A 56,706-nucleotide genomic window follows, 5' to 3' on the forward strand; every position below is an offset into this window, starting at 1 on the left:
CCACCAGGCGGTCGCCGAGCCGGTCCACGCCTTGATGGTGGTAGCTGAGGACGATGCGACGCCCTGCCCCGAGCACGCGAGAGAGTCGGGTGCCCTCGGACACCTCGACGGGGTTCTCAGCGAATCTTCCGCCTCCACGGCGATACCGGTCGGTGCCGAGGGCCTCGGGGAGGTGCTGGTGCAAGGTTCCGCCGCGGGTCACGTTGAGCAGCTGAAACCCCCGGCAGATCGCGAGAAGGGGCAGTCGGCGGCGCTCTGCTTCCCGAAGGAGCGCGGACTCCCAGGAGTCGCGGTCCTGATCCGCGTGATCGGACGCGGGGTGTCGAGGCTGTCCGTAAAGCGTCGGGTCGATGTCGTAGCCTCCGGTGAGGATCAGCCCGTCCACTCGTTCCAGGACCGTCTCCGCCGCCCTGGCGTCAGCGCGCGGCGGCAGGAGCACGGCCACGCCGCCCGCCTCTGCGACCGGATCGATGTACGAGCTGTGCAGAAAAGCCGCGGGCGTGTCCCACACTCCTTGCTGGATGCGATCGAGGTAGGTCGTGAGGCCGATGACGGGGCGACCGTGCGGCAGCTCCTCGCCCTGTTCTTCTGATGTCATCCTTGCTCTTCCTCTCCGCTCGAAGCGCCCCTGTCTCCTCGCTGTTCGCCCGACCGGAAGGGGGCGTCGGACACGTTCCGGAGCCCCCTCCGTAGCGGTCCTGGCCTGATCCGGCCCGGCGATCGCCGGTGGCTTGACGAGCCAGGGGGTGTGAAGCATAATGACTGATTAGCGAGCGCTAAGTCAAGAGCGCGGAGTCAAGGGAGACCCGCGTCGGTCGCACATCTGTCCCGAGGCCGGTACCCGACCAGCCCCCGAACGCAGGGAGAAGATCATTCACACGACAACACGCAGTCGGATGGGCGGGGCGCGACGCGGCACCCGCCGATCCTTGTCTCGCACCCTCGGGGTGTTCTTGACCGTTCCCGGACTCCTCGCCATGGCGGCCTGCGGCTCCCACGCCCCGCAGGCGTCGGCCACCGGGGATCCCGTGAAGGGCGGTCGCATCACGGTTGGGGTCAGCATCGACGCCGGGTGCATCGATCCGCATCAGAACACCGCCATCGCCGCGCAGGAGATGCTGGGGCAGACGGTGGACCGTCTCACCGACCAAGACCCGGAGACGGGCGAGATCGTCCCCTATCTCGCTGAGAGATGGGACGTCGCGCAGGACGGGAGGAGCTACACCTTCCATCTTCGGGAGGGGGCGACCTTCAGCGACGGTGCGCCGGTGGACGCGGCAGCGGTCAAGGGATCGTTCGACGCTCTCGTCGCTATGGGCGCCAAGGCGTCGAACGCCGCTCAGGTGCTGGTCGGCTTCTCCGAGGCGCAGGCGATCGACGGCCGCACGGTGAGGATCTCCTTCGCGCAGCCCAACGCGCAGTTCCTCCAAGCCACCTCGACGGCCGCTTTCGGGATCGTCTCGCCCGCGACCGCGGCCGAGACAGCGGAGGCGCGATGCGCGAACGGGGTGGTGGGCTCGGGACCGTTCGTGCTGGACGGCTACTCCAAGAACGACCAGCTCCGGCTGAAGCAGCGCGCCGGTTACTCCTGGGGATCGTCCGCCCGATCGAACAAGGGTGAGGCCTACCTCGATGAGGTGGTCTTCCAGGTCATCCCGGAACCGGGCGTGCGGGCGGGGTCGTTGACCTCAGGCACGATCCAGCTGGCTTACGCGATCCCGGACCAGAGCGTGCCGACGCTCGAGGCCGCCGGGCAGCAGCTTCTCGTCAAGCCCTATCCGGGGATGCCGGTGAGCGCCGTGTTCAACATGGCGAGCCCCATCGCCTCCGATCCTGCAGTGCGGGAAGCCGTCATGCTGGCGGTGAACCGCGACGACATCGGAGCGGTCGTGGGCACGGGCGGGGCTCCCGCTTACGCCTATCTCTCCGCATCCACACCCGGCGCGCTCGACCTCTCGGACGAGTTGAGGACGGACGTGGCGAGGGCGAAGCAGGTCTTGGACGCCGCCGGATGGAAGGCCGGAGCGGACGGGGTACGGGAGAAGAACGGTGCTCGGCTGGCCCTTCGCCTGCCGTTCTTCTTCATGCCCGCACCGGTCGAACTGCTTCAGCAGCAGCTGGCGAAGGTCGGCATCGAGGCCCAGCTGCAGCAGCTCCCCGTGGCCGACTACATGTCCGTGCTCTCGGAGGGGGCGTTCGACCTCACGACCACCAACTGGGGCACCGCGGACGCATCGGCGCTCGCCTCGCTGGCCAGCCCGCGATACGGCCAGAAGGACCAGGGGTTCCTCGAGCTGATCGCCGCGCAGAACCGCGAGAGCGACCCGGCGGCCCGCGCGACCATCACGGAGGACACTCAGCGCCACATCCAGAAGCACGCCTATGCCGTGCCGATGTTCTACGTCAACACGGTGTTCGGCGTCTCTCCGTCGTTGCACGGTGTCGAGCTGGACGGATCGACCCGTCTCGTGCTGGGCGACGCCTGGCTCCAGCAATGACGCCGTCCGCCCCCGGCGCTCGGTCGGCACCGGGGGCGGACCCGGCATGGCGGCAGAGGACCAGCAGTGAGAGGAAGGACCGGTAGATGACCAGGTATGTCGTGCTCCGACTGTTGCAAGGGATCTTCGTCGTATGGGCGGCCTTCACAGTCTGCTTCGTGATCCTCTACCTCCTTCCCTCGGACCCGGCCGAGATCATCGCCAATCGCGGCACGGAGCAGGGCGGCCAGCCCGACCCGGAGCAGGTCGCCCTGCTCCGGGCGGAGCTTGGCCTCGACCGCCCCCTGATCCTGCAGTACCTGAGCATGCTCGGTGGCTTTCTGACTGGGGGCTGGGGACGCTCTTTCCACACCGGGCACGGGGTCTTCGATCTGATCGCCGGTGCCTTTCCTGGCACAGCGGCCATCGCCGCGCTCGCCCTCCTCCTCGGCGGCCTGGCGGGTCTCGCTCTCGCTGTCGCGGCTGCCTACACCCGATCGGCTCGTCTGCGCTCGCTGCTGGAGACGCTTCCGTCCGTCGGTGCCTCGCTTCCCACCTTCTGGGTGGCGCTGATCCTCATGGACCTGCTGGCCTTCCGGCTCCGCCTGGTGCCTCCGCTCGGATCGGAGGGACCGGCGACGATGGTGCTTCCCACCCTCGCTCTCGCCGTCCCCGTGACCGCCGCAGTAGGACAGGTGCTCACTCAGGGCCTGCTTGCGACGATGGCGGAGCCTTATGTCGGCGTCGCCGTTGCCAAGGGCGTCGGTCGGCTGCGACTTCTGTTCGTCCACGTCATGCGTGCCTCCGCACTCCCCGCGTTGACGATCCTGGGCGTCCTGATCGGCCAGCTGCTGGCGGGAGCCGTGGTGGTGGAGACGGTCTTCGCCCGTCAGGGCTTCGGGCGCCTCATCAACGAGGCCGTCGGTTCTCAGGACATACCGCTCGTGCTGGGGCTGGTCGTCTTCTCCGCGGTCGTCTTCGTCGTCGTCACCCTCGTCGTCGACATCCTCTACACCGTGGTGGACCCGCGACTGCGTGGGCGGGCGTCGCGGTCCCCTCGGCGATCACTCGTCCCGACCGGAGGAGCATCATGACCGTCACCGAGACGAAGAGCATAGCGACGAGACGCGAAGATCTCCTCCGCCGTGATCGTCCGTGGCTGCACCGGGCCCTCGGCGTCGCCGGGCGGAACATCGGTCTCGTCCTCGCTGTCCTCTACGTGATCCTCGTGATCGCCTGGGTGCTCCTTCCGAGCGCCTTCACTCCGTACAGCCCCGTCGAAGGCGTCGTCGGCGACCGCTTGCGCCCGCCGTCGCCGGAACATCCCTTCGGAACCGATGGTCTCGGACGCGACCTCTTCGCGCGGGTGGTGCATGGCGCTGCGAACTCGGTGATGGCCGTTCTGATCGCCGTCGCCATCGCGGCGGTCGTCGGCTCGGCGATCGGACTGCTCGCAGGATTCGCCGGAGGACGGGTGGAAGGAGTCCTGATGCGTCTGATCGACACCCTGCTGGCGATCCCCGCCCTTCTCCTGTCGATGACGATCATCACCGTGCTCGGCTACGGGCTCGTGAACGTGGCCGTGGCCGTGGGGGTCGCGAGCATCGCGAGCTTCGCGCGCCTCATGCGGTCCGACGTCGTCCGCGTGCGCAGCGAGCTGTACGTCGAGGCCGCACGAGCAGCGGGGGTGCGCTGGCACGCGGTGCTGCTGCGTCACGTGCTTCCCAACGCGGCCGGTCCGGTGCTCGCACTGGTCGCGCTGGAGTTCGGCATCGCGATCCTCGCCGTGTCGGCCCTGAGCTTCCTCGGATACGGTGCCGCGCCGCCGACCCCCGAATGGGGCAGGCTGGTGGCCGACGGGCGCGACTTCATCGCGACGTCCTGGTGGATCGCGACGTTGCCGGGGTTGGCGATCACCCTCCTCGTCCTCTCCACCAACCGCATCTCGAAGTCCATGACGGAGGCGTCCCGATGATCCCCGCAGCGTCCCCGCGACTCTCTTCGCCCGAGGCCGGTCCGCTGCTGACGGTCAGAGGGCTGGAGGTGGCCTATCGCACGCGCGGGAGTGCGAGAGCGATCGTGCAGGGGGTGTCCTTCGACATCGCGCCCGGCGAGGTGGTCGCTCTCGTCGGTGAGTCGGGGTCGGGGAAGAGCACCATCGCTCAGACCCTCGTCGGCATGCTCCCGGGCAACGGGACGGCCGGGGCCGACGTGCTCCGCTTCGACGGCGACGATCTCCTGGAGAAGTCGGAGAAGGAATGGCGGGCGGTGCGCGGCGACCGGATCGGATGGGTCCCGCAGGATCCGATGAGCTCTCTGAATCCCGTCCTCAGAATCGGCACCCAGGTGGCGGAGCCGTTGACGATCCATCGAGGTGTCTCGCGAGCGCAGGCGCTCGAGACAGCGGTCGGGTTGCTCGGTAAGGCGGGACTGAGCGAACCGGCTGCCCGTGCCCGCCAGTACCAGCACCACCTCTCGGGGGGAATGCGGCAGCGCGTGCTCATCGCGATGGCGACAGCGTGCGCTCCGCGACTTCTCATCGCGGACGAGCCCACATCGGCGCTCGACGTGACCGTGCAGCGGCACATCCTCGATCAGCTTTCGGAACTGGTGGGAGAGCAGGGGATGGCGATGCTGCTGGTCACCCATGACCTCGGCGTCGCCGCCGAGCGGGCTGACAGGCTGTTGGTCATGAACCGAGGACGGATCGTGGAGCAGGGGACCGTGGAGTCGGTCCTCGAGAGCCCGCAGGACTCGTACACTCGTCGTCTGCTCGGCGCCCTCCCCGGCGCGAGGCCCTTCCGCATGACGTCGTCGCCGAAGGCCCCGACCTCTCCGCTGCTGGAGGCGCGGGCGATCCGCAAGGAGTTCGACCTGCCCGGGGGCGGCAGTCTGCTGGCGCTGGAGGACGTGTCGTTCACCATCGACCGGGGACGGACCCTCGGTGTGGTCGGCGAATCCGGCTCCGGGAAGTCGACCCTTGCGCGGATCGCCTTGCGGCTGGAGGACCAGGACCGGGGACAGATCATCTTCGACGGCGCCGACATCTCGCTCCAGAGGGGCGAACGGCTGCGTCAGGTCCGCCGGCGCATGCAGGTGGTGTATCAGAACCCCTTCACGTCCCTCTCTCCGCGACAGTCGGTCCGGACGATCGTCGAGGAGCCCTTGCGGGCGTTCGGCGTCGGAAACGCCGTCGAACGACGTTCACGGGCGGAGGCGATGCTCGATCGCGTCGCGCTTCCCTCCCGAGTTCTCTCGCAGCGCCCGCGAGAGCTGTCCGGCGGCCAGCGACAGCGTGTGGCCATCGCTCGCTCTCTCGTGCTCGAACCCGATCTGCTCGTGTGCGATGAGCCGACCAGCGCGCTCGACGTGTCCGTGCAGGCGCAGATCCTGGAGCTGCTCGACGAGCTCCAGGCGGACCTGGGGCTGGGGATCCTCTTCATCTCGCACGATCTCGCGGTGGTCAAGGACATCGCTCACGACGTCATGGTCCTGCGTCACGGCGTCGTGGTCGAGACCGGCGGGGTGGAGCGGGTCTTCACCAGGCCAGAAGAGGCATACACCCGCGAGCTCATCGCCGCCGCGCCGCGATCCCTGCCAAGTGCCGACGCCGGCGGGGGTGTGCGATGAGCGGGGGGAGGACGGTCCTGCGACGTGACGTCGCGCCCGGAGAAGAGCTCGATCCCCGACTGGCGGCTCTTCTCCCTTCCGACGACGAAAGGGCGAGATGGACGCTCGATCGCACGGGCTATGGCCCCGTCGTCTACTTCCACCGCGACGGGCGGCATACGGCGGCCGCACTGACGACGTCTAGGGCCGGGTCCGCGGCCCTGAAGATCGTCGACGTCGTCGCCGACGATCCCGAGCTCGTCCCTGGCCTTCTGGACACGGTCATCGAGGACGCCCGCCGGCGAGGGCAGATGTGCGTGAAGTGGGAGGCGCGCCGCCGGGCTGACGCAGAGTGGGCGGAGAAGCGGGGATTCTCCCGGCTCGACGCGCCGATCCGCTCGGGGCCTGGCTCGGAGCAGCCCCAGGACGGATACATGCTGTGGCTGGGGACAGGCGAGCTCGCCCGCCGGGTTCCGTACTACCGGCAGACGGTGGCCTACACATGCGGCCCGGTCTCGGCCCTGCTGGGGGCCTCCCTCTTCGCCGCCCCACAGGTCTCCGGAGAGCAGAGCTGGAACCGCAACCACGACCGGGAGATGTCGGTGTGGCGCAGGGCGACGATGTCGTTTCCCTGCGAGCCCTATGGGCTCGTGGTCGCTCTCCGAGAGATGCTGCTGCGCCCGGAGGAGGCACAGGTGCGCCTGTACATGGACCGGGAGGCACCGTTCGTCGTGCCGGTCGCATCCGGTTTTCGTGCCGACGTGCGCGCGGCCCTGGCCGGCGCGGCTCTCGAATGGTATGACGCGCAATACGCCGAGTTCCGCGAGCGCACCGTGGCTTTGCAGAACGATCTGCGTCGTCGCGCCCGCGAGTTGGGCATCCCCGTCCATGCGACACGCCTCGTCGCCGCGGACATCGTCCGGGAGGTGGCAGACGGTGCCGTCGCGATGGTGATGATCTCTCAGTCGACTATGCATCCGGGAGACCTCGGCGGCCATTGGATCGTCGTGCACGGGGTGCGGGACGGGCTCCTCATGGCGCAGGACCCGTGGGTCGCGGCCGATCGGGGCGAGAGCTGGGTCGATGGGACGCAGCTGCCGCTGACCCCCTCTGCCCTGGACGAGATGTCGTCACTCGGCGGGGCGGACGCCTATAGGGCTGTGATCCTGCTCTCGCCGCCAGAGCAGGACGACGGACCGGCGACACGCTGAGTCCTGTCGGATCACCTCCTCGGCGGGAGGGGGCGGCTCTTCAGCTCCCGGGCGGCGATGGTCCGACGGTGCACGGCGTCCGGGCCGTCGACGATCCGCAGTGCTCGTGCCCATGCGGAGAAGTAGGCCAGCGGTGTGTCGTCGCTTACCCCGGCCGCGCCGTGCACCTCGATGGCCCGGTCGATCACGTCGACGGCCACCCGGGGCGCAGCCACCTTGATGGCTGCGATCTCGGTGGCTGCGCCCCGTGCGCCGTGGACGTCGATGAGCCATGCGGTCTTCTGGACGAGCAGCCGCACCTGCTCGATCTCGATCCGCGACATGGCGATCATGTCCTGCACCGCGCCCTGTGACGCCAGAGTGCGTCCGAACGCGGTCCGCTCCTGCGCGCGGCGGACCAGGAGGTCGAGGGCACGTTCGGCCATCCCGATCGCGCGCATCGCGTGGTGGATTCGTCCGGGGCCGAGACGGGCCTGGGCAAGCGCGAACCCCGATCCCTCCTCACCGAGCAGATGGGACCGCGGCACCCGGACCCCGTCGAAGACCAGCTCGGAGTGTCCGTGCTGGTCCTGATAGCCGAAAAGCGGGAGATGCCGGACGACGGTCAGTCCTGGCGTCTCTCTCGGGACCAGCACCAGCGACTGCTGTCGATGCCTGTCGGCGGACGGATCGGTCTTTCCCATGACGATGAACAGCGTGCAGCGTTCGTCGGCCGCCCCGGTGATCCACCACTTGCGGCCATCGATGACGTACTCATCGCCGTCGCGCACGATCGAGGTGGCGATGTTCGTGGCGTCCGAGGACGCCACCGCCGGCTCCGTCATGGCGTAGGCGGAGCGGATCTCGCCGGCGAGGAGGGGATCGAGCCAGCGTGCTCGCTGTTCGGGCGTGGCGAAGAGGTGGAGCAGCTCCATGTTCCCCGTGTCGGGCGCCTGGCAGTTGATCGCCTCCGGGGCGATGACCGGAGACCAGCCGGTGATCTCCGCGATCGCGCTGTACTCCAGATTGGACATCCCGGAGAGCGCGGGGAGGAAGAGGTTCCAGAGCCCGCGTCGGCGGGCCTCGTGCTTGAGCTCGTCCATGATCGGCGGATAGGCGTGCTCACCGAGCTCGATGAGCTGCTCCGCCCAGATGGGCTCGGCGGGAAAGATCCGTTCGTGCATGAAAGCCCACATGCGCTCCTGCATGTCGACGGCGAGCGCGGTCGGCGCGAAGTCCATGCCGTCCTCCCTTTCTCAGCCCTTCCGAGCGTCTGTCAGAGTCCGCGGAGCGCGGTCAGTCCCGCCTCGGCGACACGTGTCGCCTCCCCGGCGAGATCTCCGAAGTCCTGCCCCGCCATCGCCCCTGAGCGGACCCGGGTCGCGACGCCCTGAGTGATGACCGCGAACTTGAAGTGAGCGAAGGCCCAGGCGAAGCCCAGCGCTGACAGGTCGGCGCCCGTGCGCTGGGCATATCGGTCGATCAGCCAGGAACGGTCGGGGAAGCCGGATACCCGCGTCGGCGCCGGTGCCAGGGCCCACGCCTCCTCTCCCGGCTCGCGCCAGGAGAACAGAAGCAGTCCGAGGTCGGCGAGGGGATCGCCCAGCGTGGAGAGCTCCCAGTCCAGGACTCCGTTCACACGACCGGGGTCGCGGGCGTCGAGCACGCAGTTGTCGATGCGATAGTCGCCGTGCACCACACGGGGGCGGGCCTGATCGTCGGGGAGTCGTTCGGCGAGCTCTCGACGAAGCGCGTCCACCGCGGGAGAGGGGTCTCCGCTGCGTGCCGACTGCCCGGACCAACGGATCAGCTGCCGGGCGAAGTATCCGTCGGGCCGGCCGTAGCCGGTGAGTCCCACGGCATCCGGATCGACGTCGTGCACGGCCGCCAGCGTGTCGACGAGGGCGCCCGCGATCGCTGCGCGTTGTGCGGCGCTGTCGGTGAAACCCGCAGGCAGCGCCTCTCGCACGACGACGCCGGGGACGACCTCCATGACGTAGTAGTCGACGCCGAGCGCCCCCTCGGGTCCTCCTGCCGCGAGGACACGGGGAACCGGGACGTCCGTGTGCGCCAGCGCCTCCAGCACACGGCGTTCCCGGGACATGTCGTGCGCACGGGGGAGGAGGTCTCCTAGTGGCGGTCTGCGCAGGATCACCGAGTGGCCGCCCGCCGTGATGCGGTAGGTGAGGTTCGACTTCCCGCCGGCGATCAGCTCAGCGTCGAACTCTCTCCAGGCAGCCTCCCCGAGGGCCTCGGCCAGTTCAGGTCCCAGGCGGGCAGGGCGAAGCGCTCGTTCGATGTGCTCAGTCATGGGAGATCATCTCTCTGAGAACCGGCTTGAGCACCTTGCCGGCGGGGTTGCGCGGCAGAGTCTGGACGAGACGCAACGCGGTGGGCAGCTTGTATCGGGCCAGGAGGCTGGCTCCGTGCGCGCGCAGGTCCTCGATGCTGAGCGGGGCGTCGGGGCGAACGGGCACGACGAAGGCGACAGGCGTTTCGCCCCACACGGGATGAGGCATCGCGACGACAGCGACGTCGGCGACAAGAGGGTGCTCTGCGAGCGCGTTCTCGACCTCGGTGGAGTAGATGTTCTCTCCTCCGGAGATGATCATGTCCTTCGCGCGGTCCACGACGTAGACGAATCCCTCTTCGTCGCGGCGTACGAGGTCGCCGGAGTGGAACCAGCCGCCCTCGAACGCCTCGGCGGTCGCCTCCGGCCGGCCCCAGTAGCCCTGCATGAGGCCGACGCCACGGTAGACGATCTCGCCGACCTCGCCGATGGGCACGTCCTCGCCGTCGCTGCCGATCACCCGGACATCGACGGTGGGGATCGGACGGCCCACGGATCCCAGCCGGCGGATGGCGTCCTTCGCCTCCAGCACGCAGGTGACCGGGGACATCTCTGTCTGTCCGAAGAGGGCGACGGCACTGCTCTGGGGAAAGGTCTCGGCCATGCGTCGCAGAAGCGACTCGCTGGCGGGCGCGGCGCCCCAGCCGAGGATCCGCAACGTCGAGAGGTCCCGCCCCGCGACCGTCGGGCTATCGCAGAGCGCCTGCCACTGAGTGGGCACCAAGAAGCACGTGGAGACGCCTTCGACCTCCATCAGATCGAGGATCACCTCGGCGTCGAACGCCCCGGTCGGGGCGATAACGATGGTCGCACCGATGTGCAGGCACGGCGCGACCGAGCCGAGCGCTCCGATGTGGAACAGCGGGGAGGCGATGAGGCTCGACTCGCCGTCTCCGCTCATCTGGAAGGCGCGGATGATCGTCACCGCCTGGGCGACGAGGTTCCTGTGGGTCAGCACGGCGCCCTTCGGGCGGCCGGTGGTCCCCGATGTGTACATGATCAGTGCGGGCTCGTCTTCACGGACGTCGATGAACGGCGCGGGGCCGCCCTCGGACAGGAGCGCCTCGAAGGCGAGGTCGTGGGTGTGGGAGAGGTCGATGATCACGGGCGGCGTGAGCGCGGCGGACGCCGCGGCGCGGGCCGCCTCGGCGGTGAGCTCGTCGACGACCAGGATCCGAGCGCCGCAGTCGTCCAACGTGTAGGTGATCTCCGGCGCCGCGAAGCGGAAGTTGATCGGTACGGCCACCGCGCCCAGCCATCCGGCAGCGAGCATCGCCTCGAGGAACTCCGGTCGGTTGCCCGTCGCGATCGCGACCCGGTCTCCCCGCGCGATGCCTCTTCGCGCGAGGGCTCCGGCGAGCAGCGCGACGCGTTCGTGCAGGCGCGCCCAGGTCGTCGTCCGGCCGGCGAACCGCAATGCCGGCTGATCCGGTCGGGCGGAGGCATGACGACGGAGTTGCGCCATCCAGTGGCTTCTGCGCGACGCCTCGAGCTCGGTGAACTGTTCGGGAAGGGACATCCTCGGTCTCCTATCGACGGGGTGCGCGCTGTGGTGCGGCGGAGGAGTGGACGGTCTCGGAGGCGACCAGCGCCCAGAGGGTGTCGGCGTCGAGTCCGAGCTCGGCGAGCACCTCTCCTGTGTGGGCTCCCGGAGCGCTCTGCTCCCGGACCCCGTCCACGCGGGTCACCGAGAACCGTGGCGCGGGGGAGGGCTGTACCGTTCCATCACGGACCGTGTAGGTGCCGCGGGCGCGGAGATGCTCGTTCTCGGTGACCTCGTGCGGAGCGATCACCGGTGAGACGCACGCATCCAGCCCGGCGAAGACCTGCTCCCATTCCGCCCGCGTGCGCTCGGCGAACCGCGCGGCGAAGCGGGCCCTGACCGCCGGCCAGACTCGAGGATCGGTCTGCTCCGCCGCGTCGATGTCGCCGTCGAGTCCCAGGCCGATCAGCAGCTCGGCGTAGAACTTCGGCTCGATCGCGCCGACCGCCATCCATTTGCGGTCGGCGGTCGGGTACACGCCGTAGTAGGGGGCGCCCCCGTCGAACAGGTTCCCGCCGCGGGGCGCGCTCCACAGCCCGGCCTCCATCATCGAGCGATGCATGGCCGTCATGAGGGCCGTGCCGTCCACGATCGCCGCGTCCACGACCTGGCCCTGGCCGCCGGCGCGTACGGAGAGCAGGGCGGCGAGCATCCCCGCGACCATGAACATCGCACCTCCTCCGAAGTCGCCGAGCATGTTCAACGGGGGCGTGGGGGAGCCGCCCCCCGCGCTGATGGGCTCCAACGCCCCGGACACGGCGATGTAGTTGATGTCGTGTCCAGCGGTGGGCGCGAGCGGTCCGTCCTGGCCCCATCCGGTCATCCGCCCGTACACCAGTGACGGGTTGTGTTCCAGGGCCGTGTCGGGCCCCAGGCCCAGACGTTCGGCGACCCCCGGCCGAAAGCCCTCGATCACGCCGTCGGCGCGGGAGATGAGCGCCAGAGCGAGGTCGCGACCCTGCGGCTGTTTGAGGTCGATGCCCACGGAACGTCGTCCGCGCAGCAGCACCGTGTGGGTCGCGGCCTCCTCCTCCGGCAGTCCGGCCACGCGATCGATGCGGATCACGTCGGCGCCCAGATCGCTGAGTACCATCCCCGCGAAGGGTGCAGGCCCGATGCCTCCGAGCTCGACGATCGAGATTCCGGCGAGGGGTCCGCCTCTCATCGGTCGTCCTCCGCCGGGACGGCGACGATCAGCGCCTCGCCCCCGCCAGAGGCGGGCAGCGCCGTGAGGGTCAGCGGGTCTCCGATCGCGAAGCCCATGTCGGGCGGTGCGACGAGCCGGACCAGAGCCCATGGCCCCTCGGCCAGCTCGGCAAGCGCGACGACGTAGGGGGCGTCCAGCCCAGGCAGCATGCTTCGATGCACGACGCTCCATGACACCAGGGTCGCGGTGCCCCTGGCACGGACGGACTGCGTGCGTGTTCCCTGGCAGGAGAAGCAGGCGTCTTCTGTCGGGATTCGCGCGGTGCCGCATCCTTCGCAGACCGACAGCAGGAGCGCCCCTTCCGCTGCGGCGTCGAAGAAGGCAGCGCTGGCACGGGTGCGCATCACGCGGATCGCCATCATGCGTCCCTTCCGAGCACCAAGGTCGAGTGGTACTCCAGGATGCCGCCGTTCCCGCTGACCAGGGCGGTCTCTGCACCAGGGACCTGGCGCTCGCCGCCGTCGCCTCGCAGCTGCAGCACGGCTTCGCTCAGAGGCGTGAAGCCCCACATGTAGAACGAGGAGAGCTGTCCTCCGCCCGTGTTGCACGCGAGACCGCCCCCAGGACGGAGACGTCGTTCCTCGACGAAGGACCCGCCTTCGCCTTTCGCGCAGAACCCGTAGTCCTCCAAGGTCACGAGGACCGTGTAGGTATAGCAGTCGTACAGCTCGACCACGTCCAGGTCGTCGAGCGTGACCCCGGCCATCGCCGAGGCACGCGCCCACGAATCAGGAGCAGCGGTGACAAGGCCCCAGGAGGAGTCGTTCCTCAGTTGTCTCGGGCGGTGGGCCTGTCCGTGGCCGCGCACCTGGATCGGAGGGCGGGCGAGATCGTTCGCCCGTTCACTCGAGGTGACGACCACGGCGACCGCGCCGTTGCTGACCACGCAGCAGTCCAGGCGTCGCAGTGGAGTCGCGATCCACGGTGAGGACTGATGGTCCTCGATGGTGATCGGGTCCCGGAACCGAGCCAGTGGGTTGCCGGCCGCCCAGAGACGTTGTGCCACGGCGATCTCGCCGAGCTGCGCGGTCGTCGTTCCGTAGGCCTCCATGTGGCGTCGTGCTGCGAGGGCGTACTGCACGTTGGGCGCTGCTCCGCCGGAGGCGACCCGCCATCCGGCGGGGCCTTCCAGATCTGTGGCGGCAGACTCCCAGGCCCGTCCGCTTCTCGTGTTCTCACGGAGCGGGGTGTCAGCGAAGATGCACACGATCGTCGTTGCGGTGCGTGCCGCGATCGCCTGCGCACACATGCCGACCATCACACCGGCACTCGCTCCGTACGCCCCCACGGACGCCAGGAGGGCAAGCTCGGAAAGGCCGAGCCTTCCGGCGAGCTGCGGCGTGAGCTCGCCGCCGAGCCCCGAGGTCACCAGCAGCCCGTCGATCGCGTCCATCCCCAGGCCTGCATCGGCCACCGCCGCGCGCACGGCCTCGGCGGCCAGCTCCTGGGCGCTGCGATCGAAGATCTTGCCGAACGCCGTGGTCCCGAGCCCGACGATGGCGGCCCCGGTCATCGTCCGGTCCAATCCGGGCGTCGCCTCTCGGCGAAGGCACGGGCACCCTCGACCGCGTCGGAGGACGCGAACACCTCTGCCATGGCCGCCTGATTCGCCGCCCACGGCTCCGTCGCGGTCCAGGTGGGGTCCCATCCGGCGGCCGCGCTCGCCGTGGCGTGGATGAGCGCCTTGCTGCGGCGTACCGCCAGCGGGGCGTTCTCGGCGATGCGCGCCGCGAGCGCGAGTGCGGCGCCTACGACCTCGCCCGAGGGGACCAGTCTGTTGACCAGGCCCCATTCCTGGGCGGTGGTCGCGGTGATCGGATCCCCGGTCAACGCCATCTCGAGAGCGCGTTTGAGGGGGATCTGATGCTGTGCCCGGATGAGCCCGCCCGCCGCGGCGATGAGCCCCCGGGTGACCTCGGGGAGCCCGAGCACGGCGTCGTCGGCGGCGACGGCGAGATCGCTCGCGAGCACGATCTCCGTGCCTCCGCCCATCGCGTAGCCGTTCACCGCGGCGATGACCGGCTTGTCGATCCAATGCCGGGTCAGGCCGGCGAAGCCCCATTCCGGATGGTCTTGCGCCGTCAGCGACTCTCCTCGGGCGAGCGCCTTGAGGTCGGCTCCGGCGCAGAACGCGCGGCCCGCGCCCGTGACCACGACGGCGTGGATCCCGGGGTCCGCTGCCGCACGCTCCAGGCCTGCGCCGACGGCCGTCGAGAGGGGTGCGTTCACGGCGTTGAGCGCGGAGGGCCTGTTGAAGGTGATCAGTGCGACGCGTCCTCGCACGTCGTACAGGGCGGCAGAGCCGGAGGTCCGGGCCGGAGTGCTCTCCTCGACGGTCATGAGCGCACTCCCAGTACGTCACGGGCGATGATGATCTTCATGATCTCGGTGGTTCCGCCGTAGATCGTCGTGACGCGGGCGTCGGCATACGCGCGAGCGATCGGGTAGTCCCGCATGAACCCGTACCCCCCGAACAGCTGCAGGCAGCGGTCGACCGTCCGCTTGTGCGACTCGGTCGCCCACCACTTAGCCTTCGCCGCGTCGACGGCGGTGAGCTCGCCGCGGTTGTGCCGCAGCACCATGTCGTCCACGAAGGACTGGGCGACCTCCAGCTCGGTCACGAGCTCCGCGATCGTGAACTGGGTGTTCTGGAACTCCGCCAGCGTCTTGCCGAAGGCTCGCCGCTCCAGGACGTGCTCGATGGTCCAGGACAGAGCGGCACGGGCCGAGGCGACGGCGTTGGCGGCGATGCTGAGGCGCTCGAGCGGGAGGTGGCCGATGATTGCTCGGAGGCCTCCCCCCGCATCGCCCAGGAGCGCGTGGTCGGGAAGGCGCACGTCGTCGAAGCCGAGCTCGGCTGTGTCCTGCGCCCGCAGGCCCAGTTTCCGCAGCGCTGGCCCGCGCCGGAAGCCTGCGGTGTCGTCTTCCACGACGAAGAGGCTCAGCGGTGCGCCGGGCCCACGCCCGGTCCTGGCCGCGACGACCACCAGCCGGGCATGGACGCCGTTGCTGATGAAGGTCTTGGCCCCGTTCAGCACCCATCCGTCGTCTTCACGCTCGGCGACGGCCTGGATGCCGCGCAGGTCAGACCCCGTTCCCGGCTCGGTCATCGCGATCGCCCCGATCCACCGCCCGCTGGCCAGTGGCGGTATCCAGCGCCGTGCCTGCTCCGGGGTGGCGAGGTCCGAGATGTAGTGGAGGACGATGTCCGCGTGCGTCGCGATGGTCGCCGCGGGCGAAGCCGCCCCGATCCGAGCGAACTCCTCGATGGCGACCATACGGAAGCGGTAGTCGGACTCGCCGCCGCCGCCATACTCCTCCGGGGCGGCCAGGCCGAAAAGCCCGAGCTCGCCGGCGGCGTCCCAAAGTTCACGGGGGATGTTTCCCTGCTCCTCCCATGCGTCCACGCGGCCTTCGACGTGTCGGGCGAGGAAACCGCGAACGATCGTCCGGAACGCCTCGTGGTCGTCGTCGAAGAAGGCCCGTCGCGCGTACAGGTCGTAGGGCATGGCTCACAGCCTCTCGATGATCGTGGCGTTGGCCATGCCGCCGCCTTCGCACATGGTCTGCAGACCGTAGCGTCCGCCGGTCGCCTCGAGCTGATGCAGCAATGTCGACATCAGTCGGAGCCCGGACGCACCGAGCGGATGGCCGAGGGCGATCGCGCCGCCGAGCGGATTGAGCCTGTCCGGGTCTGCGTGGAGCTCCGCGGCCCATGCGAGGGGGACGGGCGCGAAGGCTTCGTTGACCTCGTAGACGTCGATGTCGTCGATCCCGAGCCCGGCCCGCTCGAGCACGCGGCGGCTGGCCGGGATCGGCGCGGTGAGCATGAGGAGGGGATCGTCGCCGACCACCGCGAAGGAATGGAAACGGGCACGGGGCCGCAGCCCCAGGCGTTGCGCGGTCCGCTCCTCCATGATGACCGCTGCGGAGGCTCCGTCGGTGAGCGGCGATGAGTTGCCGGGAGTGATCCGCCAGTCGAGCTCGGGGAATCGTTCTCGCATCGTGTCGGTGTCAAACGACGTCGGGAGAGCTGCCAGAGCCTCGGTCGTGGTCGACGCGCGGATGGTCTCGTCCACCTCGTGCACGGCAGCCGAGCCGTCGGCCCCGATGATGGCGACGGGGACGATCTGGGAGGAGAAGGCTCCGGCTGCGGTGGCTTCGGCTGCACGCTGGTGCGAGCGTGCGGCGAATCGATCCAACTCTTCGCGATCGAGGTCCCAGCGTCGGGCGATGAGCTCGGCGGAGACGCCCTGATTGACGAGGCCATCCGCGTACCTGTCGCGTACCGCCGCTCCGAGCGGGTCCTGTCCGTCGGCGGATGAGCCCATCGGAACACGGCTCATCGACTCCACACCCGCCGCCACGACGATGTCGTAGGCCCCGGCGAGCACTCCCTGCGCCGCGAAGTGCGCGGCCTGCTGGCTGGAACCGCACTGTCGATCGACGGTGGTGGCGGGCACCGACTCGGGCCACCCCGCTGCCAGGACGGCCTGCCTGCCGATGTTGAGGGACTGCTCGCCGATCTGGCTGACGCAACCGGTGATCACGTCTTCGACCTGGGCGGGGTCCAGCCCGTTCCGTTCGACGAGCGCGGCGAGGATCGTCCCGAGGAGGTCCACGGGGTGATGGCCCGACAGCGCGCCTCCGGGCTTGCCCCGGCCGGAGGCGGTGCGAACGATGTCGACGATGACGGCGCTCCTCATGCGAGCGCTCCTTCCGTGGTGGCGAGCGTATCGTGTTCACCGAGGCGGGGAAGCGCGACCGCGGCGACATCGTCGAAAGCCGAGTACCGTGCCGGGGTCCGCGGGACGTCCACCGGGCGGCCGTCTTGCGAAGCAGTCACTCGCAGCTCGCGTTCCGCGAAGATCTCTGAGCGCACCACCTCGGACCATGTCGACACCTTCGCGGCCATGAGGCCTGCGGCATCGAGGCGTCGCACCCATTCATCGGCGCCGTGAGCGCGGAGGAGCTCGGTGATCCGCGCGCGCAGTTCGACGGAGTGGATCGACCGCGACGCCTGGTCGGCGTAGCGCGGGTCGTCGGCGAGCTCCCCGGCTCCCAGGACCGCGATGAAGCGCTCCCAGTGCGCGGGCACGTAGGCGGCGAGGACGATGTCGCCGTCTCCGGTGCGGAAGACTCCGGAGGGCTCGACGGCAACGGCGCGCCGGCCTCCGTTGGCATCGGGAGCGGTGGAGAGCGCACCGAGCTCGGGGGGCATGGCCATGGCGAGCGTGAGGTAGTTCGCCTGGAGGCTGCACGCGACGTCATACATAGCGACCTCGACACGGTTGACCACGCCGAAGCGCTCGCGGTGGAGCAGCGCGGCCAGCACCGCCTGAGCCAGGACGTGTCCGGTGGCGCCGTCGATGAGCTGGAACGGGATCAGCCGAGGGACCTCTGTCGCGCTCTGGCTGCTCAGACACCCCGCCTCGGCCTGTACCAGCATGTCGATCCCCGGCCGGTCCTGCAGAGGGCTCCCGCTGCCGTATGCCGAGACGGACGCGTAGATGAGGTCGGGGTTGACGACGGCGACCTCATCTGGGCCGAGGCCGTGTCGCGCGAGCGCGCCGGGCCGCATCCCCTGGACGAGCACGTCGGCCTCCTTCAGGAGGCCCTGCAGGACCCGGGCGTCTGCGGGGTCCCTCGGCGACAGCCGGAGGGACCTCTTGCCGCGGTTGAAGGGGCTGAAGTATGGAGTCGTGTGTTCGATCCCCTCGGCCGTGGCCGTGATCCGGCGGGACGGATCGCCCGTGGGCGGCTCGACCTTGATGACGTCCGCGCCGAGGTCCCGAAGCACCTGGGTGGCCAGGGGGCCGGCGACGTTGGCGGTCAGGTCCACGATCCGGTAGCCGTCCAGCGGTCGGGTCGCTGTGTGGGTCATGGGGTCTCCTTCGACGACTTGACTTAGCGCTCGCTAAATTGCATTCTGCTGGACAAGCACAGAATCGTCAACCCGTTCGGAGGAGTATCTGATGGATCCTTTGCACTCGTTCCGCCTCGACGGCAGATGCGCGGTCGTCACGGGCTCGAGCTCCGGTCTGGGAGCGCGCTTCGCGCGGGTCCTTGCCGCGGCCGGCGCCGATCTGGTCCTCGTCGCTCGTCGCGTGGACCGGCTCGAGCGTCTGGCGGACGAGCTGCGTCGCGCCGGGGCGAGGGTACTGGTCCATCCCGGCGATGTCGCGCGGGTCGAAGACGCCCGTGCGACCGCGCAGCACGCGATGGAGGAGTTCGGCCGTGTCGATGTCCTGGTGAACAACGCTGGCGTCGGGACGGCGTCTCCGTCGTCGAGAGAGACGCCGGAGGCCTTCCGGGCCGTCATCGACATCAATCTCAACGGCACCTTCTGGATGGCGCAGGCCTGCGCCGCGCAGATGGGGCGGGGATCCTCGATCGTGAACGTGGCCAGTGTGCTCGGGCACATCGCCCCCCGTTTTCCGCAGGCCGCGTACGCGGCGAGCAAAGCCGGCGTCGTGGGCCTGACGCGGAACCTCGCGCAGGAATGGAGCGGACGGAAGGGGATCAGGGTCAATGCGCTGTGCCCCGGATATTTCGCGAGCGAGATGACCGATGCGGCATCGCCGCAGACCGCGGCGATGGTGCGGGAACAGAGCATCCTCGGTCGCATGGGGCATACTCATGAGCTCGATGGCGCGTTGCTCTTCCTTGCCTCGGACGCCTCGTCCTACGTGACAGGCACGAGTCTCCTCGTCGACGGCGGTATGGCCGCTCTCTGAGTGCTAATCCGCGAAACGGGGGGCTCGGCGTTCCTTGAAGGCGGCGACGCCCTCGCGGAAGTCCGGTCCTCCGGAGAGACGGACCTGCGCGGCCCCCTCGAGGGCGAGGGCCTCCGAGAGCCCTCGCAGCGATGCGGAGTTGATGGCCTCCTTCGTCGCCGCGATCGCCAGCCGGGGGCCGCCAGCGAGCTCCTGTGCCCATTCCCGTGCGACGGAGGTCACGGCGTCGTCGGCGCACACCGCTGCGATCAGCCCGGCACGGTACGCCTCGGAGGCAGGAAGCCTCTCGCCGCGCAGGGCGAGCCTCAGGGCGCGTGCGCGACCGATCGAGGCTGCGATCACGAGAGTCGCGCCGCCGTCGGGAACGAGCCCGACCCGGAGGAAGGGGAGGAGGAAGAACGCGCTCTCGCCCGCGACGACGAGATCGGCGGCGAGGGCGATCGACGCCCCGCCTCCCGCAGCCACGCCGCACACGGCTGCGATCACCGGGAACGGGGCGCCGACGATGCCGCGGGTCAGTCGGCCGAGGGCGTCCAGGGTGGCGGTCGCGTGCGCCTCATCGCCGATCCTCGTGGGGTCGCTGTCGATGTTGGCGCCCGCGCAGAACGCCTCCCCCGCTCCTGTCAGCACGACCGCTCGGACGGTGGGGTCCGCTGACAACGTCTCGAAGACGTCGGCGAGCCGCACGATCTCCGTCTGGCTGATGGCGTTGCGGTGTGCGGGATCGTCGATGGTGATGGTGACGACACCGCCGTCTCTCGTCGTCCTGACGATGTCGGTCATGTCGTGCTCGCTTCCTGTGCGGGTCGGGGTCTCTGGGCAGGCGCATCATGATCGGAGGTCCTCATCGAGGCGCCATACGGATCGCGCCGTCCAGGCGGATGGTCTCTCCGTTGAGCATGGGGTTGCCGACGATCGCGGCGACGAGGTCGGCGTACTCGGACGGCAGCCCGAGGCGGCTCGGGTGAGGCACTTGCGCTCCGAGAGAGCTCCGCACCTCGTGGGGGAGCGATCCCAGCAGCGGTGTCTCGAAGAGGCCGGGGGCGATGGTGACGACACGTATGCCCGCCGCGGCCAGGTCACGGGCGATGGGGAGCGTCATCCCCGCGACGCCTGCCTTCGACGCCGAGTAGGCGGCCTGGCCCACCTGGCCGTCGAACGCGGCGACGGACGCGGTGTTCACGATGACGCCGTGCTCCTCGTCGTCGCGGGCGTTGCCGATCATGCTCTGCGCGGCCAGACGGATCACGTTGAAGGTGCCGACGAGGTTGACCCGGAGGATCCGCTCGAAGACGTCGAGAGGGTGCGCGCCCCGCGAGCCCGCCGTCTTGGTGGCGCTGCCGACTCCCGCGCAGTTCACCACGATCGCGAGGTTGCCGTCGCGGTTCGCGTGGTCGACCGCCTCCTGGATCGCGACCTCGTCCGTGACGTCCGCGGCGATGAAGTCCGCGGGAGCGACGCCCTCCAGCGCGGATCGGTCTGCAGAAGCGAGGTCGACCACGGTGACGCGCGCCCCTTCCTCGACGAGGCGGACGACGGTGGCGAGGCCGAGGCCGGACGCGCCGCCGGTGACGAGGGCAGATTTGCCGTGAATCTTCATCGATTCTCCCTAATTGAGCTAGCGGTCGCTAAACTAATCCGAAACGATCCGCCTCGCAAGTCGTCGCGCCTGGCGCGATCGCGGTTTATGCTCCCGGAAGAGAAGGGACACAGCTCCACACGCATGTCAACTCACACGCTCGATGACGGCGTTCCGGCCGTCGGTCTCCCTCAGGACGCCACCGACTGGCGCGACTATCCGCCCTCGGCTCTCCATCCCGTGCTGGCCGTCGCCCTGCGTCAGATCGTCGACAGCGGTTTCCACGCGACGACGGTCCGTACCATCGCGCGCGACGTCGGCGTCACCGTGCCCGCGCTCTATTACCACTTCGAGAACAAGCAGGCGATGCTCGTCGCCCTCCTCGATCACGCGATGGACATCGTCACCGCTCATGTGGCCGCTGCGCTCGCCGAGGCAGGAAACGATCCTGCCGAGCGGCTCGGCCTCGTCGTCGAAGCCATCGTCCTCTACATGGCGAACCACCCCGACCTCGCCTTCCTGGACTCTGAGCGTCGTGCGCTCACCGACGAGAACCTGGCACATTACGCCCGTCGCCGAGACTCGGTGGAGCAGGCGGTGCGCGAGGTCATCGCCGCGGGGACCGCGGACAAGGCGTTCGCGACCCCGGATCCCGAGGAGTGCGGTCGTGCCATTCTGACGATGTGCCAGGGAATCGCCGGCTGGTATCGGATCGGCGGCCCTGTCTCGCCGGAGCAGCTCGCGCAGCGCTACCGGCGGATCGCCCTCGCCGTCGTGGAATACGCGCCTCTGAGCTGACCGGCGGTTCGCGCCAGCCTCGGAACGTCGTCCCGAGCGGTCCCAGGACGGCGGGCGCGCCGCTCCGCGCTGTCCAACCGTGTGTGCCCGGTCATTGGCCGCCGACGCCGCACGTGCCGGACGACGACGTCCGCACCGCCACCGAAAGGAAGAACGATGACGATCGATCTCGAAGCCTTGTACGTCGACCTGCACCGGCACCCTGAGCTGTCCTTCCAAGAGACCAGGACGGCGAGTGTCGTCGCTGCACATCTGCGAGAGCTGGGCCTCGACGTCGAGGAGGGCGTCGGAGGCACGGGCGTCGTCGGGATGCTGCGGAACGGCGACGGCCCCGTCGTCTGGATGCGTGCCGACATGGACGCGCTGCCCGTCGAGGAGCAGACGGGGCTGTCGTACGCGAGCACCGCGACCGGAACGGGCGCGTCCGGGATCGAGGTCCCGGTCATGCATGCGTGCGGACATGACATGCACGTCACAGCGATGATCGGCGCCGTCGAGGGGCTCGTCGTAGGGCGTGCGACGTGGAGGGGCACCGTCGTCGTGCTCTTCCAGCCCGCCGAGGAGATCGGGGCGGGCGCGCGGGCGATGCTCGACGACGGAGTGCTGGAGCGCTACCCGGCACCGGCGGTCGTGCTCGGCCAACACGTCACTCCTTTGCCGGCGGGCGTGGTGGGGCTGCGTCCCGGCGTTCAGATGTCCGCCTCGGATGCGTTGACGGTCACGCTGCGGGGGCGGGGCGGTCACGGCTCCCGACCGCACTCCACCGTGGACCCTGTCGTGATGGCGGCGTCGACGGTGATGAGACTGCAGACGGTCGTGTCGCGCGAGATCGATCCGAGGGAGGTCGCGGTGGTCACGGTCGGTTCGATGCACGCGGGACGCACGAACAACGTCATCCCTGGCGAGGCGACGCTCGAACTGAGCTTGCGCTATTCGGACGACGCCCTGCGCGCGAAGGTGCTCAGCGGCGTCGAGCGGATCGTGCGGGCCGAGGCCATGGCCTCGGCTGCCGACATCGAGCCGGACATCCGCATCGATCACACCTTGCCGGCCACGATCAACGACGAGGCCTCGGCCGCTCGTGTCGCCGCAGCCCTGCGGCGAGCGCTCGGCGAGGATCGCGTGATCGATCCCGGCATGTCGGCGGGCAGTGAGGACGTGTCGTGGTTCGCCCGCGATGCCGGGACGTCACTGGTGTTCTGGTTCTGGGGCGGCTCCGATCCGGTGAAATGGGCGGAGGCAGAGGCCGCGGGAGCGATCGATCGTGACATCGCCGTGAACCATTCCTCGTCCTTTGCCCCCGTGATCCATCCCACGATCGAGGTGGGCGTGACGGCGCTTGTCGCAGCGGCCCGCGAGTTCCTCCGCTGACCTTCCACTGCACCCGCGAGGGAGGGAGGGAGGGGTGGCGGGCCCGCTGGCTGCCGGGTCAGGACGCGGGGCGGGCGGAGAGCTCCTGCACGATCCCGGCGGCGGCGATCTGGCCGGCGGCGGAGGCCATCACGACCGAGGCGACGACGCCGGGGAGCGATGCCCGATGGGCGATGTCCCCGGCGGCCGAGATCCCGGGGAGCGAGGTGCGGCCGAACTCGTCGATCTCGATCGCGCCGGAGGGGAGCATCCGCAGACCCAGCCTTTCGGCGAACGGCGCTCGCTGCCTCGTCGCCCCCGCGGCGACGAAGAGTCCGTCCACGGTCTCGGTCCCGGCGTCCGTCGTCACCGCTACCCCGTCGCCCGCCGCGGCGACCGCGCGCACCTGCGAGGGGCGCAGACGGGCGCCGTGCGCGAGCGCGGCCCCGGACTCTTCGTCCACGATCTCGCCGTCGAGGGGGAAGACCACCAGATCGATGCCGATCCGTCCGAGGAGCGAGGCCAGGTGTGCGGCTCGTGGGCCGGCGCCGATGATGCCGACCGTCCGGCCTGCGTACTCGTGGCCGTCGCAGAACGGGCAGGAGAAGGCGCGGATCCCCCAGAGCGCGTCCAGACCGGGGACGTCGGGGAGGTCGTCGATCAGGCCGGTGGCGAGGACGACGTGCCGGCCTTCGGCATCGCCACCACCGGCGAGGGCCACGCGGAACCCGGCGCCGGTGGCGGAGACCTCCTCGACGGTCGCACCGCGCAGCTCGATCGTCGTGTAGGCGGCGAGCTGCTCGCGTGCGGTCTCCCGGAACCGGGCCGGGGGCGTGCCGTCGTTCGCGATCACGTGGTGCATGTGCGCCACCGGGCCGTTCCGGTACTCGCCGCTGTCGAGGAGCAGGGCGGTGCGGTGCATGCGTCCCAGGGTGAGGGCGGCCTGCAGGCCGGCGGGGCCGCCGCCGATGATGATCGCGTCGTACATGAGGGTGCTTCCTCTCGTGCTCTCGGGGTGGCGCTCTTGCGCTCGACGCCAGTCTGTGACTTCATGTCAACATGAAGTCAAGTCCTCCTCGCCCCTGGTCGGTCGGCGACGTCGCCGCGCGGTTCGAGCTGCCCACCAACGTCCTGCGGCATTGGGAGTCGGTGGGGCTGCTCGCCCCGGAGCGGGACGCGGCGGGACGGCGGAGGTATGGCGAGGACGAGGTCGTCCGGGTCGCGGTCATCCTGCGGAGCAAGGCGGCGGGGATGAGCCTGGAGCAGATCGGCGTCCTGCTCGACGGCGGCAACGTCGCACGGCACGCGGTGCTTCAAGCGCATCTCGACGAGCTCGACCGGCGCATGGCGGAGATGCAGCGCTCGCGCGCGATGGTCGAGCACTCCTTCCGATGCCGCGCCCACGACATCGCCACCTGTCCCCGGTTCCGGGCCGGCATCGACGACGTCCTCGCCCGTTTTCCCGGGGGAGGGGGCGATGCCCGCTCATCGGATGCATAGGGATCAGTCGTAGGATTCCCAGCGTGTCACCCTCTCTGCGCCCGAATCGCAGCGTCGGCCGACCCCGGATGATCCGTGTCGCTGCGGCGGCCCTCGGCGTCGCGCTCGTCGTCGGCCTGTCCGCCTGTGCGCAGGACCCGGTCGCCGAGCAGTACCTCTCCGGAGACAACAAGGGATACATCGGCTCCGCGGGTCTTCGGGTGGAGGAGATCACGCCGGCGGACCGCACCGATCCCGTCGCCTTCGGCGGCACGCTCGAGAACGGCAAGGAGTTCCGCAGCAGCGAGGTCGCTGGCGATGTCGTGGTGGTGAACTTCTGGTACGCCGCCTGCGGGCCCTGCCGTGTCGAGGCGAAGGATCTCGAGCAGGTGTGGCAGGAGTACCAGGGCAAGGGCGTGTCCTTCGTCGGCGTCAACACCTACGATCAGTCCGACACCGCCCGCTCCTTTGCGGAGAAGTACGGCGTGACCTACCCGAGCATCATCGACGTGGGCACCGGTGAGGCCAAGCTCGCCTTCGCGCAGGCGACGACCATCCAGGCGACGCCGACCACCCTCGTGCTCGACAAGAAGGGCCGTGTGGCCGCACGGATCATCGGTCAGCTCGAGGAGCCGTCGATCCTGTCGACCCTCATCAAGGACGCCCTCGCGGAGAAGGCGTGAACGTCGACGCGCTCGTCGGTTTCGGCGCCCTTTGGCTGGCCCTCCCCGTCGCCGTGCTGGCGGGGCTGATCTCCTTCCTCTCGCCGTGCGTGCTCCCCCTCGTCCCCGGCTACCTGGGGTTCCTCGGCGGCGCCGTGTCTGGCGGGTCGGCCGGCTCTGTCGGAGCCGAGGAGCCGGCGCCTCCTCGGCGCCGACTCCTCCTCGGCGTTCTGCTCTTCATCGCCGGGTTCACCGCGGTCTTCATCGTGCTGACGGTGATCGGCGGGGCGGCGGGGGCCTTCTTCGCCCGCTGGGGAGATCTGGTCACGCGCGTCCTCGGGGTGCTCATCATCGGCATGGGCCTGGTCTTCGTCGGCCTCTTCGGGTTCGCCCAGCGCACCGTCCGCGTCAACCTGTCGGGGCGGGCGGGCCTCATCGGCGCTCCTCTTCTCGGCGTCGCCCTCGGCCTGGGGTGGACCCCGTGCATGGGGCCCACCCTCACCGCGATCCTCGCCGTCTCCTGGAACCTCGGCGATCCGTGGCGCGCCGGCCTCCTCGGCCTCGCCTACTCGCTCGGCCTCGGCATCCCGTTCGTCCTCGCCGCTCTCGGCTTCGGCTGGGCGACGCGTTCCATCGGCTTCCTCCGCCGCCATGTGCGCGCGGTCAACATCGTCGGGGGTGTGCTGCTGATCGTGCTCGGCCTGCTTATGGTCACCGGAGTATGGACGGATGTCATGTCTCGGATCGGGGCGGTGATGAACAGTGTCCAGCTCCCCCTCTGACATGAAGGCCGAGGCCCGCAAGGGCGCGAAGCGGGCCGGCGCGGACAGCGCCGCGGACCCGCTGCGCCCGTCCGACCATGTGGACGGCCAAGAGAGCGTCGCGTCCCCCGCGCTGGGCGTCGCCGGCTGGCTGCGCTGGGGCTGGCGGCAGCTCACCTCGATGCGCACGGCGCTCGTCCTCCTGCTGATCCTCGCGATCGCCGCGATCCCCGGCTCGATCTTCCCGCAGCGGATGGCCGACCCCAACGGCGTCACCCAGTGGAAGACGGACAACCCTGACCTGTTCCCGATCCTGGACGCGCTGCAGCTGTTCGACGTCTACCTGTCGGCCTGGTTCTCGGCGATCTATCTGCTGCTGTTCCTGTCGCTGATCGGGTGCGTGATCCCGCGGATCAAACACCACGTCAAGGCGCTGCGCACGCGCCCGCCCCGCACGCCGATCCGGCTGCAGCGGCTCGACGACCACCGTGAGGCGATCAGACAGGCGTCCCACGGAGACGCCCGGGGCGCGGCGGAGAGCGCGATCGACATCGCCGAGAAGCAGCTGCGCGCGCTGCGCTATCGCGTCGAGCGGTACGACGATGAGCGCGGGTTCTCGGTCTCGGCCGAGCGCGGGTACGCGCGGGAAACGGGGAACCTCGTGTTTCACCTCGCGATCCTCGGCGTGCTCGTGACCGTGGGCTTCGGCGGCGGTTTCGCGCACACCGGCCAGCGCGTGATGGTCGAGGGGACGAGCTTCGTCAACACGCTCCTGGACTACTCCTCGATGAACCGCGGCCGGTTCGTGACCGACGGGGACCTGACGCCGTACCGGATGACCCTCGACTCGTTCGACGTCACGTACCAGCCGTTCGGGTCCGCGGCCTCGGGCCAGGCCGGCGATTTCTCCGCGAACGTCACGGTCGCGACCCCGGACGCCGAGCCGCGTCCGGAGTCCGTCCGTGTGAACCACCCGCTCGACGTCGCGGGCGACAAGATCTACCTGCTCGGCAACGGCTATGCGCCGACGATCACCGTGCGCGACGCGCAGGGCACGGTCGTCTACACCGACCCCGTGCCCTTCCTGCCGCAGAACAACAACACCATGACTTCGCTCGGCGTGGTGAAGGTCCCCGACGGGCTGCCGCAGCAGCTCGGCATGGTCGGCTTCTTCTACCCGACCGCCGCGACGCTGGAGACCGGTGCGCTCACCTCGGTCTATCCGGCGCTCATCAACCCCACCGTCACGCTCAACGTCTACGCCGGCGACCTCGGCATCGACGACGGCACGCCACGGTCGGTGTACGTCCTCGATCCGTCCGACATGACGCAGCTGACCGGTGGCGACACAGGCGTCGACTCGATCGAGCTGACCCCTGGCCAGACCGCGCAGCTGCCGAACGGCATGGGTTCGGTCACCTTCGAGAACGAGGCGCCGGCCGGGGCCGGGGACTACTCGGAGTCGGTCAAGCGCTACGTCTCGCTCCAGGTGCACCACGACGGCGCCGCCGTGTGGGTGCTCGTCTTCGCGCTGCTCGCCCTGGGCGGCCTGCTGCTGGCGCTCTTCGTCCCACGGCGCCGTATGTGGGTCAAGGCGGTGGCGGACGGCGGAACCGTTCGTCTGGAGTACGCCGGCCTCGCCCGTGGCGAGGACCCGACGCTGGCGGCCGCGGTCGACGACCTCGCCGCCTCGCACGCCCGTCTGCTCGACGCGGACGGGGGCACCAGCGTCCCCGCACCCCCCGATGACACCTCGAACCCGCGAAAGTAGGCTGGAGCCATGGAACTCGACTCCCTGTCGGTGCTGCTGATCTGGACCGCGGTCGCGATCTACGCGGCGGCTTTCGTGGCGTACGCCTTCGACCTCGCCCGCCGCTCGCAGCTCTCCTCTGACCGCAGGCTCGCCGCCTCGCAGCTCGTCGAGCGCGAGCTCGTCGGCGCCGCGGTCGCCGGCTCGTCCGGTACGAGGGCGGGCGCCTCGGGTCCGGAGGGAGCCGCGAAGGCGGGGACGGGGGACGAGGCGCCGAGGCGTTTCGTGATGGCCCGCATCGGCACCGCGCTCGCGGTCCTCGGCTTCCTCTTCCACCTCGGCGGGACGGTGCTGCGGGGGATCGCGGCCGAGCGGGTGCCGTGGTCGAACATGTACGAATTCGCCATGACGGGGACGCTGCTGATCATCGCGGTGTACCTCGCGGTCAACCTCTGGGCCGATCTGAAATACCTCGGCACGTTCATCCTCGGCCTCATCGTGGTTCTTCTCGGCGGCGCCGCTCTCGGGTTCTACGTGCAGGTGGTCCCGCTGTCGGACCCGCTCAAGAGCGTCTGGCTCGTGATCCACGTGTTCGTGGCGTCTCTCGGGACGGCGTTCTTCGCCCTCGCCTTCGCGCTCTCGGTGCTGCAGCTCGTCCAGATGCGGCGGGAGAGCCGGCTTCTCGCGGGAGCGGAGAAGACGGGCCCGCGGTTCCTCGCGACTCTCCCGACAGCCGAGCGCATGGAGGGCCTCGCCTACCGGTTCGCGACGGTGGGCTTCATCTTCTGGACGTTCACGCTCATCGCCGGAGCGATCTGGGCGCAGGATGCATGGGGACGCTACTGGGGCTTTGACACCAAGGAGACCTGGACCTTCATCATCTGGGTGCTCTACGCCGGCTACATTCACGCGCGCGCGACCCGCGGCTGGCGGGGGGCGCGGTCGGCGTGGCTCTCGATCGTGGGCTTCACGGCCGTGCTGTTCAACTTCACGATCGTGAACATGTTCTTCAAGGGACTGCACGTCTACTCCGGCCTGAACTGAGCGGACCTCGCCCTGCGGCGCTGAGGTCAGGACCCGTCAACCCGGTCCCTGCGGGCCGTGGCAGGCAAAGCCCGAGTCGACCGACCCGGTAGGGGCGGGGGCCAGGCCGTGCCCGCGCCTCGGGCCACGCGAGCCTGCACGGCCCGAGGACGGGTTTCCCGGTCGATGGCGCCCGAAGGCCGACCTCGCGCCGCACGCGCGGCCCGAGGTCGGTGGCTCGGCGGTCAGGCTGTGGCGAGCACCGCCCTTGCACTCGTCGTGCGACGCCGGGCGACGGCGAGCGTCGTGGCCAGCACGGCGAGCACACCCCAGGTGATCAGGCCGGCGACCGCGGCGCCTGCGCCGTTCTCGCCGAGGAGCGCCGTCGCGGCGGGTGAGGTGGGGAGGAAGGCGGCGACCGTCGCGAGCCATCCCGGCAGGGTGGAGATGATCCCTGCGGCGACCGCGGTGACGCCCGCGAGGGCGGCGATCCAGCGTCCGGCGCCGCCGAGGACGGCGACGAGGGCCTGGTTCACCGCGGCGAAGACGACTCCGGCGAGGACGGCGACACCGGCGAAGCCCCACCAGCGCGCGGCGTCATAGTTCGCGACGCTCTGCACGATCAGCGCGACGAGCAGCCCCTGACCGGCGCCGATCGCGGCGGCGGGGAGGAACGCACGCAGTGTGAGCGTGGCCGAGGAGCGACGCGAGGTCAGCGTGCGCGCGGTGACCGCGCGCATCGCGATGAACGACGCCAGACCGCCGAACCACAGGACGACCGCGGCGAGCAGCGGGATCGCCGTGGGGCCGAACATCCCGCCGCCGGCGCTCGCCGTGACCGGCGAGGCCACGACGGACGCGAGCGAGGCGGCGCGACTGTCGGAATACGACGGGATCGACTCGGCGGCCTGGCTGAGGCCCGAGGCGAGGTTCGCGGTGCCGGAGGACAGGGCGTTCATGCCGCCGGAGAGCGCGGTCGCACCGTCCGCGAGCTGGGTCGCGCCGCTGGCGAGCTGCGCCGCGCCGTCCTGGAGGCCGGAGGCGCCGGTCTGAAGACCGCGGGCCCCGTCCGCGCTCTGGTCGATGCCGCCCGCGAGCTGGCTGATGCCGCCGGAGAGCTGACCGGCGCCGGCCGCGGCCTTGCGCATGCCGTCCGCGATGGCGGCCGGGGCCTGGGCGTTCAGCGTGGCGATGCCGTCCCTCGTGCCAGAGGCGTACCCCGAGGCGTATCCCGCGGCCTCGGCCGCCTGGCCGCCGGTCGCGGCCGCGGCGGCGAGCTGGTCGCAGAACGCGGCGTCGATCCCCTTCGTCATGCAGTCGGCGGCGAGACCGCCGAGGGTGACGGCGAGATCCTTCGACGTCGAGGCCGCGGTTCCCGCGTAGCTCGCGGTGGCGCCGGCGGCACCGGAGAGCTCTGCGGGCACGATCCCGTTCGCGACCAGCGCGTCCGCTCCGCCGTTCAGCTGGGCGGCGAGCTGGTCCGCGCCGGACTGGGCGCTGCGCGCGCCCTCGCCGAGCGCGCCGAGCCCGTCGGCGAGCTGGCCGGCCCCGGCGGAGAGCTGACCTGCACCGGACGCGAGCTGGCCGGTGCCCGAGGCCAGCTGCGCCGCTCCGTCGGGGAGCTTCGCGGCGCCGGCGGCGGCGTCCCTCGTCCCGGCGGCAAGCGTGCCCGCGCCCGTGGCCGCCTCTCCGATCCGGTCTCCGATGGTCGTGAAGCCGACGAGGACGTTCTCCAGGGTCTTCTCGGACAGCGTCGCGCCCATGGTCGAGGCCGCCGTGGTCGCGATCTGGTCGGCGATGAGCGCGTCCGCCACCCGGGCCTCGGGCGCCGTCTCGACCGAGATCCTCGCTTTCTCGGCGGTGACCTCCTTGTCCTGGAGCCCTCGGCCGGCGGAGGTCGCGGCGGAGGAGAAGTCCTCGGGGATGGTCACGACGGCCTGGTAGGTGCCGTCGGCGAGACCCGCCGCGGCGTCCTTCTCGTTCGAGATCACCCAGTCGAGGTTGGAGTCCTGCTCGTCCGACCCGTCCACGAGACCGGCGGCGAGCTGGCGCCCGAGCGGGGCGAGCTGCCCGTCGAGCGTCACCGGCTCGTCCAGGTTCACGATCGCCGCCCTCATCTGGTCGAGGCGCTCGGTCGGGTTCTGCAGCGCCGTCACGAGCACGCCGCCGAGGGCGGCGGGGAGCAGCAGCACCCCGACGACGGTGAGGACCGTCACGGGCCTCGTGGAGCGGGCACGCTCGATGAGGGTGGAGAAGCGCGTGGTCATGCGGTCACCTCGTTGCGGTCGGAGGGGTCGTTGTCGTCGGATGTGGAGGCAGATCCGCCATCGGCCTGAGGGTCGGGGAGGCCGAGCGCGGCGAAGCCCGAGCGCCCCTCGTCGCCGGTCTCCGGCTCGGGGGGTGAGGAACGTCGCCTACGGCTCCCCGCCTCGCCGAGGTCGGCGCTGTGCGGCTCAGGCCATCCGGCGTCGACGAGAGCCCGGCGGGCGATGTCGGCCGAGGCCGCGGTGGCGAGCACCGCGAGCTCGCCACCCGACCGCGCCCTGGCCAGACGCGCGGACGCGTCGCGGAGGATCGCCGCCGCCTGGTCGCGGGCGGCCGGTGTCAGCGCGTCGAGCCCGTCGATCACCACGAGCGTGGTCCGCCCGCGCACCGCGTCACGCAGGTCGCCGAGCGGGTCGGCCGAGACCGTCGCGTCGACGAGGCCGACATGAGCGCGCACCCAGGCTGCTCTCCCCGGCAGAAGGTGACCGGCCACGCGGAGACGTCCGCCGGCCGCGGGGAGCCGACCCGCGAGCGTGAGTGCGAGGGCGCGTCGGACCGCCTGGTCCCGCCCCGTCAGCACCAGCGCGTCGCCGGGCGCGAGGCGCACCGTGAGATCTTCCAGGATCGGGGCGTCCGCGGCCACGACGAGGTCGTCGGCGGCCAGCACCGACTCATCACCCGGCCAGCTCTCGAGCGTGCGCTCGCGTTCCACCGCCTCGCCTTCGATGTCGACGTGGGGCAGGATCCGTGCCAGCCAGCCCGGGATCCTCCAGGCGTGGTCGCCGAGGATCGCCATGAGCGCCGGGATCAGGGTCATCCGGACGAGGAAGGCGTCGATGGCGATGCCGGCGGCCAGGCCCAGCGCGATCGGCTTGAGCGAGGAGTCTCCTTCCGGGACGAACGCGACGAACACCGCGAACATGATGAGGGCCGCGGCGGTGACCACACGTGCGGACCCGACAAAGCCTGTGCGCACGGCCCGGACGGCCGCGGCGCGGCGCGTGGCCGGGTCCTTGGACTCCGGATCGTGCACGTAGTCCTCGCGCATGCGCGAGACGAGGAACACCTGATAGTCCATGGCGAGCCCGAACAGCACGCCCATGAGGACGATCGGCATGAAGCTGATGATCGGACCGACCCGGGCGACGTGCAGCGCATCGGCGAACCAGCCCCACTCGAAGACCGCGGACACCACGCCGAAGGCGGCCACGATGGACAGCAGGTAGCCGAGGGCCGCGGTCACCGGAACCCAGATCGAGCGGAAGACGATCGTCAGCAGCACGAGGGACAGGCCGATCACGAAGACGCCGAAGGGGAGGAGGGCGGCGCCGAGCTGGTCGGAGATGTCGATCGCGACCGCGGTGAAGCCGGTGACCTTGAGGTCGATGCCGAACTCCTCCAGCCACTCGTCGTGGTGTGAACGCAGCTCACGAACGAGGTCGGCCGTGGCGGGCGCATCCGGGGCGGTCTCCGGGATCACCTGCACGATCCCGGTGTCGGCGGTCTGGTTGGGCGTGGCGAGGGCAACCTCGGCCACGCCGGGGAGCTTCTCGACCGCGTCGCCGAGGTCCTTCATGAGGTTCAGGGGATCCGTGGACGTCACGATCGTGCCGGTGAGGATCAGCGGGCCGTTGAAGCCGGGGCCGAAGTGCTCGGCCGTGAGGTCGTAGCTCTCCCGCGCCTCGGAGCCCTTCGGCAACACACCGGCGTTGGGGAGGGCGAGGGCGAGGCTCCCGGCGGGGACGGCGACCACGCCCAAGCCGAGCACGACCGCGATCGCGACGAGGACGGGACGTTTGGTGACCCCGCCGACCCAGCGCGCGGCGAACCCGGCGTGGGGCTTCCGCTCGGCCCCGCCCTTGCGGCGCGCGCGTTCGCGTCGGGGCCGTCCGGCGACGCGCCCCTTGGCGAAGCCGAGCATCGCCGGGGTGAGCGTGACCGCGATGAGCACCGCGATCGCGACCGCGACCGACGCCGCGATGCCCATCGTGGTGAGGAAGGGGATCCCGGCGAAGCCGAGGCCGATCAGCGCGATCAGCACGGTGACGCCCGCGAAGACGACCGCGGACCCGGCTGTGCCGGTGGCGCGGGAGGCGGACTCCTCCGGATCGACGCCCGCGCGCACCTGGTCCTGATGTCGCGCGACGATGAACAGCGCGTAGTCGATCCCGACCGCGAGCCCCAGCATGAGGGCCAGCAGGGGCGTGGTCGAGGAGACCGTGGCGAACGCGGTGGCGGCGAAGATCGCGGCCATCGAGATCCCCACGCCCAGGATCGCTGTCAGCAGCGGGAGCCCGGCGACGACGAACGAGCGGAAGGTGACGATCAGCACGAGCAGCGCGATCAGCAGTCCGACGGCCTCGGTGAGGGTGACGCCGGGGATCGACATCGCGAACAGGTCGCCGCCGAGCTTCGTCTCGGCGCCGTCGGGCAGGGCGTCGCCGAGGTCGGTCACGATCTTCTCGAGGGCGGTCTTCGTCGCGGCCGAGACGTCCGAGGCCTGGCCGTCGAACTGCATGCGAACGATCGCCGCCGAGCGGTCCTCGCTCACCATGCCGGTGATGGTGGCGTCGAACGGCGAGGTCGCGGCGAGGACGCCGTCGAGGTCGCCGATGTCCTTTACCGCCTCTTCGATCCTCGGCTTGTAGCCGGAGGCGGTGACCTCGTCATCGGGGGCGGCGACGACGATGAACTGCGCGCTCGTGCCGCTGACCTGGGGGAAGGTGCGTTCGAGCTGTTCGAGCCCCGCCTGCGACTCGGTGCCGGGGATGGAGAAGGTGTTGTCGGTGCCCTTCCCGAGCACGAGCGCGCCGCCCCCGGCGATGCCGAGGACGAGCAGCCAGGCCACGAGCACCCGCCAGGGGTGGCGGAACGACCAGCGTCCGAGCGACGAAAGGAGTGTGGACACGGATCCTCCGGAGGATTCTCGCAGGCGAACTCGATACAATGATGTATCCGATACGTGAATGTATCGTAGGACGAAGAGATCGTGCGAGTCTGTGCGCCGGGTGTGAATCCGGACGCTCGCGAGGAGACGACGCCCGGACGGCGAGGACGCCGCGGGGCCGGAGGTGGAAGATGTCGACGACTGCGACGCGCAGCAGGGAGAACACTCGTGCGCGCCTCCTGGAGGCCGCGACCCAGGTGTTCGCCGAGGTCGGTCTGGAAGGCGCGACCGTCGAGGCCGTGTGCGAGCGGGCGGGGTTCACCCGCGGCGCCTTCTACTCGAACTTCGCGTCGAAGGACGAGCTGTTCCTCATGCTCGCGGCCTCGGTCTCCGCCGAGCGCCTGCAGGCGGTGCGGGAGCGGGTCGACGAGCTCACCGCCGGGGGAGGCCTCGACGCGGAGTGCGACGCGAGTGCCCTCGTCCAGCAGGTCATGGACGCCGGCAGCGACGACCGTCTCGGAGTGATGCTGCTCAGCGAGATCCGCATCCGCGCGCTCCGTGACGAAGCGTTCGGGAAGGCCCACCTCCTCCAAGAGGAGGAGATGGTCGCCGGGATCGCGCGGATCATCACCGACGTGGTCGACACGGGGAAGATGGCCTTGCGCGTCTCGCCGGACTTCGCCGCCCGCTCGCTGCTGGTGATGTGGGAGGGCATGACCGTGCGGGGCGCCATGGCGGGGGAGGACGCTTCGAAGCTGCGGCAGACGGGAAGCGCCGCGCTCGCCCAGATGGTGGAGCTGCTGCTGGGCTGAGGCCGGCGCCTGTCGGCGTCAGCCTGCCGCGAGGAGGGCGTGGCAGCGTCCGAGGCGGTCCAGCCACCAGTCCCTTCGCTCCGCTGATGCGGCGAGACGGTCCAACGCCTGCCGATCGGGCGTCACCCTTCCCACGGCGACCGTCCCGTCGGAGGGGCGTGCCTCGGCGACGTCGTCGGTGAAGAGCGAGGCCGTGCCGAGGCCGCAGTCGTAGTCCAGTGTCGGCAGAGCGGCGGCGAGGGCGGCTCCCTGGGAGAGGCCGACCGCCGTGTCCAGGGCGCTCGAGACGACGGCGGGGAGCCCCGCATCGGCGACGATCGCGATCGCGCGGCGGACGCCGCCGAGGGGCTGGGCCTTGACGACGAGGAGATCCGCGGCGCCGGCCCGGGCGACCGCCAGCGGGTCGGTGGCCTTGCGTACGCTCTCGTCGGCAGCGAGGGGGATGTCCAGGTAGCGGATGCGTGCGCGGAGGTCGGCGAGCTCCGGGATGGTCGCGCAGGGCTGTTCCACGTACTCGAGGTCGAACGGGCCGAGCGCGTGGATCGCGCGCTCGGCCTCGTCGAGGCTCCACCCGCCGTTCGCGTCGACACGGATGCGTCCTTCCGGGCCCATCGCCTCCCGGACGGCGCGCACGCGGGCGACGTCGTCGGCGAGCGTCTGACCGGGCTCGGCGACCTTGACCTTCGCGGTGCGGCATCCGTCGAAACGGGCGAGCACGACGGGCACCGCCTCGGCGGGCACGGCGGGGACGGTGGCGTTCACGCGGATGCGATCGCGCAGGAAGGGAGGGCGTCGCTCCCAGGCGTCGGCGAGGGCGGCGGCCAGCCACGTCGACGCCTCGGCATCGTCGTACTCCGCGAACGGCGAGAACTCCGCCCAGCCCTCAGGCCCTTCGAACAGCAGGGCCTCGCGCACGTCGACGCCGCGGAATCGCGTGGTCATGGGGAGAGCGACCACGCGGGCGGTCTCGAGCACCTCTGCCAGCGGCGGGATCATGCGTCCATCATGCCCCGATGCCTTCAGCGGCGTCCTCGCGACCCGCGGGCACCTGCTCGGACGGAAAGCGGACCCCGCACTCTAAGGTGTTGTTGACAATAGTGTGTGTCGCACTATATAGTCGAACGCATGAGTCAGGACGAGTTCGACGGCCACCTCCAGGAACTGCGGCGCGGCACGATCGTGCTCGCGAGCCTGCAGCTCCTCCGCGAGCCGGGCTACGGGTACGGCCTGCTCGAACAGCTGGCGTCGGCCGGGTTCCCCACCGATGCCAACACGCTCTATCCCCTGCTCCGCCGTCTGGAGAAGCAGGGCTTCCTCGACAGCGAGTGGAACACCGAGGAGGCGCGCCCGCGCAAGTTCTACCGCACCTCGGCCGCGGGCCTTCGCCTGGCCGACACCCTCATCCGCGAGGTCGCCGCGATCGCGGCGGCGACCTCCGCCCTCAGTGAATCGGAGCACTGACATGTCTCGTCCCACCACCGGCGCCCGCTATGCCGAGCGCTACGCCGCCGCCGTCGCCCGTGCGGTCCCCGCCTCCGCCAGGGAGGAGGTGCGCGCCGAGGTCGCCGCGACCATCGCCGACGAGGTGGAGCCGCGACTGGCCGCGGGGGAGACCCCGGACGACGCCGAACGCACGGTCGTCGCCGGTCTCGGCGATCCGATGGCGTACGCGGCCTCGCTCGTCGACCGGCCGATGTGGCTGATCGGCCCGCGGTACTACGCCTCCTGGGTGCGGCTTCTCCGCATCCTGCTGCTCATCGTCACGCCCTGCGTGATGGTCGGGGTCGCGATCGCGACCCTTCTCCAGGGCGGCGGCATCGGCGAGGTCATCGGCGCGATCGTCCCCGCGCTCCTGCAGAGCATCGTGCAGATCGCCTTCTGGACCACGCTCGTCTTCTTCATCCTCGAGCGCACGGGCTCCACAGGAGAGACGATCACCGAATGGAGCCCGGATCAGCTGCCGGCGTATGAGACGCGCGGCATCGCCCTCTCGGATTTCGTCGCGACGGCCGTGATGAGCGTCATGCTCGGCGGGGCAGTGGTCTGGGACCGGTTCGTCGGCTGGGGGCCCCGTGCCGTCCAGGTGCTCTCGCCCGATCTCTGGCCGGTCTTCGGCATCGGCTTCCTCGTGATCCTGGCGCTGACGGTCGTCGTGGCGGGGCTCGTGCTGGTCAGGGGCGGATGGTCCCTCCCGCTGGCCATCGCCAATCTCCTGCTCGGGGCCGTGACTGCCGTCGTCGCGGTGGCGCTCGTCTGGCAGCACCGCCTGCTCCACCCCGACCTCGGCGCGCTCTTCGGCGGCGCCGGGACGACGGTCGGCACGATCCTCGACGTCGTCCTCACCGCGGTGTTCCTCGGCGTGCTCGTCGGATCGGCCGTCGACGGCTTCCGCAAGCTCCGCCGCGCGCCGGTCGTCTGACGTCCGCGACGCGTCCCGTCCCGTCCCCCGCGGGGAGGCACGGGACGGGCGACAGGGTGGGCGGGAATAGGCTGGACGGCGTGACCGAAGCAGCCGTCTCCGCCCTGTTCGACCCCGCCGAGTGGCGTCTCGCCCCGGGGGCGGACGCGTACACGGACATCACCGCCCATGTCTCGCAGGACGGCAGGATCGCGCGGATCGCGTTCGACCGTCCGGAGGTGCGCAACGCCTTCCGCCCCCATACCGTGGACGAGCTGTTCCGCGCGCTCGATGTCGCTCGGCAGGACCCGAGGATCGGCGTGGTCCTGCTCACCGGCAACGGCCCGAGTCCCAGAGACGGCGGCTGGGCGTTCTGCTCCGGCGGCGACCAGCGGATTCGCGGACGTGACGGATACAAGTACTCGGACGCGGAGGGGGAGGTGCAGGACCCTGCCCGCGCCGGTCGGCTGCATATCCTCGAGGTGCAGCGGCTCATCCGGTTCATGCCGAAGGTCGTGATCGCGGTCGTCCCCGGCTGGGCCGCCGGCGGAGGGCATTCGCTGCATGTGGTGTGCGACCTCACGATCGTGTCCGCTGAGCACGGGCGGTTCAAGCAGACCGACGCGGACGTGGGATCCTTCGACGCCGGCTACGGCTCGGCCTATATGGCACGTCAGACGGGGCAGAAGTTCGCGCGCGAGGTGTTCTTCCTCGCCGAGGAGTACTCGGCCCAGCGTGCCTACGAGGCCGGGGCCGTGAACCGCGTGGTGCCGCACGCTGAGCTGGAGCGGGAGGCGATCGCGATGGCACGGACGATCCTCACGAAGTCGCCGACCGCGATCAGGATGCTGAAGTTCGCGTTCAACGCGGTGGACGACGGGCTCGTCGGCCAGCAGGTCTTCGCGGGGGAGGCCACCCGTCTCGCCTATGGGTCGGACGAGGCGGTGGAGGGACGCGACTCCTTCCTGGAGAAGCGCGAGCCCGATTGGTCTCCCTACCCCTGGCACTTCTGAGCCCATGATCCCGCTGCGCACGACCGACGTCACCGACCATCGCGGGTTGCCCCGGGCGGTCGAGGCGGCCCTCGACGGGAGCGCCCCGCTCGCCCTGGGATTCGACCCGGGTGCCGCCGATCGCGTGCCGGAGGGGACCGCGGTCGTGATCGCGACGTCCGGCTCGTCGGGCGTGCCCAAGCGTGTGGTGCTGAGCGCGGCGGCGTTGCGCGCGAGCGCCGAGGCGACGGCGGCGCGGATCGGAGCGGGACAGTGGCTGCTCGCCCTCCCCGCGGGCTACGTCGCCGGCCTGCAGGTGCTCGTGCGCTCCTTGCTCGCGGGCACCCGACCCGTCGCGCTCCGCGGGCGCTTCGCTGTCGGCTCCTTCCTCGACGCGGCGGCGGAGCTGGACCGGGAGCCGGCGTTGACCTCGCTCGTCCCCGCCCAGCTGGCCACGCTCGTCGAGGCGGCGGACGATGCCAGGGTCCGTGACGCGCTGGGACGGTTCGATGCCATCCTCGTCGGGGGGCAGGCGCTCCCGCCGTCTCTGCGTGATCGTGCGGCGGATCTCGGCGTGCGTCTCGTCCGGACATACGGATCCAGCGAGACGAGCGGCGGCTGCGTCTACGAACGGACCCCCCTGGACGTCGTGAGGGTGCGGGCCGTCGACGGTGAGCTGCAGATCGCCGGGCCGACGCTCGCCGCCGGCTATCTCGGCGACGAGGTGCAGACCGCCGATCGCTTCATCTGGGACGCGGGCGTCCGGTGGTATCGGACGGGAGATCTCGGCGAGGTCCGGGACGGGATCGTCCGGGTGGTCGGCCGCGTCGACAACGTGATCGTCTCGGGCGGCGTCAACGTCTCGCTCGACCGTGTGGAGGCGGTCGTCCGCGGTCTCGCGGGGTTCGGCGGCGCGGTCGTCGTCGGGGTCGACGACGACCGCTGGGGCGAGAGCCCGGGGGTGGTCGTGCCGCGGGGAGAGCTTCCCGGCGCCGACCTGCCTGCAGAGGCGCCTGCCGGCGGGGAGCATCTGGGCGCGCTTCGGGAGGCGGTCGGCACGGTGCTGGGCGTCGCCGCCCGCCCCTCGATCGTGCTGCCGGTCGAGGAGGTGCCGCTGCTCGCCTCGGGAAAACCCGACCGGACGGCGATCCGGCGGATCCTCCATGAGGCGGCACACGGCTCGGGTCCACGTTCCGGGATCTGAGCCGCCCTTCGGCCTGAACCTGGGCGGCGGGTCCTCGACATCGGGCGTGACGGCTGACCTCCGGCGCTCCTATACATCTCCGGAGGGACGATCTGCCGTGCACGCTCGCGTAGCGTGAGAGGGGTGTTCCGTTCCGTTCCGCGTCCCTGGCTCGTGCTCGACATCGTCGGTTCCGTGCTGGGCCTCATGGTCACGCTGCCGATCTCGCTCGTCGTCAGCTCGGGGAGCCTCAGCCAATGGCTGCCCTCCTCGTCGATGACCACCACGCTCTACGCCCTCGTCGGTGTCCTGATGTGGGGAGCGGCGGCGATCAGCCGTCTCTCGCCGCAGCTCGGCCTGATCGTCGCCTGGGTCGCGGCGATCATGCAGATGGCGGCCGGGTTCTGGCCCACCGGGTACAACCTGGCGATCCCGATCGTGCTCTTCGCGACGGCCGCCTGGGGCAGTAGAGCGGTGCTCTGGTGGGGCGCGGGCTCGGCGCTCGTGGGCGGGACGGTGGCGGGCGGTTACACTGCGCTGGCCATCGCCCCCGGTTACGTCGACCAACCGGATTTCGGTGTGAAGGTCTCGACCCTCTTCGTCTTCGTGAGCGCGCTCGTCATCTTCGCCCTCGTGATCGGCTGGGGAGCCGGCGCCCTCTGGCGTCAGGTCCTGAACGGTCGGCGCACCCGCGACGCTCAGGTGCGCGCCGAGGCGATGGCCGCGTCGGAGCAGGAACGGGTGCGGATCGCGCGGGACATGCACGACGTCGTCGCGCACTCCCTCGCCGTGGTGATCGCGCAGTCCGACGGCGCCCGGTATGCGGCCGCCGCCGATCCCGCGGCCGCGACGGCCGCCCTGACGACGATCGGGCAGACCGCGCGCGCCGCCCTCTCCGACGTGCGGCTGCTGCTGACGCAGCTCCGGCACCGTCAGGGCGAGGGTCCGCAGCCCACGCTCGCCGATCTGGAGACGCTCTACGCGCAGGTGCGCGCGGCGGGCGTCGAGCCGCGCGTGACCGTGGATCCGATGCCGCCAGGTGAGCCGCCCGGGGCGATCCAGCTCGCCGTCTACCGGATCCTCCAGGAAGCGCTGACCAACGCCCTGCGGCACGGTCGCGGCGAGGTCGACGTCCGCCTGTCGTGGTGGCCGGACCGGGTCGTCCTGCGGGTTGCGAACGAGGCCGGCGCCGCCCCCGCACACGGCTCGGGCGGCCACGGGATCGTGGGGATGCGCGAGCGCGCACAGCTCGTGGGCGGTACGCTGGCGGCCGAGCGTGCGGGCGAGTGGTTCGTCGTGGACGCGACGCTCCCGATCGGAGGTGTCGGATGATCCGGGTCGTGCTCGTGGACGATCAGGCGCTCTTCCGCGCGGGTGTGCGGATGCTCGTCGCGTCGCAGGCCGACCTGGAGGTCGTGGGCGAGGCGAGCGACGGCGTCGAGGCGATCGACGTGGTGCGACGGACGCGTCCGGACGTGGTGATGATGGACATCCGGATGCCCGTGATGGACGGCCTCACCGCGACCTCGCACATCCTCGGCGAGCCGGACCCGCCCCGTGTGGTGATGCTCACCACGTTCGATCTGGACGAGGCCGCGGCGCGGGCCATCCGGCAGGGTGCGAGCGGCTTCCTGCTCAAGGACGCGGACCCGGAGTTCCTGCTCGCCGCGATCCGCACCGTCCATTCGGGATCGAGCGTGATCGCCGCCTCCGCGACGCGCGACCTGTTCGCGCATTTCGCGGCCCCCCAGCCCGCCCCGATCCCGTCGAGCTATGAGGACCTCACCGAGCGCGAGCGGGAGATCTTCGCGCTCGCTGCACGCGGGCTCTCGAACGCCGAGATCGCGTCCCGCGAGTTCCTGTCCGAGGCCACGGTGAAGACGCACATCAGCCGCATCCTCACCAAGCTCGGCCTCCGCGACCGGGTCCAGCTCGTCGTGTTCGCCTTCGAGCACGGCCTGAACTGAGCCCGCGCGCCCGTCCCGACCCGATATCCGGGACGTCGGGCGGCGGATCATCCTCCGGATGTATGCGGATGCATCCTGTGACCGACGTGGCGCGAGGCCACCGATCCGTAGCGTCGTCGGTATGGAGATCACGACCAGCGACCTGGGCCTCGCCGCCCGCGTCCAGCACCTGACCAAGACCTACGGCGCAGGCGAGGGTGCGGTTCGTGCCCTCGACGACGTCAGCGTCGGCATCCGCCGGGGGCAGTTCACCGCGATCATGGGGCCGTCCGGGTCCGGCAAGTCGACGCTCATGCACATCATGGCGGGCCTCGACGCCCCCACTGAGGGGCGCGCATGGATCGGCGACACCGAGATCACCGGCCTCGGGGACCTCGACCTGACGGTGCTGCGTCGCCGCAGGGTCGGCTTCATCTTCCAGGCGTTCAACCTCATCCCGACCCTCGACGCGCTCGGCAACATCCTGCTGCCGTTCGAGCTCGACGGGCGGCGTCCCTCCGCGGTCGAGCGGGCCCGGATCGACGGGCTGATCGAGACCCTCGGGCTCGGCAAGCGGCTGCGTCATCGCCCGCACCAGCTCTCCGGCGGCCAGCAGCAGCGCGTGGCGATCGCTCGCGCGCTCGCCACGGCTCCCGACCTCGTCTTCGCCGATGAGCCGACGGGCAACCTCGACTCGGCGACGGGGCGCGAGGTCCTCCAGCTCCTTGCCGCCGCGAGCCGAGACCATGGACAGTCCATCGCCATGGTGACCCACGACGCGATCGCCGCGAGCCACGCGGACCGGGTGCTGTTCCTCGGCGACGGGCGGATCCAGGCGGACCATCCGCGTCAGAGCGCCGAGGAGATCGCCGCCTACATGCTCGCAGCGGAGGTGTCGGCATGACCGCGGCGACGGCATCCGGCACGTTGCTGGAGACGCCCCTGAGCCCGTCCCGGCTCGGCTGGCTGCGTGATCGCGGCATGGGGGCGAGCATCCTCGTCGCGACCCTGGCGGCAGCCTTCGGCGTCTTCCTCGTCGAGGTGACGGTCTACATCGGCGCCATGCTGAAAGCGGATCCGGAGATCGGCGAGAGCGGGACGCTCGCGGTCGTCGTCGCCATCCTCTCCGTCCTGCTCGCCGGTGTGGCGATGTACGTCGCCGCGATCGTCACGGCCAACACCTTCGCCACGATCGTCGCCGGACGCACGCGCCGGATCGCCCTCATGCGCCTGATCGGGGCGTCGGCCCGCGCGCAGCGCACCGAGGTCGCCAGACAGGGCTTCGTGGTGGGGATGATCGGCGCCCTCGTCGGGCTCGCGGTCGGCATCGGCATCTCGGCGGCGGGTGCTGTGATCGGCGGAGCGATGCTGCCGCATCCTCCGGCGTCGTTCTCGCTCTTGCAACCGGGTGTCCTGCTGCCGGTGATAGGCGTGGTGCTGACGACCTGGGTCGCGGCGTGGGCCGGCTCCCGCCGAGTGCTCGTCGTGACGCCGCTGCAGGCGCTGGGCGGATCCGCCGATCGCACACACGAGGAGGTCGCCAGCCGCCCCGGGCGTCATGTCGGGGCGCTGATCCTCCTCATCGGCGGCGCGCTGCTGCTCGCGGCCGGGGTCGTGGCGGGTCTCACCAGCCCCCTCGGCGTGGTGATCGCGTTCTTCGGCGGTGTGCTCTCGTTCACGGGACTCTCCATCGGCGCGACCCTTGTGATGCCGCCGGTCCTCCGCCTGGTAGGACGCCTGTTCGGAGCCGGCCCCACCGCTCGTCTCGCGGCGGAGAACGCTCTGCGCTATCCGGAGCGCTCCAGCCGTACGGCGATCGGGGTGGTCATGGGCGTGACGCTTGTGACGATGTTCGCGGTGGCGATGGAGTCGGCCAAGGCGCTCCTGCTTCGCCAGACCGGCGAGGGAGATCCCGACATCTACCTCGCGCCGATGGACGCCTTCGCCTCGGTCATGATGATCCTCGTCGCGATCTCGGCCGTGATCGCCTCCGTCGGCCTCGTGAACCTCCTCACGATCGGCGTCGTCCAGCGCCGCCGCGAGCTGGGCCTTCTCCGGGCGATCGGACTCACCGGCCGCCAGATCCGGCTGATGGTGCTGCTCGAGGCCGTGCACATCACGGTCGCGGCGACGATCACGGGGCTCGTGCTCGGCATCGCCTACGGATGGATCGCCGCGCAGTCGCTCCTCGGGTCTCTGCCGGTGATGCCGGACTTCGAGCCCGCTGGCCTCGTCGCCCCCGCCGTGCCGTGGGCGCCGGTCGTGGCGATCGTGGTCGCGACCGCGGCGCTCACCCTCATCGCCTCGGTCACCCCGACGCGACTGGCCACGCGGGTGGCCCCCGTCGAGGCCCTCGCGGCCGACTGACGTGCCCCTGCGGCGTCAAGGAGCGCGGGTCAGGAGGCGGGGAGCGGGTTCCGCGTCGCGACGGGTCCCGGATCGTGGGCCCAGTGGCGGGCGAGTCGGCGGATCCGCCGCGCCCGCCACTGCCACGTGAGCCACAGCGAGGGCCAGAACAGCGCAGCCGTCGGCCCGCCGATCACCAGCCGCTCACGCCAGAGGGTCCGTGTGGGGTCCCCGGAGACCGGAGCGACGGCCAGCTGATGATCCCAGACGTCCAGCGCGGCGAGCGGCCCGGTGAGGGGAATGCCGCTGTCTCGGAGGATCCGCACCATGGCGCCGCCGTGGCTGAGGCGGCGGTCCGAGACCGCGATCAGCTGCCGACCCAGCGGGATGACGCCCAGCAGACGCAGCCGCACCCCGGTCGAGGCACGAGGGTCGAGCGATCCGGCAACCGCCTCGGCCTCGGCCGGGTCGAGCGGATCGACGGTCACGAACGGGCCGTACATCTCGGCCAGGACCGTCGGGGAGTGCAGCGCCCGCCATGCCGCGTCGGCATCCGTGTCGAGCGTGAGCTTCAGCAGGATCCTCATCTCCCCATCCAAGCACCGTCGTCCGGATGCCGGCGTCGTCGTGTGAGGCAAGGAGATCGGTTCCGTGCCGTCTCGCTCAGCGGGGGGCGCTCGCCGCCAGCCGGTCGGCCGGGGTGATCTCCCGGCGGGTCCAGACGAAGGCGAAGCGCTCGTCGAAGCGGCGGGAGCAGCGCGCGCATGACGTGGGCCGTGACGGGCGGCGATGGCGGTACGCCGTGTGCCCGGCCGGACAACGGCCCACCCAGGGCGCGAGCTCGGTCGCGGTCTCGCCTGTGTGGGTCGTCCCGCCCACGTAGCCGAGGTCACGGGCGATCTGCTTCCAGGACGGGCCGTGGGCCGCCTCGTGTCCGGCGAGCGCGTGCGCCACCTCGTGCAGAAGCACCTGATGGATCTCATCGTCGTCGAAGCGCGCGGCCAGATACCGAGAGACGGTGATCCGGCGGTCGCGGAAATCGCACTGCCCCGCGCGGCGCTTGGCGTTGTCGAACCCGAAGGACCAGGTGCCGTCGAGATGCGCTCGCAGCAGAGCCTCGCCCCAGAGGCGCACACGGGCCAGATCAGCCATGGGGAAAGAGTAGGTCATCCCGGGGACATCGGTGACGCGCGACCGGCAAAGGAAGAGAAGGCGATCGCTCCGGTGGTCAGCCCGCGACGAGCGCGAGGCCGCGGAGGCGTTCGACCGCCTCGATCGCGAGGAGAGCGGACTCGAGCGCCGCATCGTCGGCACCGGCCTCGCGGCGGAGAAACAGCGTGCGCTTGAAGCTCTCTCTGGCCTGGTCGAAGTCGCCGGACTCGAGCGCGGTCTTTCCGTGGTGCTGATGCGCGAAGGCGGCGATCGCCACCCACCCCTGCCCCTCGGCCTCGTCGACGCAGGTCGCCAGCTCCTGGTCGGCGGCCGCGTAGGCGCCCTGGAACTGCAACACCGTCGCCCTGAGGATCCGCGCCCGCAGGAGGTCCTTCCGGGTCCCGGCCATGCGGACCTGGCGCACGGTCTCGTCGGCGAGAGCGAGGGCTTCGTCCAGGCGTCCGAGCACCTTCAGGAGCCAGACCCGCTCGAGGAGGGCCGGGAGGCTGCGCTGCTGCTCGATCTCGTCCAGCCGTGCCTCGCATTCGACCGGATCGACGACTTCGCGGAGGTTCTCGGGGTCGTATCCCTTGATGAATCCCACGTGTCCGTCCTCCCCGCTCGGCGATCTCATCCTCCAGTCTGCCTCCCTGTCCGGGGCTTTGCGAACCGGCGCGCCAGGGGTGACGAACTCGTCGCCGAGCTCGGTGAGCGGTGATCAGCGCAGGAAGATCCCGGCGTCGGGACGAGGGGAGTCGACCGCGGTCGCGTCCGTGACGATCGCGGCGTCGCGGGCGAAGGCGGCGACCTCGGCCCCCTGTGCGACCTTGGCCGGATGGGGGCCGGCCGCGAGGACCCGGGGGAGTGCGTCGGCGCGGAGCGGCGTCGCGGCGGCAGCCAGGACCAGGTTGCCGAAGCGGCGCCCCTTCAGGATCTGTGCGTCGGCGAGGATGGCGACCTCGGAGAGCACGGCGCGGATGGTCGCGACCTGGCGTCGGGCGAAGGCGAGACCTGGTCCGTCGGCGACGTTCACGAGCAGCACGCCATGCGGGGCGAGGAGAGCGGCGATCTCCCGGTAGAACTCCACGCTGGTCAGGTGCGCCGGCGTCTGCGCGCCGGAGTAGACGTCGGCGATCACGAGGTCGACCCGTCCGGTCATCGCCGCGGGCAGTCGTCCGATGCCTTCCCTGGCGTCCCCGACCCGGATCCGTATCGATGCGCCGCGGGGAAGCGGGAGCTGGGTGCGGACGAGCTCCACGAGGGGCGCCTCCAGCTCGATCACCTGCTGCCGCGAGCCGGGGCGGGTCGCGGCGACATACCGGGGGAGCGTCATCCCTCCGGCGCCGAGATGCACCGCGGTGAGCGCGGCGCCAGGCTCTCCCAGCTGGTCGATCAGGGCGCCCATCCGCGCGACGTACTCGAAGTGCAGGTGGGTCGGGTCCTCCTGGTCGACGTGGGACTGCGGGGTCTCGTCTATGAGCAGCTCGTAGCCGCCGCCGAACTCGGCGGGGAGCACCCGGGCGATCGAGCCGGACGAGAGTCGCGCAGACGGGTGCTCGGCTGCCTGCGCACGTGTCCTTCCCATGCCTACGAGCCTACGGCCGGCGGCAGGCGGGGCCCTAGGTCACGGGTCGATCACGACCCTGGAAGTAACTTGCACGCAATTTGTTCATCGTAGATACTTTTTCACACAGGCGAGTGAATCCGACGTCGCCCAGGAACTTTCAAAGAGGAGATTCCCCGATGAAGAAGCGCATCCTCCCGCTCGTGGCGCTCGGCGCCGCGGCAACGCTGGGCCTCGCAGCCTGCTCCGGCGGCAGCACCCCGGCGGCGAGCAGCGGCCCGGTCGACGGTAAGGGCAAGACCCTCACCGTCTGGATCATGAAGGGCACCAACCCCGACGCTTCCGCCTTCTACGACGAGGTCTCGGCCGAGTTCGAGAAGGAGACCGGTGCCAAGGTCAAGGTCGAGGAGGTGCAGTGGGCCGACGCCCACGACCGCTTCGTGACCTCGATCGCCGGTGGCACCACTCCCGACGTCGCCGAGACGGGCACCACCTGGACCGCCGAGTTCGCCGACGCGGGCGCGCTGCTGCCGCTGGACACCTACGTGGACGCGGAGAAGGGCCTGAAGGACGATCTCGTCGAGGGGCTGAAGGTCGCGGGCACCTACGACAAGGAGCTCTACGGCATGCCGTGGTACGCGGGCGTCCGCTCGATCGTGTACCGCACCGACGTCTTCCAGGAGCTGGGCCTGAAGGCACCGCAGAGCTGGGACGACATCGTCAAGGCCGGCGAGGCCATCAAGGCGGCCAAGCCCGACATGATGCCGTTCCCGGTCCCCGGTGACGCCGAGTTCCAGGTCTACCCCTGGGTCTGGGGCGCCGGCGGCGAGGTCGCCACCGAGAAGGACGGCACCTGGACGAGCGAGCTCGACAGCGAGAAGTCGCAGGCGGGCATCCAGTTCTACACCGACCTGGCCACCAAGCACGGCTTCTCCTCGGCGGGAGCGACCACGTGGAAGGAGACCGATCTGCGTGACGCGTTCAGCAAGGGCAACGTCGCCATGATGCTCTCCGGCTCGTGGACCCCGAAGAGCCTGATCGAGTCCAACCCCGACCTGCAGGGCAAGATCGGTGCCGCCGTCATCCCTGGCGAGAAGGGCGACATCGCACCGTCCGTCCTCGGCGGATCGCACCTCTCCGTCTTCAACAACACGAAGAACCCCGAGCTGTCCTGGGCGTTCGTGAAGATGATGACCACCGGGGCCTTCGCGGAGAAGTGGGCGAGCCAGACCGGCTACTTCCCGGGCGTGCAGTCCGCGATGAAGGAGGCGCTGGCCTCGACCGACCCGCTCGTGGCGCCCTTCGCGCAGCAGATGGTCGAGGGCGGCGCGTCCGTCCCGGTCACCCCGAACTTCGGCGCCGTCCAGGCGAAGAAGACGACCAACTCCATGATGCAGGCCATCCTCAGCGGGCAGAAGGACGTCGCGGCCGCGACGAAGGACGCTGCCAAGGAGATGACCGACCTGCTCAACAAGAAGTAGGACACCTCCATGTCGATGGTGCAAGCACCACTGCCGGCCACGGGGGCGGAGCGCCGCTCCGCCCCCGTGGCCGGCGGCCCGTCCGGCCGCGGCAGGAAGAAGCCGAGCTGGGTGACCGCCCGCCCCTGGCTCCTGCTGGCACCGGCGCTGATCATCCTGGCCGTGCTCATGCTCTGGCCGCTCGTGCAGGTGTTCGTCTTCTCCCTGCAGGACTACGGCCTGCGTGAGATCAACACCGGCAAGACGAACTTCATCGGGTTCGACAACTACGTCGAAGCACTGACCAATCCGACCCTGTGGACCGTCGTGCTCCCGAACACCGTCGGCTTCGCGGCCGTCGCCGTCGTCGCCACGGTCACCGTCGGCACCCTCGTCGCCCTGCTGCTGGCTCGTCTGGGCACGGTGTGGCGCACCATCGTCTCCAGCTGCATCATGGTCGCCTGGGCGATGCCCGCCGTGACCGGCACCTATGTGTGGACCTGGATCTTCGACGCCGATCGCGGCGTCTTCAACGCCCTGCTCCAGCAGTGGGGGCTCATCGACGGCCCGGTCAACTGGTTCACCAACCAGTGGGCGTTCTACGCCATCGTGCTCCTGAACATCGTGCACCACGGCTTCCCGTTCGTCGCGGTCACCGTGCTCGCGGGCCTCCTCGGAGTCTCGAAGGAGATGCTGGAGGCCGCCGAGCTCGACGGCGCAGGGGCGTGGCGTCGCTTCTGGAAGATCATCTTCCCCACTCTGAAGCCCGTGTTCTCGGTCGTGATCATCCTGTCGACGATCTGGGACTTCAAGGTCTTCGCGCAGGTGTATCTGATGCCGGGGGGCAACGGCGGCAACCGCTCCGTGCTCAACCTCGGCGTGTGGTCCTACGTCGAGTCGTTCGGACAGAACCGCTACGGGTTCGGCTCCGCTCTCGCCGTGCTCCTCACGCTCGTGCTGCTGGCGATCACGGTCGTGTATGTCCGCGCCCTCATGAAGGAGGACGAGCTGTGAAACCCCGCAATCGCGTCCTGTCCCGCATCGGACTCGGCGTCGGCGTCGCCGCCGTCCTGCTCTTCACCCTCTTCCCGGTGTACTGGATGCTCTCCAGCGCCTTCGACAAGAAGGCGTCCAGCGGCGGCCAGTCGCTGCTTCCCCAGGAGCCGTCGCTCGACAACTTCGCCTTCGTGCTCACGGAGGGCGGCTTCGGCACCTTCCTGCGCAACTCCCTCGTCGTCGCGCTCGTGACCGTGCTGGTGAGCGCGCTGGTGTGCCTCCTCGCCGCCGTCGCCGTGGCGCGCTTCCGTTTCAAGTTCCGCACCTCGATCCTGCTGATGATCCTCGTCGTCCAGATGGTGCCGCTCGAGGCGCTCGTGATCCCGCTGTTCCTGCAGGTCAAGAGCCTGGGCCTGCTCAACAGCATCCTCGGACTCATGGTCGTGTACGTCGCGCTCTCGCTCGCCTTCGGGATCTGGATGCTGCGAGGCTTCGTCCAGGCCGTCCCGGTGGAGCTCGAGGAGGCGGCCTACATCGACGGCGCGAGCTGGTGGCGGATGTTCCGCTCCGTGCTGCTTCCCCTCGTCATGCCAGGGCTCGTCGCGACGAGCGTGTTCAGCTTCATCACCGCCTGGAACGAGTTCATCTTCGCGATGACGATGCTCGGCGGGGCGAAGGACCAGTACACGGTCGCGATCGGCCTGAAGTCGTTCTTCGGCGAGCACGCCAACGACTGGGGCAGCATCATGGCCGCCTCGACGATCATCACGGTTCCCGTCATGATCTTCTTCGTGATCGTGCAGCGTCGCCTGTCCAGCGGCCTGGTCGCGGGGGCGGTGAAGGGATGAGCGACGACCTCGAACGCCTCGCGAACGGCGTGCTCTGGCCCGGCTTCTTCGGGACCACTGCACCCGACTGGCTTCGCGACGAGCTGGAGCGCGGTCTCGCCGGCGTCGTGTACTTCGGGCAGAACATGGGCCCAGGGGTCCCTGCGCTGAGCGCTGAGCTCCGCGCGGCCAACCCTGCCGTCCTCATCGGCATCGACGAGGAGGGCGGCAGCGTCACTCGGATCGAGGCCGCGACCGGTTCCACCATCCCCGGGGCGGCGCAGCTCGGCGCGCTCGACGACGTCGACGCGACCCGTGCGACCGGTGCGGAGCTCGCGCGCCGTGTCCGGCAGATCGGCGCCGACGTCGTCATCGGCCCCGTCGCCGACGTCAACACCGATCCACGCAACCCCGTGATCGGGGTTCGTGCGTTCGGCGCCGACGCCGATCTCGTCTCTCGGCATGTCGCCGCGGAGGTCGAGGGCATCCAGGGCGGAGGCGTCGCCGCCTGCGTCAAGCATTTCCCCGGGCACGGCGACACTCATCTGGACTCCCATCACGACCTCCCGACGGTGGACCTCGATCCCGAGGAGTTCGCGCGTGTGCACCTTGCTCCCTTCCGCGCGGCGATCGCCGCCGGCGCGGACTCCGTGATGACGGCGCACATCGTCGTCCCCGCCTGGGGCGAGGAGCCCGCCACGCTCAACCCCCGCGTTCTGGGCATGCTCCGCACCGAGGGCTTCGACGGCGTGATCATCACGGACGCCCTCGACATGGCCGCTGTCCGTGAGTCGGTCGGCATCGGCGGTGGGGCCGTGCGCGCCCTCGCCGCCGGCGCAGACCTGCTCTGTATCGGAAACCCGACGAACCCGGGCGACGCGGCGCTCCCCGACCAGGACGAGCACGACTTCCACGCGGCGCGCGACGCGATCGTCGACGCTCTGCGCGACGGGTCGCTCTCTCGCGAACGGGTGGCGGAGGCGGGTGCGCGGGTCTCGCGCCTCGCCGCGAAGCTCCGTGCCGAAGCCGGCGGAGGGGGCGGCGGTGACGACTATGACGCGGTCGCCATCGTGCGTCGTGCGGTCACGGTCCGCGGTGATCTCGGTGCCCCCGCCCCCGCGCTCGCCGTGATCGACGCTCGTCGGCGTTCGTCTCTGGCCGTCGACAGCGCGGCGTCGTACGTCTCGGCGACCCTGGCCGAGGGCGGGCCGATACACCGCCTCGACCCGGCGCGGGCGACCGCGCCGGAGCGCGCCCAGATGCTTCGTGACGTCGTCGCCGCCGCCGAGGCGGACGGGGCCCGGGTGACTGTGCTCGTGGACCGGATCGACACCGACGAGGGCCAGCGTGTGCTGCTCGCCGAGGTGGCCGAGGCCGTCCCGACCGCCGCCGTGGTGAACGTGGGGCTTCCCGCGGCGAGCGTCCCCATGGCGCTCGCCGTCGTCGAGGTGGGAGCGGCGAGCCGCATCGGCGCCGCCGCGGCACGCGAGAGGCTGGTCGGCGCGCCCCGGTGACGGACGTGTCGCGCGCGGAACGGGAACGGAGCGTGGACGTGGATGTGATCGCCGCCCTCCGCGGCGCGCTGCCCGGCCTGAGCGCGGCCGAGACGAAGGTGGCCGAGCGCATCCTCGCGGATCCGACGCTCGTGGTCGATCTCGCGATCACCGATCTCGCACGACTGTGCGGGACCTCCCTCTCCACGGTCGCCCGCTTCGCGCAGACGCTCGGCTTCTCGGGCTACCGCGAGCTGCGGGTGGAGTTCGCGCGTGCCGTCGCGGTGGCCCAGGCGGAGCACGAGAGGTTCGGGCTGGACGACACGCTGATCGACCTCCGCGACGACATCGAGACGGTCGCCGCGAAGATCGGCGCGCACGAGATCGGTGCGATCGAGCAGACCGTGCTCGCGGTCGACTTCGCGATGGTCGAACACGTCGCTGCCGCGATCGCGCGCGCCCCGCGGATACAGCTGTTCGGGCACGGCGCTTCGTCGCTCACCGCCCAGGACATGCAGTTCAAGCTCGCCCGCATCGGCTATGCGGCCACCCACTCCGGTGACCCGCATGTGGCCGTCGCCGGCGCGGCGCTGCTGGTAGAGGGCGACGTGGCGATCGCGATCTCGCACAGCGGGGAGACCGCGGAGACTCGGCGGTCGGCCGAGGTCGCCCGTGCCGCGGGCGCGCTGACCGTCGCGCTCACGAACGCCCCGAACTCTCCGCTTGACCGGGTCTGCGAGGTCGCCCTGCACACCAAGGCCAAGGAGGCGCCGCTGCGCATGGCGGCGATGTCGAGCCGCATCGCCCAGCTGGCTTTGCTCGACGTCCTCTTCGTGCGCGTCGTCCAGCATCGTGGCGAGTCCGTGAACGAGCCGCTCCGGGCGACCAGACGCGCCGTCATCGGTCGCTGACGCCTCCGGGCGCCGGCCGTTCTCAGTCGACGTGGTCGCGGGTGGTCGCCAGGGCACGGGCCGCGAGGCGATGGGCGCGGGCGAGGCATCCCGCGAGGGAGAGCTCGGCCAGCACGCCGGCGAGGAATCCCGCGGCGAAGGCGTCGCCCCCGCCGATCGTCTCGACGACGGGCGTCTCGACGGCCGCCGCCTCTGTCCGTTCCTGTCCGTCGAAGGCCACCGCGCCGTCGTCACGCGTGACGACGAGATGGCGGGGCGCGGAGAACATCTCCCTGAGACGATCCGGGTCGCCGGTCCCCAGGAGCTGTTCCGCGTCGGCGGCGCTGCACTGGACGATGTCCGCTGTGGCCATGTACCGGCCGAGCACGGCGCGAGCCTCGTCTCGTCGCCCGTGCCAGAGAGCAGGACGCCAGTTCAGGTCGAAGCTCAGGCGCCAGGCGCGGTCGGCGGCGAAGAGGACGTCCTGCGCCGCGCGCGCACCGGGGGAGAGCGCGGGAGTGATCCCCGTCGTGTGGACGAGCGCCGCCTCGGAGAGCACGCGTGCCGCCGCTGGCGCGCGGAGCGACTCGGGCGAGAGGGCCGTGGCCGCCGAGCCCGCCCGGTAGTAGTGCATCAGGCCGTCGACGGAGCCGTCCTTGCGCGCCGTGAGCTCCTTGACGTAGAGGCCGGTCGGCGCCGTGGCGTCCCTCTCCACGGCGGTGGCGTCGACCCCGTGGGTCTCGAGCTCAGCGAGGAGGAAGCGGCCGAAGCCGTCGTCGCCGACCCGCGACACGACGGCCGCGCGGGTGCCCGCCGTGGCCAGGGCGATCGCGACGTTCCACTCGGCTCCGGCGAGCGAGCGGTGGAAGGCGCGGCAGTTCTCGAGGGGGCCGGCCGTCGTCGGGACGAGCGCGATCAGGCCCTCCCCGAAGCAGGCGACCAGAGGAGTGTCGGGCACGTGGCGACCCTATCGGATCGTGGCCGTGGTCTGCCTGGGGCACGGATATACCCCACCGAAGAGGGAAGGTCAAGGATCGTGCTGGACATGTCCTGAAATCGGACGTATAGTTGATCGTTGCGCCTCGCTCCTCCCTGCCCTCATATGGTGGTCGGCAGTCGCCGCACGTCCCGCTTTCGCCGCGGTGGCCTTCCGTGCGGTCCGTGGGAAGGGGTGCACTCCACCTGACGACTGAGGAATCGAGACGCCCTTCGGGGCTCACGGAGGTTATTCCCTTGGCTGCTGCTCGCAACGCATCCACTTCCACCACCACCAAGAACGGACGCGGCGCATCCCGTCTCTCGTTCGCCAAGATCTCCGACACGCTGACGGTCCCCGACCTGCTCGCGCTGCAGACCGAGTCCTTCGACTGGCTCGTGGGCAACGAGGCGTGGAAGGCGCGCGTCGCCGAGGCCAAGAAGGTCGGCCGCAAGGACGTCTCCGACGTGAGCGGTCTCGAGGAGATCTTCGAGGAGATCTCTCCGATCGAGGACCTCAGCGAGACGATGCAGCTCTCGTTCACGAACCCGTACCTCGAGCCCGAGAAGTACTCGATCGAGGAGTGCAAGGAGCGTGGCAAGACCTACGCCGCGCCGCTGTACGTCGAGGCCGAGTTCATGAACCACCAGACCGGCGAGATCAAGACGCAGACGGTCTTCATGGGCGACTTCCCCCTGCAGACCGGCAAGGGCACCTTCATCATCAACGGCACCGAGCGCGTCGTCGTCTCGCAGCTGGTCCGTTCGCCGGGCGTCTACTTCGACAAGACGCCGGACAAGACCAGCGACAAGGACATCGTCTCGGCCCGTGTGATCCCCAGCCGTGGCGCCTGGCTCGAGTTCGAGATCGACAAGCGCGACCAGGTGGGCGTGCGCATCGACCGCAAGCGCAAGCAGTCGGTCACCGTCTTCCTCAAGGCGCTGGGCATGACCAGCGAGGAGATCCTGGCAGAGTTCGCCGGATTCCCCTCGATCGAGGAGACGCTGGCGAAGGACACGATCCTCACCAAGGAGGACGCGCTCCGCGACATCTACCGCAAGCTCCGTCCGGGCGAGCAGGTCGCCGCGGAGGCCGCCCGCGCGCTGCTGGACAACTTCTACTTCAACCCGAAGCGCTACGACCTCGCCAAGGTGGGTCGTTACAAGATCAACCAGAAGCTGGGCCTCGACCAGCCGCTCACCGACTCGGTGCTGACGGTCAAGGACATCGTCGAGACCATCAAGTACCTCGTCCGCGTCCACGCGGGCGTGGAGACCTTCGAGGGCGTCCGCGGCGGCAAGACGACGGAGATCCGACTTGCCGTCGACGACATCGACAACTTCGGCAACCGTCGCATCCGCGCGGTCGGCGAGCTCATCCAGAACCAGGTCCGCACCGGTCTCTCGCGCATGGAGCGTGTGGTCCGCGAGCGCATGACCACGCAGGACATCGAAGCGATCACGCCGCAGACGCTGATCAACGTCCGCCCCGTCGTCGCCGCGATCAAGGAGTTCTTCGGAACCTCGCAGCTGTCGCAGTTCATGGACCAGAACAACCCGCTCGCGGGTCTGACCCACAAGCGCCGCCTCTCGGCTCTCGGCCCCGGCGGCCTGTCCCGCGACCGCGCCGGCGTCGAGGTGCGCGACGTCCACCCCTCGCACTACGGCCGCATGTGCCCGATCGAGACGCCGGAAGGCCCGAACATCGGTCTGATCGGGTCGCTCGCGACCTTCGCGCGGATCAACTCCTTCGGGTTCATCGAGACCCCGTACCGCCGCGTCATCGACGGTGCGGTCACCGACCAGATCGACTACCTCACCGCCGCGGAGGAGACCGACTTCAACATCGCGCAGGCCAACGCGCCGCTGGATGCGAAGGGCCGCTTCACCGAGGAGCACGTGCTCGCTCGTCCCAAGGGCGGCAGCGGCGAGGTCGACCTGTTCCTGCCCGAGGAGATCGGCTACATCGACGTCTCGCCGCGCCAGATGGTTTCGGTGGCGACCTCTCTCGTGCCGTTCCTCGAGCACGACGACGCCCAGCGTGCGCTCATGGGCGCGAACATGCAGCGTCAGGCCGTGCCGCTGCTCCGCAGCGAGTCGCCGTTCGTCGGCACGGGCATGGAGGGCTACGCCGCGGTCGACGCCGGTGACGTGATCACCGCCGCCAAGGCCGGTGTCGTCAGCGAGGTCTCGGCCGACCGCGTCGTGGTCATGCTCGACGAGGGCGGCACGCAGGAGTACTACCTGCGCAAGTTCGACCGCTCGAACCACGGCACCAGCTACAACCAGAAGGTCGTCGTCAACGCCGGGGACCGCGTGGAGGTCGGCGAGGTCATCGCCGACGGTCCCGCGACCGAGAACGGCGAGCTCGCGCTCGGCAAGAACCTCCTCGTCGCGTTCATGACGTGGGAAGGCCACAACTTCGAGGACGCGATCATCCTCAGTCAGGACCTGGTGAAGGACGACACCCTCTCCTCGATCCACATCGAGGAGTACGAGGTCGACGCGCGCGACACGAAGCTCGGCAAGGAGGAGATCACCCGCGATCTCCCCAACGTCAGCCCCGAGCTGCTGAAGGACCTCGACGAGCGCGGCATCATCCGCATCGGCGCCGAGGTCCGTCCCGGCGACATCCTCGTGGGCAAGGTCACGCCGAAGGGCGAGACCGAGCTCAGCGCCGAGGAGCGCCTGCTCCGTGCGATCTTCAACGAGAAGAGCCGCGAGGTGCGCGACACCTCCCTCAAGGTGCCGCACGGCGAGCAGGGGACCGTCATCGCGGTCAAGGAGTTCAACGCCGAGGACGGTGACGACGAGCTCGGCTCCGGCGTCAACCGCCGCGTCGTGGTCTTCATCGCTCAGAAGCGCAAGATCACCGAGGGTGACAAGCTTGCCGGCCGTCACGGCAACAAGGGCGTCATCGCCAAGATCCTGCCGGTCGAGGACATGCCGTTCCTCGCCGACGGAACGCCGGTGGACGTCATCCTCAACCCGCTCGGCATCCCGGGCCGGATGAACTTCGGCCAGGTGCTCGAGACGCACCTCGGCTGGATCGCCAAGCAGGGCTGGAAGATCGAGGGCAACCCCGAGTGGGCCGTGCGCCTGCCCGAGGAAGCCTACGATGTCGCACCCGGCACCAAGGTCGCCACCCCGGTGTTCGACGGTGCGAGCGAGGAGGAGATCTCAGGGCTCCTCGACGTCACGCTCCCGACCCGCGACGGCGAGCGCCTGATCGACTCGAGTGGCAAGACCACGCTGTTCGACGGTCGCTCCGGCGAGCCGTTCCCTGGTCAGATCTCGGTGGGCTACATGTACATCCTGAAGCTCCACCACCTCGTGGACGACAAGATCCACGCACGCTCGACGGGCCCCTACTCGATGATCACCCAGCAGCCGCTCGGCGGTAAGGCTCAGTTCGGTGGCCAGCGCTTCGGTGAGATGGAGGTGTGGGCGCTCGAGGCCTACGGTGCCGCGTACGCGCTGCAGGAGCTCCTGACGATCAAGTCCGACGACATCCTCGGCCGCGTCAAGGTCTACGAGGCGATCGTCAAGGGCGAGAACATCCAGGAGCCGGGCATCCCCGAGTCGTTCAAGGTGCTCATGAAGGAGATGCAGTCGCTCTGCCTGAACGTCGAGGTGCTCTCGGCCGACGGCACGGCGGTCAACCTCCGCGACACCGACGACGAGGCGTTCCGGGCTGCGGAGGAGCTGGGGATCAACATCTCCAGCCGCTTCGAGTCCGCCTCGATCGACGAGATCTAAGCCAGAACCGATATCGGATCTTTTACACAGGAGAATCAGTGCTCGACGCAACGACTTTCGATGAGCTTCGCATCGGTCTGGCCACCGCAGACGACATCCGCCGGTGGTCTTACGGCGAGGTCAAGAAGCCCGAGACCATCAACTACCGCACGCTGAAGCCGGAGAAGGACGGCCTCTTCGGCGAGCAGATCTTCGGCCCCAGCCGCGACTGGGAGTGCGCCTGTGGCAAGTACAAGCGCGTCCGCT

51 protein-coding genes (2 of these 51 running past the window's edge) are annotated in these 56,706 nt (G+C 70.2%); 29 read left to right on the forward strand and 22 right to left on the reverse strand.

Annotated features, from left to right (window positions below; translation table 11 throughout):
- Positions 1-598: the 5' portion of a gamma-glutamyl-gamma-aminobutyrate hydrolase family protein gene (locus ACP15J_RS07115; protein WP_424936316.1), read on the reverse strand. It extends 221 nt beyond the left edge of the window; only the first 598 of its 819 coding nucleotides appear in the window; it begins with the start codon at positions 596-598; its stop codon lies off the left edge, out of view.
- Positions 599-953: 355 nt separating this feature from the next.
- Between ACP15J_RS07115 and ACP15J_RS07120 the strand changes: the two genes are divergently transcribed.
- The 5 genes from ACP15J_RS07120 (at position 954) to ACP15J_RS07140 (ending at position 7,297) form a co-directional block, all read left to right on the forward strand.
- A complete protein-coding gene (locus ACP15J_RS07120; RefSeq protein ID WP_424936317.1) occupies positions 954-2,498 on the forward strand; it encodes an ABC transporter substrate-binding protein in 1,545 nt (514 codons plus the stop codon).
- A gap of 86 nt (positions 2,499-2,584) precedes the next feature.
- Positions 2,585-3,571 (forward strand): ABC transporter permease, encoded by a 987-nt coding sequence (locus ACP15J_RS07125; RefSeq protein WP_424936318.1) that lies wholly within the window; start codon positions 2,585-2,587, stop codon positions 3,569-3,571.
- Positions 3,568-4,452 (forward strand): ABC transporter permease, encoded by an 885-nt coding sequence (locus tag ACP15J_RS07130; RefSeq protein WP_424936319.1) that lies wholly within the window; start codon positions 3,568-3,570, stop codon positions 4,450-4,452. Before ACP15J_RS07125 ends, ACP15J_RS07130 begins: the two co-directional genes overlap by 4 nt.
- On the forward strand, positions 4,449-6,107 hold the full coding sequence (locus ACP15J_RS07135; protein WP_424936320.1) for a dipeptide ABC transporter ATP-binding protein: 1,659 nt from the start codon (positions 4,449-4,451) through the stop codon (positions 6,105-6,107). Before ACP15J_RS07130 ends, ACP15J_RS07135 begins: the two co-directional genes overlap by 4 nt.
- The gene (locus ACP15J_RS07140; RefSeq protein ID WP_424936321.1) at positions 6,104-7,297 is read left to right on the forward strand and encodes a peptidase C39 family protein; all 1,194 of its coding nucleotides are present in this window, start codon (positions 6,104-6,106) and stop codon (positions 7,295-7,297) included. The genes ACP15J_RS07135 and ACP15J_RS07140 overlap by 4 nt, the downstream gene beginning before the upstream one ends.
- 11 nt (positions 7,298-7,308) lie before the next feature.
- Here ACP15J_RS07140 and ACP15J_RS07145 read toward each other — a convergent pair whose 3' ends face one another.
- Genes ACP15J_RS07145 through ACP15J_RS07190 form a run of 10 tightly spaced genes read right to left on the reverse strand, consistent with a single transcriptional unit; the run spans position 7,309 to position 18,260 of the window.
- The gene (locus ACP15J_RS07145) at positions 7,309-8,517 is read right to left on the reverse strand and encodes an acyl-CoA dehydrogenase family protein (protein ID WP_424936322.1); all 1,209 of its coding nucleotides are present in this window, start codon (positions 8,515-8,517) and stop codon (positions 7,309-7,311) included.
- A gap of 35 nt (positions 8,518-8,552) precedes the next feature.
- Positions 8,553-9,587 (reverse strand): phosphotransferase family protein, encoded by a 1,035-nt coding sequence (locus ACP15J_RS07150; RefSeq protein WP_424936323.1) that lies wholly within the window; start codon positions 9,585-9,587, stop codon positions 8,553-8,555.
- On the reverse strand, positions 9,580-11,145 hold the full coding sequence (locus ACP15J_RS07155) for a long-chain-fatty-acid--CoA ligase (RefSeq protein ID WP_424936324.1): 1,566 nt from the start codon (positions 11,143-11,145) through the stop codon (positions 9,580-9,582). The genes ACP15J_RS07150 and ACP15J_RS07155 overlap by 8 nt, the downstream gene beginning before the upstream one ends.
- A 10-nt stretch (positions 11,146-11,155) precedes the next feature.
- Positions 11,156-12,334 (reverse strand): CaiB/BaiF CoA transferase family protein, encoded by a 1,179-nt coding sequence (locus ACP15J_RS07160; RefSeq protein ID WP_424936325.1) that lies wholly within the window; start codon positions 12,332-12,334, stop codon positions 11,156-11,158.
- Entirely contained in the window at positions 12,331-12,735 is a 405-nt protein-coding gene (locus tag ACP15J_RS07165) for a Zn-ribbon domain-containing OB-fold protein (protein ID WP_424936326.1), read from the reverse strand. Before ACP15J_RS07165 ends, ACP15J_RS07160 begins: the two co-directional genes overlap by 4 nt.
- The gene (locus ACP15J_RS07170) at positions 12,735-13,889 is read right to left on the reverse strand and encodes a thiolase family protein (RefSeq protein ID WP_424936327.1); all 1,155 of its coding nucleotides are present in this window, start codon (positions 13,887-13,889) and stop codon (positions 12,735-12,737) included. The genes ACP15J_RS07165 and ACP15J_RS07170 overlap by 1 nt, the downstream gene beginning before the upstream one ends.
- Positions 13,886-14,716, reverse strand: a complete 831-nt coding sequence (locus ACP15J_RS07175; protein ID WP_424936328.1) for a crotonase/enoyl-CoA hydratase family protein — start codon at positions 14,714-14,716, stop codon at positions 13,886-13,888. The genes ACP15J_RS07170 and ACP15J_RS07175 overlap by 4 nt, the downstream gene beginning before the upstream one ends.
- Positions 14,713-15,885: an acyl-CoA dehydrogenase family protein gene (locus ACP15J_RS07180; protein WP_424936329.1), complete on the reverse strand. Its 1,173-nt coding sequence runs from the start codon at positions 15,883-15,885 to the stop codon at positions 14,713-14,715. The genes ACP15J_RS07175 and ACP15J_RS07180 overlap by 4 nt, the downstream gene beginning before the upstream one ends.
- Positions 15,886-15,888: 3 nt before the next feature.
- Positions 15,889-17,082, reverse strand: coding sequence for a thiolase family protein (locus ACP15J_RS07185; RefSeq protein ID WP_424936330.1), 1,194 nt, complete (start codon positions 17,080-17,082; stop codon positions 15,889-15,891).
- On the reverse strand, positions 17,079-18,260 hold the full coding sequence (locus tag ACP15J_RS07190) for a CaiB/BaiF CoA transferase family protein (RefSeq protein WP_424936331.1): 1,182 nt from the start codon (positions 18,258-18,260) through the stop codon (positions 17,079-17,081). Before ACP15J_RS07190 ends, ACP15J_RS07185 begins: the two co-directional genes overlap by 4 nt.
- Positions 18,261-18,351: 91 nt before the next feature.
- On the opposite strand from ACP15J_RS07190, the gene ACP15J_RS07195 reads away from it, so the two are divergent.
- A complete protein-coding gene (locus ACP15J_RS07195) occupies positions 18,352-19,113 on the forward strand; it encodes an SDR family NAD(P)-dependent oxidoreductase (RefSeq protein ID WP_424936332.1) in 762 nt (253 codons plus the stop codon).
- A 3-nt stretch (positions 19,114-19,116) separates the two neighbouring features.
- Here ACP15J_RS07195 and ACP15J_RS07200 read toward each other — a convergent pair whose 3' ends face one another.
- Both ACP15J_RS07200 and ACP15J_RS07205 read right to left on the reverse strand, forming a co-directional pair.
- Positions 19,117-19,896 (reverse strand): enoyl-CoA hydratase-related protein, encoded by a 780-nt coding sequence (locus tag ACP15J_RS07200; RefSeq protein WP_424936333.1) that lies wholly within the window; start codon positions 19,894-19,896, stop codon positions 19,117-19,119.
- 61 nt (positions 19,897-19,957) lie between these two features.
- On the reverse strand, positions 19,958-20,713 hold the full coding sequence (locus tag ACP15J_RS07205; RefSeq protein WP_424936334.1) for an SDR family NAD(P)-dependent oxidoreductase: 756 nt from the start codon (positions 20,711-20,713) through the stop codon (positions 19,958-19,960).
- 123 nt (positions 20,714-20,836) lie between these two features.
- Here ACP15J_RS07205 and ACP15J_RS07210 point away from each other — a divergent pair, with 123 nt between their 5' ends.
- Positions 20,837-21,490, forward strand: a complete 654-nt coding sequence (locus tag ACP15J_RS07210) for a TetR/AcrR family transcriptional regulator (RefSeq protein ID WP_424936335.1) — start codon at positions 20,837-20,839, stop codon at positions 21,488-21,490.
- Between the two features lie 156 nt (positions 21,491-21,646).
- Positions 21,647-22,861: an amidohydrolase gene (locus ACP15J_RS07215; protein WP_424936336.1), complete on the forward strand. Its 1,215-nt coding sequence runs from the start codon at positions 21,647-21,649 to the stop codon at positions 22,859-22,861.
- Between the two features lie 58 nt (positions 22,862-22,919).
- On the opposite strand, the gene ACP15J_RS07220 is transcribed toward ACP15J_RS07215, so the two are convergent.
- Positions 22,920-23,828: an NAD(P)/FAD-dependent oxidoreductase gene (locus tag ACP15J_RS07220; RefSeq protein ID WP_424936337.1), complete on the reverse strand. Its 909-nt coding sequence runs from the start codon at positions 23,826-23,828 to the stop codon at positions 22,920-22,922.
- A gap of 71 nt (positions 23,829-23,899) precedes the next feature.
- Here ACP15J_RS07220 and ACP15J_RS07225 point away from each other — a divergent pair, with 71 nt between their 5' ends.
- The 5 genes from ACP15J_RS07225 to ccsB are packed head-to-tail and all read left to right on the forward strand — an operon-like array spanning position 23,900 to position 28,536.
- A complete protein-coding gene (locus tag ACP15J_RS07225; protein WP_424936338.1) occupies positions 23,900-24,340 on the forward strand; it encodes a MerR family transcriptional regulator in 441 nt (146 codons plus the stop codon).
- Positions 24,341-24,363: 23 nt separating this feature from the next.
- Positions 24,364-25,002 carry a TlpA family protein disulfide reductase gene (locus ACP15J_RS07230; RefSeq protein ID WP_424936339.1) on the forward strand — a complete coding sequence of 213 codons (639 nt, stop codon included), beginning with the start codon at positions 24,364-24,366 and terminating at the stop codon, positions 25,000-25,002.
- Positions 24,999-25,763 carry a cytochrome c biogenesis CcdA family protein gene (locus ACP15J_RS07235; RefSeq protein ID WP_424936340.1) on the forward strand — a complete coding sequence of 255 codons (765 nt, stop codon included), beginning with the start codon at positions 24,999-25,001 and terminating at the stop codon, positions 25,761-25,763. Before ACP15J_RS07230 ends, ACP15J_RS07235 begins: the two co-directional genes overlap by 4 nt.
- A 1-nt stretch (position 25,764) precedes the next feature.
- Complete coding sequence (gene resB / locus ACP15J_RS07240) at positions 25,765-27,513, forward strand: cytochrome c biogenesis protein ResB (protein WP_424936341.1); 1,749 nt, start codon at positions 25,765-25,767, stop codon at positions 27,511-27,513.
- Positions 27,514-27,522: 9 nt separating this feature from the next.
- A complete protein-coding gene (ccsB, locus tag ACP15J_RS07245; protein WP_424936342.1) occupies positions 27,523-28,536 on the forward strand; it encodes a c-type cytochrome biogenesis protein CcsB in 1,014 nt (337 codons plus the stop codon).
- 224 nt (positions 28,537-28,760) lie between these two features.
- On the opposite strand, the gene ACP15J_RS07250 is transcribed toward ccsB, so the two are convergent.
- Together ACP15J_RS07250 and ACP15J_RS07255 are read right to left on the reverse strand one after the other, a co-directional pair.
- Positions 28,761-30,782 (reverse strand): YhgE/Pip family protein, encoded by a 2,022-nt coding sequence (locus tag ACP15J_RS07250; RefSeq protein WP_424936343.1) that lies wholly within the window; start codon positions 30,780-30,782, stop codon positions 28,761-28,763.
- On the reverse strand, positions 30,779-33,688 hold the full coding sequence (locus tag ACP15J_RS07255) for an efflux RND transporter permease subunit (RefSeq protein ID WP_424936344.1): 2,910 nt from the start codon (positions 33,686-33,688) through the stop codon (positions 30,779-30,781). The genes ACP15J_RS07250 and ACP15J_RS07255 overlap by 4 nt, the downstream gene beginning before the upstream one ends.
- A gap of 170 nt (positions 33,689-33,858) precedes the next feature.
- On the opposite strand from ACP15J_RS07255, the gene ACP15J_RS07260 reads away from it, so the two are divergent.
- Positions 33,859-34,479, forward strand: a complete 621-nt coding sequence (locus tag ACP15J_RS07260) for a TetR/AcrR family transcriptional regulator (protein ID WP_424936345.1) — start codon at positions 33,859-33,861, stop codon at positions 34,477-34,479.
- An 18-nt stretch (positions 34,480-34,497) separates the two neighbouring features.
- Here ACP15J_RS07260 and ACP15J_RS07265 read toward each other — a convergent pair whose 3' ends face one another.
- On the reverse strand, positions 34,498-35,475 hold the full coding sequence (locus ACP15J_RS07265; protein ID WP_424936346.1) for an o-succinylbenzoate synthase: 978 nt from the start codon (positions 35,473-35,475) through the stop codon (positions 34,498-34,500).
- 129 nt (positions 35,476-35,604) lie between these two features.
- Here ACP15J_RS07265 and ACP15J_RS07270 point away from each other — a divergent pair, with 129 nt between their 5' ends.
- The 8 genes from ACP15J_RS07270 (at position 35,605) to ACP15J_RS07305 (ending at position 43,365) form a co-directional block, all read left to right on the forward strand.
- Entirely contained in the window at positions 35,605-35,940 is a 336-nt protein-coding gene (locus ACP15J_RS07270; RefSeq protein ID WP_424936347.1) for a PadR family transcriptional regulator, read from the forward strand.
- A 1-nt stretch (position 35,941) separates the two neighbouring features.
- Positions 35,942-36,898, forward strand: coding sequence for a hypothetical protein (locus tag ACP15J_RS07275; protein WP_424936348.1), 957 nt, complete (start codon positions 35,942-35,944; stop codon positions 36,896-36,898).
- An 80-nt stretch (positions 36,899-36,978) separates the two neighbouring features.
- On the forward strand, positions 36,979-37,890 hold the full coding sequence (locus ACP15J_RS07280; RefSeq protein ID WP_424936349.1) for a 1,4-dihydroxy-2-naphthoyl-CoA synthase: 912 nt from the start codon (positions 36,979-36,981) through the stop codon (positions 37,888-37,890).
- Between the two features lie 4 nt (positions 37,891-37,894).
- Complete coding sequence (locus ACP15J_RS07285; protein ID WP_424936350.1) at positions 37,895-39,073, forward strand: AMP-binding protein; 1,179 nt, start codon at positions 37,895-37,897, stop codon at positions 39,071-39,073.
- A gap of 123 nt (positions 39,074-39,196) precedes the next feature.
- Complete coding sequence (locus ACP15J_RS07290; protein ID WP_424936351.1) at positions 39,197-40,384, forward strand: sensor histidine kinase; 1,188 nt, start codon at positions 39,197-39,199, stop codon at positions 40,382-40,384.
- A complete protein-coding gene (locus tag ACP15J_RS07295; protein ID WP_424936352.1) occupies positions 40,381-41,019 on the forward strand; it encodes a response regulator in 639 nt (212 codons plus the stop codon). Before ACP15J_RS07290 ends, ACP15J_RS07295 begins: the two co-directional genes overlap by 4 nt.
- A gap of 121 nt (positions 41,020-41,140) precedes the next feature.
- Positions 41,141-41,902, forward strand: a complete 762-nt coding sequence (locus ACP15J_RS07300; RefSeq protein ID WP_424936353.1) for an ABC transporter ATP-binding protein — start codon at positions 41,141-41,143, stop codon at positions 41,900-41,902.
- Positions 41,899-43,365 (forward strand): FtsX-like permease family protein, encoded by a 1,467-nt coding sequence (locus ACP15J_RS07305; protein ID WP_424936354.1) that lies wholly within the window; start codon positions 41,899-41,901, stop codon positions 43,363-43,365. Before ACP15J_RS07300 ends, ACP15J_RS07305 begins: the two co-directional genes overlap by 4 nt.
- Before the next feature lie 29 nt (positions 43,366-43,394).
- On the opposite strand, the gene ACP15J_RS07310 is transcribed toward ACP15J_RS07305, so the two are convergent.
- The 4 genes from ACP15J_RS07310 to ACP15J_RS07325 form a co-directional block, all read right to left on the reverse strand.
- On the reverse strand, positions 43,395-43,931 hold the full coding sequence (locus tag ACP15J_RS07310; RefSeq protein WP_424936355.1) for a hypothetical protein: 537 nt from the start codon (positions 43,929-43,931) through the stop codon (positions 43,395-43,397).
- A 76-nt stretch (positions 43,932-44,007) separates the two neighbouring features.
- Positions 44,008-44,496: a SprT-like domain-containing protein gene (locus ACP15J_RS07315; RefSeq protein ID WP_424936356.1), complete on the reverse strand. Its 489-nt coding sequence runs from the start codon at positions 44,494-44,496 to the stop codon at positions 44,008-44,010.
- A 76-nt stretch (positions 44,497-44,572) separates the two neighbouring features.
- Entirely contained in the window at positions 44,573-45,100 is a 528-nt protein-coding gene (locus ACP15J_RS07320) for a hypothetical protein (protein WP_424936357.1), read from the reverse strand.
- Between the two features lie 114 nt (positions 45,101-45,214).
- Positions 45,215-46,081, reverse strand: a complete 867-nt coding sequence (locus ACP15J_RS07325; RefSeq protein ID WP_424936358.1) for a spermidine synthase — start codon at positions 46,079-46,081, stop codon at positions 45,215-45,217.
- 158 nt (positions 46,082-46,239) lie between these two features.
- Between ACP15J_RS07325 and ACP15J_RS07330 the strand changes: the two genes are divergently transcribed.
- The 5 genes from ACP15J_RS07330 to ACP15J_RS07350 are packed head-to-tail and all read left to right on the forward strand — an operon-like array spanning position 46,240 to position 51,747.
- The gene (locus tag ACP15J_RS07330) at positions 46,240-47,541 is read left to right on the forward strand and encodes a sugar ABC transporter substrate-binding protein (RefSeq protein WP_424936359.1); all 1,302 of its coding nucleotides are present in this window, start codon (positions 46,240-46,242) and stop codon (positions 47,539-47,541) included.
- Positions 47,542-47,550: 9 nt separating this feature from the next.
- A complete protein-coding gene (locus ACP15J_RS07335) occupies positions 47,551-48,534 on the forward strand; it encodes a carbohydrate ABC transporter permease (protein WP_424936360.1) in 984 nt (327 codons plus the stop codon).
- Entirely contained in the window at positions 48,531-49,364 is an 834-nt protein-coding gene (locus ACP15J_RS07340) for a carbohydrate ABC transporter permease (RefSeq protein ID WP_424936361.1), read from the forward strand. Before ACP15J_RS07335 ends, ACP15J_RS07340 begins: the two co-directional genes overlap by 4 nt.
- Positions 49,361-50,857: a glycoside hydrolase family 3 protein gene (locus ACP15J_RS07345; protein WP_424936362.1), complete on the forward strand. Its 1,497-nt coding sequence runs from the start codon at positions 49,361-49,363 to the stop codon at positions 50,855-50,857. The genes ACP15J_RS07340 and ACP15J_RS07345 overlap by 4 nt, the downstream gene beginning before the upstream one ends.
- Positions 50,858-50,889: 32 nt before the next feature.
- Positions 50,890-51,747, forward strand: coding sequence for a MurR/RpiR family transcriptional regulator (locus ACP15J_RS07350; protein ID WP_424980901.1), 858 nt, complete (start codon positions 50,890-50,892; stop codon positions 51,745-51,747).
- 22 nt (positions 51,748-51,769) lie between these two features.
- Here the strand turns inward: ACP15J_RS07350 and ACP15J_RS07355 are convergent, their stop codons facing one another.
- Positions 51,770-52,684 (reverse strand): sugar kinase, encoded by a 915-nt coding sequence (locus ACP15J_RS07355; protein ID WP_424936364.1) that lies wholly within the window; start codon positions 52,682-52,684, stop codon positions 51,770-51,772.
- Positions 52,685-52,959: 275 nt separating this feature from the next.
- On the opposite strand from ACP15J_RS07355, the gene ACP15J_RS07360 reads away from it, so the two are divergent.
- Positions 52,960-56,460 carry a DNA-directed RNA polymerase subunit beta gene (locus ACP15J_RS07360; RefSeq protein WP_424980902.1) on the forward strand — a complete coding sequence of 1,167 codons (3,501 nt, stop codon included), beginning with the start codon at positions 52,960-52,962 and terminating at the stop codon, positions 56,458-56,460.
- A gap of 38 nt (positions 56,461-56,498) precedes the next feature.
- Positions 56,499-56,706, forward strand: partial view of a DNA-directed RNA polymerase subunit beta' gene (gene rpoC, locus ACP15J_RS07365; RefSeq protein ID WP_424936366.1) — the 5' end (the start) only. 3,668 nt of this gene lie beyond the right edge of the window; 208 of the gene's 3,876 nt are visible here — the first part of the coding sequence; the start codon lies at positions 56,499-56,501; its stop codon lies off the right edge, out of view.

The organism is Microbacterium sp. S308A+ (assembly GCF_049800815.1).
Classification (GTDB): Bacteria; Actinomycetota; Actinomycetes; order Actinomycetales; family Microbacteriaceae; genus Microbacterium.

Bases quoted from the DNA above. Each gene is read 5' to 3' on its own strand.
- ACP15J_RS07125 (WP_424936318.1), top strand. From the start codon at position 2,585: ATGACCAGGTATGTCGTGCTCCGACTGTTGCAAGGGATCTTCGTCGTA.
- ACP15J_RS07130 (WP_424936319.1), top strand. From the start codon at position 3,568: ATGACCGTCACCGAGACGAAGAGCATAGCGACGAGACGCGAAGATCTC.
- ACP15J_RS07135 (WP_424936320.1), top strand. From the start codon at position 4,449: ATGATCCCCGCAGCGTCCCCGCGACTCTCTTCGCCCGAGGCCGGTCCG.
- ACP15J_RS07140 (WP_424936321.1), top strand. From the start codon at position 6,104: ATGAGCGGGGGGAGGACGGTCCTGCGACGTGACGTCGCGCCCGGAGAA.
- ACP15J_RS07145 (WP_424936322.1), bottom strand. From the start codon at position 8,517: ATGGACTTCGCGCCGACCGCGCTCGCCGTCGACATGCAGGAGCGCATG.
- ACP15J_RS07150 (WP_424936323.1), bottom strand. From the start codon at position 9,587: ATGACTGAGCACATCGAACGAGCGCTTCGCCCTGCCCGCCTGGGACCT.
- ACP15J_RS07155 (WP_424936324.1), bottom strand. From the start codon at position 11,145: ATGTCCCTTCCCGAACAGTTCACCGAGCTCGAGGCGTCGCGCAGAAGC.
- ACP15J_RS07160 (WP_424936325.1), bottom strand. From the start codon at position 12,334: ATGAGAGGCGGACCCCTCGCCGGAATCTCGATCGTCGAGCTCGGAGGC.
- ACP15J_RS07165 (WP_424936326.1), bottom strand. From the start codon at position 12,735: ATGGCGATCCGCGTGATGCGCACCCGTGCCAGCGCTGCCTTCTTCGAC.
- ACP15J_RS07170 (WP_424936327.1), bottom strand. From the start codon at position 13,889: ATGACCGGGGCCGCCATCGTCGGGCTCGGGACCACGGCGTTCGGCAAG.
- ACP15J_RS07175 (WP_424936328.1), bottom strand. From the start codon at position 14,716: ATGACCGTCGAGGAGAGCACTCCGGCCCGGACCTCCGGCTCTGCCGCC.
- ACP15J_RS07180 (WP_424936329.1), bottom strand. From the start codon at position 15,885: ATGCCCTACGACCTGTACGCGCGACGGGCCTTCTTCGACGACGACCAC.
- ACP15J_RS07185 (WP_424936330.1), bottom strand. From the start codon at position 17,082: ATGAGGAGCGCCGTCATCGTCGACATCGTTCGCACCGCCTCCGGCCGG.
- ACP15J_RS07190 (WP_424936331.1), bottom strand. From the start codon at position 18,260: ATGACCCACACAGCGACCCGACCGCTGGACGGCTACCGGATCGTGGAC.
- ACP15J_RS07195 (WP_424936332.1), top strand. From the start codon at position 18,352: ATGGATCCTTTGCACTCGTTCCGCCTCGACGGCAGATGCGCGGTCGTC.
- ACP15J_RS07200 (WP_424936333.1), bottom strand. From the start codon at position 19,896: ATGACCGACATCGTCAGGACGACGAGAGACGGCGGTGTCGTCACCATC.
- ACP15J_RS07205 (WP_424936334.1), bottom strand. From the start codon at position 20,713: ATGAAGATTCACGGCAAATCTGCCCTCGTCACCGGCGGCGCGTCCGGC.
- ACP15J_RS07210 (WP_424936335.1), top strand. From the start codon at position 20,837: ATGTCAACTCACACGCTCGATGACGGCGTTCCGGCCGTCGGTCTCCCT.
- ACP15J_RS07215 (WP_424936336.1), top strand. From the start codon at position 21,647: ATGACGATCGATCTCGAAGCCTTGTACGTCGACCTGCACCGGCACCCT.
- ACP15J_RS07220 (WP_424936337.1), bottom strand. From the start codon at position 23,828: ATGTACGACGCGATCATCATCGGCGGCGGCCCCGCCGGCCTGCAGGCC.
- ACP15J_RS07225 (WP_424936338.1), top strand. From the start codon at position 23,900: ATGAAGTCAAGTCCTCCTCGCCCCTGGTCGGTCGGCGACGTCGCCGCG.
- resB (WP_424936341.1), top strand. From the start codon at position 25,765: ATGAAGGCCGAGGCCCGCAAGGGCGCGAAGCGGGCCGGCGCGGACAGC.
- ccsB (WP_424936342.1), top strand. From the start codon at position 27,523: ATGGAACTCGACTCCCTGTCGGTGCTGCTGATCTGGACCGCGGTCGCG.
- ACP15J_RS07250 (WP_424936343.1), bottom strand. From the start codon at position 30,782: ATGACCACGCGCTTCTCCACCCTCATCGAGCGTGCCCGCTCCACGAGG.
- ACP15J_RS07260 (WP_424936345.1), top strand. From the start codon at position 33,859: ATGTCGACGACTGCGACGCGCAGCAGGGAGAACACTCGTGCGCGCCTC.
- ACP15J_RS07265 (WP_424936346.1), bottom strand. From the start codon at position 35,475: ATGATCCCGCCGCTGGCAGAGGTGCTCGAGACCGCCCGCGTGGTCGCT.
- ACP15J_RS07270 (WP_424936347.1), top strand. From the start codon at position 35,605: ATGAGTCAGGACGAGTTCGACGGCCACCTCCAGGAACTGCGGCGCGGC.
- ACP15J_RS07275 (WP_424936348.1), top strand. From the start codon at position 35,942: ATGTCTCGTCCCACCACCGGCGCCCGCTATGCCGAGCGCTACGCCGCC.
- ACP15J_RS07285 (WP_424936350.1), top strand. From the start codon at position 37,895: ATGATCCCGCTGCGCACGACCGACGTCACCGACCATCGCGGGTTGCCC.
- ACP15J_RS07295 (WP_424936352.1), top strand. From the start codon at position 40,381: ATGATCCGGGTCGTGCTCGTGGACGATCAGGCGCTCTTCCGCGCGGGT.
- ACP15J_RS07300 (WP_424936353.1), top strand. From the start codon at position 41,141: ATGGAGATCACGACCAGCGACCTGGGCCTCGCCGCCCGCGTCCAGCAC.
- ACP15J_RS07305 (WP_424936354.1), top strand. From the start codon at position 41,899: ATGACCGCGGCGACGGCATCCGGCACGTTGCTGGAGACGCCCCTGAGC.
- ACP15J_RS07310 (WP_424936355.1), bottom strand. From the start codon at position 43,931: ATGAGGATCCTGCTGAAGCTCACGCTCGACACGGATGCCGACGCGGCA.
- ACP15J_RS07315 (WP_424936356.1), bottom strand. From the start codon at position 44,496: ATGGCTGATCTGGCCCGTGTGCGCCTCTGGGGCGAGGCTCTGCTGCGA.
- ACP15J_RS07325 (WP_424936358.1), bottom strand. From the start codon at position 46,081: ATGGGAAGGACACGTGCGCAGGCAGCCGAGCACCCGTCTGCGCGACTC.
- ACP15J_RS07330 (WP_424936359.1), top strand. From the start codon at position 46,240: ATGAAGAAGCGCATCCTCCCGCTCGTGGCGCTCGGCGCCGCGGCAACG.
- ACP15J_RS07335 (WP_424936360.1), top strand. From the start codon at position 47,551: ATGTCGATGGTGCAAGCACCACTGCCGGCCACGGGGGCGGAGCGCCGC.
- ACP15J_RS07345 (WP_424936362.1), top strand. From the start codon at position 49,361: ATGAGCGACGACCTCGAACGCCTCGCGAACGGCGTGCTCTGGCCCGGC.